Source organism: Dinoroseobacter sp. S124A (assembly GCF_049801015.1).
GTDB lineage: Bacteria > Pseudomonadota > Alphaproteobacteria > Rhodobacterales > Rhodobacteraceae > Dinoroseobacter.
The window spans coordinates 1-56627 of the sequence record NZ_JBNAGD010000005.1; the positions used below are offsets into that span (position 1 = coordinate 1).

At 65.0% G+C, this 56627-nt stretch carries 53 protein-coding genes (1 of these 53 running past the window's edge); 13 read left to right on the forward strand and 40 right to left on the reverse strand.

The genetic code is table 11. The features are described from left to right. Positions 1-957 precede the first annotated feature (957 nt). Positions 958-1359 (reverse strand): c-type cytochrome, encoded by a 402-nt coding sequence (locus ACP15I_RS13020; protein WP_424964958.1) that lies wholly within the window; start codon positions 1357-1359, stop codon positions 958-960. Positions 1360-1499: 140 nt separating this feature from the next. On the opposite strand from ACP15I_RS13020, the gene ACP15I_RS13025 reads away from it, so the two are divergent. From ACP15I_RS13025 to ACP15I_RS13035, 3 genes are all read left to right on the forward strand, one after another. Continuing rightward, positions 1500-1934: a DMT family transporter gene (locus ACP15I_RS13025; RefSeq protein WP_424975433.1), complete on the forward strand. Its 435-nt coding sequence runs from the start codon at positions 1500-1502 to the stop codon at positions 1932-1934. A gap of 88 nt (positions 1935-2022) precedes the next feature. Further along, positions 2023-2721 carry a hypothetical protein gene (locus ACP15I_RS13030; RefSeq protein WP_424975434.1) on the forward strand — a complete coding sequence of 233 codons (699 nt, stop codon included), beginning with the start codon at positions 2023-2025 and terminating at the stop codon, positions 2719-2721. Positions 2722-3214: 493 nt separating this feature from the next. Beyond that, a complete protein-coding gene (locus ACP15I_RS13035; protein WP_424975435.1) occupies positions 3215-3787 on the forward strand; it encodes a VPLPA-CTERM sorting domain-containing protein in 573 nt (190 codons plus the stop codon). 128 nt (positions 3788-3915) lie between these two features. Here ACP15I_RS13035 and ACP15I_RS13040 read toward each other — a convergent pair whose 3' ends face one another. The 5 genes from ACP15I_RS13040 to proS all read right to left on the reverse strand — a co-directional run bounded on the left by ACP15I_RS13040 (position 3916) and on the right by proS (position 8843). Further along, the gene (locus tag ACP15I_RS13040) at positions 3916-4599 is read right to left on the reverse strand and encodes an ABC transporter ATP-binding protein (RefSeq protein ID WP_424975436.1); all 684 of its coding nucleotides are present in this window, start codon (positions 4597-4599) and stop codon (positions 3916-3918) included. Continuing rightward, the gene (locus ACP15I_RS13045; RefSeq protein WP_424975437.1) at positions 4592-5878 is read right to left on the reverse strand and encodes a lipoprotein-releasing ABC transporter permease subunit; all 1287 of its coding nucleotides are present in this window, start codon (positions 5876-5878) and stop codon (positions 4592-4594) included. Before ACP15I_RS13045 ends, ACP15I_RS13040 begins: the two co-directional genes overlap by 8 nt. 254 nt (positions 5879-6132) lie before the next feature. After that, a complete protein-coding gene (gene aqpZ, locus ACP15I_RS13050; protein WP_424975438.1) occupies positions 6133-6819 on the reverse strand; it encodes an aquaporin Z in 687 nt (228 codons plus the stop codon). A gap of 111 nt (positions 6820-6930) precedes the next feature. Next, a complete protein-coding gene (locus ACP15I_RS13055; RefSeq protein ID WP_424975439.1) occupies positions 6931-7494 on the reverse strand; it encodes a peroxiredoxin in 564 nt (187 codons plus the stop codon). Between the two features lie 11 nt (positions 7495-7505). Next, positions 7506-8843: a proline--tRNA ligase gene (gene proS / locus ACP15I_RS13060; protein WP_424975440.1), complete on the reverse strand. Its 1338-nt coding sequence runs from the start codon at positions 8841-8843 to the stop codon at positions 7506-7508. Between the two features lie 431 nt (positions 8844-9274). On the opposite strand from proS, the gene ACP15I_RS13065 reads away from it, so the two are divergent. The 4 genes from ACP15I_RS13065 (at position 9275) to ACP15I_RS13080 (ending at position 14868) form a co-directional block, all read left to right on the forward strand. Next, positions 9275-10357 carry an AI-2E family transporter gene (locus ACP15I_RS13065; protein WP_424975441.1) on the forward strand — a complete coding sequence of 361 codons (1083 nt, stop codon included), beginning with the start codon at positions 9275-9277 and terminating at the stop codon, positions 10355-10357. Further along, the gene (locus ACP15I_RS13070) at positions 10354-11040 is read left to right on the forward strand and encodes a chromosomal replication initiator DnaA (protein ID WP_424975442.1); all 687 of its coding nucleotides are present in this window, start codon (positions 10354-10356) and stop codon (positions 11038-11040) included. Before ACP15I_RS13065 ends, ACP15I_RS13070 begins: the two co-directional genes overlap by 4 nt. A gap of 39 nt (positions 11041-11079) precedes the next feature. Beyond that, on the forward strand, positions 11080-13254 hold the full coding sequence (locus tag ACP15I_RS13075; RefSeq protein WP_424975443.1) for an RNA degradosome polyphosphate kinase: 2175 nt from the start codon (positions 11080-11082) through the stop codon (positions 13252-13254). Between the two features lie 93 nt (positions 13255-13347). Further along, positions 13348-14868 carry a Ppx/GppA family phosphatase gene (locus tag ACP15I_RS13080; RefSeq protein WP_424964970.1) on the forward strand — a complete coding sequence of 507 codons (1521 nt, stop codon included), beginning with the start codon at positions 13348-13350 and terminating at the stop codon, positions 14866-14868. Here ACP15I_RS13080 and ACP15I_RS13085 read toward each other — a convergent pair whose 3' ends face one another. From ACP15I_RS13085 to mbhE, 12 genes are all read right to left on the reverse strand, one after another. Further along, positions 14869-15195 (reverse strand): AAA+ family ATPase, encoded by a 327-nt coding sequence (locus ACP15I_RS13085; protein WP_424964971.1) that lies wholly within the window; start codon positions 15193-15195, stop codon positions 14869-14871. It lies immediately after the preceding gene. A 47-nt stretch (positions 15196-15242) separates the two neighbouring features. Continuing rightward, a complete protein-coding gene (locus ACP15I_RS13090; protein ID WP_424975444.1) occupies positions 15243-16247 on the reverse strand; it encodes an endonuclease/exonuclease/phosphatase family protein in 1005 nt (334 codons plus the stop codon). 8 nt (positions 16248-16255) lie between these two features. Continuing rightward, entirely contained in the window at positions 16256-16939 is a 684-nt protein-coding gene (locus ACP15I_RS13095; RefSeq protein ID WP_424975445.1) for a TerB family tellurite resistance protein, read from the reverse strand. Positions 16940-17026: 87 nt separating this feature from the next. Next, on the reverse strand, positions 17027-17512 hold the full coding sequence (locus ACP15I_RS13100; RefSeq protein WP_424975446.1) for an N-acetyltransferase family protein: 486 nt from the start codon (positions 17510-17512) through the stop codon (positions 17027-17029). Beyond that, positions 17509-18123 (reverse strand): VOC family protein, encoded by a 615-nt coding sequence (locus ACP15I_RS13105; protein WP_424975447.1) that lies wholly within the window; start codon positions 18121-18123, stop codon positions 17509-17511. The genes ACP15I_RS13100 and ACP15I_RS13105 overlap by 4 nt, the downstream gene beginning before the upstream one ends. After that, positions 18110-18457 (reverse strand): monovalent cation/H(+) antiporter subunit G, encoded by a 348-nt coding sequence (gene mnhG, locus ACP15I_RS13110; protein ID WP_424964976.1) that lies wholly within the window; start codon positions 18455-18457, stop codon positions 18110-18112. Before mnhG ends, ACP15I_RS13105 begins: the two co-directional genes overlap by 14 nt. Then, positions 18454-18816, reverse strand: coding sequence for a monovalent cation/H+ antiporter complex subunit F (locus ACP15I_RS13115; RefSeq protein WP_424975448.1), 363 nt, complete (start codon positions 18814-18816; stop codon positions 18454-18456). Before ACP15I_RS13115 ends, mnhG begins: the two co-directional genes overlap by 4 nt. Continuing rightward, entirely contained in the window at positions 18809-19162 is a 354-nt protein-coding gene (locus ACP15I_RS13120; protein WP_424964978.1) for a Na+/H+ antiporter subunit E, read from the reverse strand. Before ACP15I_RS13120 ends, ACP15I_RS13115 begins: the two co-directional genes overlap by 8 nt. After that, positions 19159-20694, reverse strand: coding sequence for a Na+/H+ antiporter subunit D (locus ACP15I_RS13125; protein ID WP_424975449.1), 1536 nt, complete (start codon positions 20692-20694; stop codon positions 19159-19161). The genes ACP15I_RS13120 and ACP15I_RS13125 overlap by 4 nt, the downstream gene beginning before the upstream one ends. Continuing rightward, positions 20691-21095 (reverse strand): Na+/H+ antiporter subunit C, encoded by a 405-nt coding sequence (locus ACP15I_RS13130; protein ID WP_424964980.1) that lies wholly within the window; start codon positions 21093-21095, stop codon positions 20691-20693. The genes ACP15I_RS13125 and ACP15I_RS13130 overlap by 4 nt, the downstream gene beginning before the upstream one ends. Beyond that, the gene (locus ACP15I_RS13135; protein WP_424964981.1) at positions 21095-21547 is read right to left on the reverse strand and encodes an MnhB domain-containing protein; all 453 of its coding nucleotides are present in this window, start codon (positions 21545-21547) and stop codon (positions 21095-21097) included. The genes ACP15I_RS13130 and ACP15I_RS13135 overlap by 1 nt, the downstream gene beginning before the upstream one ends. After that, entirely contained in the window at positions 21544-23832 is a 2289-nt protein-coding gene (gene mbhE, locus ACP15I_RS13140; RefSeq protein WP_424975450.1) for a hydrogen gas-evolving membrane-bound hydrogenase subunit E, read from the reverse strand. The genes ACP15I_RS13135 and mbhE overlap by 4 nt, the downstream gene beginning before the upstream one ends. A gap of 315 nt (positions 23833-24147) precedes the next feature. On the opposite strand from mbhE, the gene ACP15I_RS13145 reads away from it, so the two are divergent. Further along, positions 24148-25077: a hydrogen peroxide-inducible genes activator gene (locus ACP15I_RS13145; RefSeq protein WP_424964983.1), complete on the forward strand. Its 930-nt coding sequence runs from the start codon at positions 24148-24150 to the stop codon at positions 25075-25077. 88 nt (positions 25078-25165) lie between these two features. On the opposite strand, the gene scpA is transcribed toward ACP15I_RS13145, so the two are convergent. Together scpA and ACP15I_RS13155 are read right to left on the reverse strand one after the other, a co-directional pair. Then, on the reverse strand, positions 25166-27304 hold the full coding sequence (gene scpA, locus ACP15I_RS13150) for a methylmalonyl-CoA mutase (protein WP_424964984.1): 2139 nt from the start codon (positions 27302-27304) through the stop codon (positions 25166-25168). Then, on the reverse strand, positions 27276-28214 hold the full coding sequence (locus tag ACP15I_RS13155) for a hypothetical protein (protein WP_424975451.1): 939 nt from the start codon (positions 28212-28214) through the stop codon (positions 27276-27278). Before ACP15I_RS13155 ends, scpA begins: the two co-directional genes overlap by 29 nt. 171 nt (positions 28215-28385) lie before the next feature. Between ACP15I_RS13155 and ACP15I_RS13160 the strand changes: the two genes are divergently transcribed. Further along, positions 28386-28835 carry a DUF4174 domain-containing protein gene (locus ACP15I_RS13160; protein ID WP_424975452.1) on the forward strand — a complete coding sequence of 150 codons (450 nt, stop codon included), beginning with the start codon at positions 28386-28388 and terminating at the stop codon, positions 28833-28835. 73 nt (positions 28836-28908) lie between these two features. Here ACP15I_RS13160 and ACP15I_RS13165 read toward each other — a convergent pair whose 3' ends face one another. The 7 genes from ACP15I_RS13165 to ACP15I_RS13195 all read right to left on the reverse strand — a co-directional run bounded on the left by ACP15I_RS13165 (position 28909) and on the right by ACP15I_RS13195 (position 34645). Further along, positions 28909-30954 (reverse strand): acetyl-CoA carboxylase biotin carboxylase subunit, encoded by a 2046-nt coding sequence (locus tag ACP15I_RS13165; protein ID WP_424975752.1) that lies wholly within the window; start codon positions 30952-30954, stop codon positions 28909-28911. A gap of 173 nt (positions 30955-31127) precedes the next feature. Further along, positions 31128-31343 carry a hypothetical protein gene (locus ACP15I_RS13170; RefSeq protein ID WP_424975453.1) on the reverse strand — a complete coding sequence of 72 codons (216 nt, stop codon included), beginning with the start codon at positions 31341-31343 and terminating at the stop codon, positions 31128-31130. A gap of 148 nt (positions 31344-31491) precedes the next feature. After that, positions 31492-31866 (reverse strand): hypothetical protein, encoded by a 375-nt coding sequence (locus ACP15I_RS13175; protein WP_424964988.1) that lies wholly within the window; start codon positions 31864-31866, stop codon positions 31492-31494. Continuing rightward, complete coding sequence (locus tag ACP15I_RS13180) at positions 31866-32246, reverse strand: DUF6497 family protein (protein ID WP_424975454.1); 381 nt, start codon at positions 32244-32246, stop codon at positions 31866-31868. Before ACP15I_RS13180 ends, ACP15I_RS13175 begins: the two co-directional genes overlap by 1 nt. Beyond that, entirely contained in the window at positions 32243-32632 is a 390-nt protein-coding gene (locus tag ACP15I_RS13185; protein ID WP_424975455.1) for a RidA family protein, read from the reverse strand. The genes ACP15I_RS13180 and ACP15I_RS13185 overlap by 4 nt, the downstream gene beginning before the upstream one ends. After that, positions 32625-32954 carry a hypothetical protein gene (locus ACP15I_RS13190; RefSeq protein WP_424975456.1) on the reverse strand — a complete coding sequence of 110 codons (330 nt, stop codon included), beginning with the start codon at positions 32952-32954 and terminating at the stop codon, positions 32625-32627. Before ACP15I_RS13190 ends, ACP15I_RS13185 begins: the two co-directional genes overlap by 8 nt. A gap of 158 nt (positions 32955-33112) precedes the next feature. Beyond that, the gene (locus ACP15I_RS13195; protein WP_424975457.1) at positions 33113-34645 is read right to left on the reverse strand and encodes an acyl-CoA carboxylase subunit beta; all 1533 of its coding nucleotides are present in this window, start codon (positions 34643-34645) and stop codon (positions 33113-33115) included. A 351-nt stretch (positions 34646-34996) separates the two neighbouring features. On the opposite strand from ACP15I_RS13195, the gene ACP15I_RS13200 reads away from it, so the two are divergent. After that, a complete protein-coding gene (locus tag ACP15I_RS13200) occupies positions 34997-36223 on the forward strand; it encodes a multidrug effflux MFS transporter (RefSeq protein WP_424975458.1) in 1227 nt (408 codons plus the stop codon). Between the two features lie 61 nt (positions 36224-36284). After that, positions 36285-37679: a helix-turn-helix domain-containing protein gene (locus ACP15I_RS13205; RefSeq protein ID WP_424964994.1), complete on the forward strand. Its 1395-nt coding sequence runs from the start codon at positions 36285-36287 to the stop codon at positions 37677-37679. Positions 37680-37685: 6 nt separating this feature from the next. Here ACP15I_RS13205 and ACP15I_RS13210 read toward each other — a convergent pair whose 3' ends face one another. From ACP15I_RS13210 to ACP15I_RS13240, 7 genes are all read right to left on the reverse strand, one after another. Continuing rightward, the gene (locus ACP15I_RS13210; protein WP_424964995.1) at positions 37686-37928 is read right to left on the reverse strand and encodes a YdcH family protein; all 243 of its coding nucleotides are present in this window, start codon (positions 37926-37928) and stop codon (positions 37686-37688) included. Between the two features lie 87 nt (positions 37929-38015). Then, entirely contained in the window at positions 38016-38891 is an 876-nt protein-coding gene (locus tag ACP15I_RS13215; RefSeq protein WP_424964996.1) for a DMT family transporter, read from the reverse strand. Between the two features lie 84 nt (positions 38892-38975). Then, positions 38976-39842 (reverse strand): alpha/beta hydrolase family esterase, encoded by an 867-nt coding sequence (locus ACP15I_RS13220; protein WP_424975459.1) that lies wholly within the window; start codon positions 39840-39842, stop codon positions 38976-38978. A 28-nt stretch (positions 39843-39870) separates the two neighbouring features. After that, the gene (locus ACP15I_RS13225) at positions 39871-40506 is read right to left on the reverse strand and encodes a LysE/ArgO family amino acid transporter (RefSeq protein WP_424975460.1); all 636 of its coding nucleotides are present in this window, start codon (positions 40504-40506) and stop codon (positions 39871-39873) included. A gap of 41 nt (positions 40507-40547) precedes the next feature. Next, the gene (locus tag ACP15I_RS13230; protein ID WP_424975461.1) at positions 40548-41225 is read right to left on the reverse strand and encodes a DUF2306 domain-containing protein; all 678 of its coding nucleotides are present in this window, start codon (positions 41223-41225) and stop codon (positions 40548-40550) included. After that, positions 41222-43000 carry an SLC13 family permease gene (locus ACP15I_RS13235; protein ID WP_424975462.1) on the reverse strand — a complete coding sequence of 593 codons (1779 nt, stop codon included), beginning with the start codon at positions 42998-43000 and terminating at the stop codon, positions 41222-41224. Before ACP15I_RS13235 ends, ACP15I_RS13230 begins: the two co-directional genes overlap by 4 nt. Positions 43001-43033: 33 nt before the next feature. Beyond that, positions 43034-43522 (reverse strand): hypothetical protein, encoded by a 489-nt coding sequence (locus ACP15I_RS13240; protein WP_424975463.1) that lies wholly within the window; start codon positions 43520-43522, stop codon positions 43034-43036. A gap of 577 nt (positions 43523-44099) precedes the next feature. Here ACP15I_RS13240 and ACP15I_RS13245 point away from each other — a divergent pair. Beyond that, the gene (locus ACP15I_RS13245) at positions 44100-44840 is read left to right on the forward strand and encodes a YebC/PmpR family DNA-binding transcriptional regulator (protein WP_424965003.1); all 741 of its coding nucleotides are present in this window, start codon (positions 44100-44102) and stop codon (positions 44838-44840) included. A 314-nt stretch (positions 44841-45154) separates the two neighbouring features. Continuing rightward, complete coding sequence (locus tag ACP15I_RS13250) at positions 45155-47236, forward strand: tetratricopeptide repeat protein (RefSeq protein WP_424975464.1); 2082 nt, start codon at positions 45155-45157, stop codon at positions 47234-47236. Between the two features lie 206 nt (positions 47237-47442). Here ACP15I_RS13250 and ACP15I_RS13255 read toward each other — a convergent pair whose 3' ends face one another. The 6 genes from ACP15I_RS13255 to ACP15I_RS13280 all read right to left on the reverse strand — a co-directional run. Next, entirely contained in the window at positions 47443-49080 is a 1638-nt protein-coding gene (locus ACP15I_RS13255; RefSeq protein ID WP_424975465.1) for a calcium-binding protein, read from the reverse strand. Positions 49081-49330: 250 nt separating this feature from the next. Beyond that, the gene (locus ACP15I_RS13260) at positions 49331-50995 is read right to left on the reverse strand and encodes a calcium-binding protein (protein ID WP_424975466.1); all 1665 of its coding nucleotides are present in this window, start codon (positions 50993-50995) and stop codon (positions 49331-49333) included. 128 nt (positions 50996-51123) lie between these two features. Continuing rightward, positions 51124-52854: a calcium-binding protein gene (locus tag ACP15I_RS13265; protein ID WP_424975467.1), complete on the reverse strand. Its 1731-nt coding sequence runs from the start codon at positions 52852-52854 to the stop codon at positions 51124-51126. 223 nt (positions 52855-53077) lie between these two features. Next, positions 53078-54877 (reverse strand): SLC13 family permease, encoded by a 1800-nt coding sequence (locus ACP15I_RS13270; protein WP_424975468.1) that lies wholly within the window; start codon positions 54875-54877, stop codon positions 53078-53080. A 19-nt stretch (positions 54878-54896) separates the two neighbouring features. Beyond that, positions 54897-55865, reverse strand: a complete 969-nt coding sequence (locus tag ACP15I_RS13275) for a DMT family transporter (RefSeq protein WP_424975469.1) — start codon at positions 55863-55865, stop codon at positions 54897-54899. Beyond that, positions 55865-56627, reverse strand: partial view of a TIGR00282 family metallophosphoesterase gene (locus ACP15I_RS13280; protein WP_424965010.1) — the 3' portion only. It continues 77 nt past the right edge of the window; the window shows 763 of its 840 coding nt (coding positions 78-840); its start codon lies off the right edge, out of view — the gene reads right to left on this strand; it ends in the stop codon at positions 55865-55867. Before ACP15I_RS13280 ends, ACP15I_RS13275 begins: the two co-directional genes overlap by 1 nt.

Here is a 56627-nt window from a genome sequence, read left to right on the forward strand (position 1 = left end):
CAAACGGCGACACGCAAGAACGGATAAACTCCAAGCTGTGTGTCCCCGGCGCTCCGCGCGTTCGGGCTTTGAAACGTCCACTGGACGTTTCACCGGCAAGCCGGACCAACCCTCACCCCCACACCGGCGGACGCGCATACGCGCTTACCACCCTCGGATCGGTCGCGGCCCTCTTCAAACGGCGACACTCAAAATCGGATAAACTCCAAGCGGTGTGTCCCCAGCGCTCCGCGCGTTCGGGACTTGAAAGGTCCCCCGGACCTTTCATCGGCTCCGCCGAACCATCCCTCACCCCCACACCGGCGGACGCGCTGCGCGCTTACCACCCTCGGACCGGCCGCGGCCCTGTTCAAACGGCGACACGCAAGAACGGATAAACTCCAAGCGGTGTGTCCCCGGCGCTCCGCGCGTTCGGGACTTGAAAGGTCCCCCGGACCTTTCATCGGCTCCGCCGAACCGTCCCTCACCCCATCAAACCGGCTGCGGCCCTGACAAAATCGCTCCATGAGCATCGCCCCCGGCGCTCCACTTTCGAGATCTGAAAACCCCTGACCCCGTCACTGGCTCCGCCGAACCGCCCCTCACCCCCGCGCCGCAGGAACGCCGAAAAGCACGTCCCGATGCCAGGGGGAATCGGTTCCGCGGGATGTCCCCGAAGTAGCCACATCCATGGGCCGATCCCCCCGGGGCACTGTCGCGGAAAAGGTTAATGATGCCGCGCGCGCGGCGCATTTTGTTAACCAATGCCGCACAATTTCTGGGCGGGCAAAACGCCGCGAGTTCGGGCGAAAACGCGATTGTCTGACAAAATGCCCGACAGTTGCCCGACACATGTCCGACAGGGTGCCGACAGGGGTCAGACGCCCTCAGTCAGCCATGGTCAGGCCTCCGTCATCGCGCGGCAAAGCACCCGATCCGCGGCCCAAGACGCACCGGGCTCCCCTGCGCAAGCAGCGCCTAGCGTTGCAGCGTCTTGAGGTATTCGACCACGGCCACCATGGAGCGGCTGGTCAGGATCGGCGCGCCGGTTTCGCTGTCCAGAGCGCCTGCCTCACCGTCGAAGAGATCGCCGAAAACCGGCATGGGGCCGCCATGGCCGAGCACCGGCATCCGCCCGTCGATCCGGGCCACCACGCGGCTCACCGGAAAGACCCCGTCATTATCCGCGCCCAGCCGCGTCAGGTCCGGCGGCGAGATCGTCAGGACCTGCGTCATCGGGCCATCCCCGACCGCCTCCATCCCGTGGCAGGTGACGCAGTAATCCCGGAAAAGCTGCCGTCCTTCATCCACCGGATCCGCGACGGCCCCGGTCGCCAGCGCCAGCGTCATTCCAGCCAAACCTCCGATAATCCAACGCATTTTCGCCTCCTGCGTATATCCTCGTCCCACGCAGAACCCTAGCCCATGGGGAGAATTCGCACCTTGATGTCGCTCAAGCGGCCTTGCCCCGCCCACGTGCCGGGGCCAAACTCCGCCGGGCAGAGCGGAGGAGATCACCCATGCCCCTACAGGCCACCATCATGCTACTGGCGGGGTTCGGCATCCCGCTTCTCGCGGCCCTGAACGCCCGGCTCGGCGCGCAGATCGGGGCCCCCGCCACCGCCGCTTTCGTACTCTTTCTCGTGGCCCTCGCGGTGGCTGGCACGGCCATGCTGGTCACCGGCGCCAAGGGGGTCGACGCCCTCTCGGCCCAGCCCAAGCACCTCTTCCTCGGGGGCCTCTTCGTGGCTTTCTACGTGCTGTCCGTCACCTATGTTGCGCCAAGCTTCGGGGTCGGCAACGCCATTTTCTTCGTCCTGCTGGGCCAGCTCGCCTCCGCCGCCCTGATCGACCATTTCGGCCTCTTCGGTGCGCGCCAAACCCCCCTAGAACTCACCCGCGCCCTCGGCATCGGCGCCATGATTATCGGCGTTTACCTCACGCAAAAGGCTTGAGTTCACAGGGCCTTCCGTTCCATATTAACCTTAAGGCGTTCGGCGCCGACTGTAGACTAACTTGTTTCCATTGTTGCGGAGCCCACCCATGCGCGCCCTTTTTCTATCGCTCATTCTCATGGTCGCGGCTCTGCCTGCGTCCGCCACGTCATTATCCCTCAACCTGCAGCCCGTCTCGCTTTGCACAGACGATTTCGTCAATGACAGCTGTGGGAAAGTGACCATCGACAAAGACTATCTCAACGAGATTTATGGCCAGATCGACATTCAGGTGACTGTTCTGGACTCCTTTGCCCTGCTCGGGTTCCCGCTGGTGTCGGACTCCAATGGCGATATCAATCCGAACCTTGCATTGGCGACTTTCGGGCTCTTTCTCGAACCCAAGATCGAACCCAACACGGTTTATGTCGCATTCCTCGGCGATCTGACCGGGGACACGGTCGGCCTGGCCTATCTGGATGCGGATGACTTTCCGTTTGCCATCGTCCAAGATACCTACTCCGACCAAATCGGCACCCAGATCACCGCACATGAGGTCGGGCATGTCCTGGGCGGCGAGCACGAGGATGCCGACCTGTCCACGCAGTTGATGTTTCCCCAGTTGAACGTCTCGATCGCGGGACAACCGGGCTACGTTCCCGGGATCTCGGATGCGAATGCCGCCACCATGCGCAGCAGCGCCCTGCTCGCCCCGGTACAGACCATCCCGGTGCCGCCCGCCCTGCCGTTGCTGGCAACGGGTGGGGTCGCTCTCTTCGCGCTGCGGCGCCGTCGCCGGAGCGCCTGATCCCGAAAAAGGGATCGCAAAAGGACTGAGTTTCTACCTGCCAGCGGCCACTCGTCCCAAAGGATGAGCCGCTGGTTTTTCATTGCCAGACTGGTCGAAAAAGCTGCAGCGCAGCATTGCCCGTAGTCTCTTTTGAAAACCAGTGCGCCTTGGGCGAATCACCTACAAAATCTGAGCGGAAGACTCCGCAAAAATGGACAGTGCAGCATGTCTACTATTGCAAAGAGGCGCGCTATCCGAGGCGGCGCTCAAAATTGCCATTGAAATGACTAACAATTATTAACCGTGATCAAGCCCTGTGACGCGCCCGTTGACCCAGAGCCCCGATCATGCAGGCTGAAAGAGCCCGGGTTGGGCAGTTTTATTGGTATCGGAGTACAAAATGATCACCAAATTAACGATTGCGGCAGCCGCGATAACCCTTGCTTATGCAGGGGCAGCATCGGCTGCGACACTAACCGTTACGGAAAGTCAGGGCCAAAACCGCGCGTTGGTGGCAGGCTCTGTTGATCTGGATGATGCCGACGACGCAGGGGGCGGGTTTGACCTGAACGCGCTCAACGGCGGCAACGCATTCATCGGGTCGGATGATCTTCAAATCCACGGTCGGATCGTGTCGTCGGTTGACCGGTTCACCTTCGAGGTCTCCACGGCCTTCAACCTCGATTTCGACTTTGATGGCTATCTGCTGGATGCTGGCGGTTCCGTAAGCGCGGACCTGTCGGGACTGGTGGACCATGACGTGGTGCTTGCAGGGGACGACCCGCAGCTCGTGGCATCGGGCAAGGAAGTGACGATCTCGCTGATCGACTCGATGATGAACACCGTCGCGACCGAGACCTTCCTGACCAATGTCAGCTCGGCCACCACGATGGACGAGAACATCTTCAGCAACATCGCGGCGGGAACCTATATCCTGTCGATCGATGGCACGCAGGGTTCTGCAACGGGCACCGCGGCGCTCTATGACCTGAAGATTTCGGCCATTCCGCTTCCGGCGCCGGCGCTTCTGCTGCTGGGCGGTCTGGGCAGTCTTGTGGCTGCACGGCGCAAGCGCTCCGCCTAAGTCTTCGCACAACCCACGAGACCGAGGGCCTGTCACACAGGGCCTGAGGTCTCGCGGACGTGTGACCCTGCGCGGGCGGACCTGTTCCGCAATTCCGTTCGCCCGCGCAGACAGACGTTCGAGGCCGTCTATCCGTCGATCAGACGTCCGTCGTCCAGTCGCAAGACCCGGTCCATCCGGGCCGCCAGCTCGGGGTTATGCGTGGCAATCAGCGCGCTGAGCCCGGTATCTCGCACCTGTCCCATCATCGCATCGAAGACCGTCTCGGAGGTTGCCGGGTCGAGATTTCCCGTGGGCTCATCCGCCAGCAGCAGATGGGGCTGGTTCGCCAGCGCCCGGCAGAAGGCCACGCGCTGCTGCTCGCCGCCGGACAGGGCCGCAGGACGGTGGTCGAGCCGCTCCGACAGGCCCACGGACCCGAGCAGCGCTTCGGCCCGGGCGCGGGCGGCGGTCATGGCCACGCCATTGGCCAGTTGCGGCAGGACCACGTTTTCCAGCGCCGAGAATTCGGGCAACAGGTGATGAAACTGGTAGATGAACCCGACCGCCTGGCGCCGCAGCGCTGTGCGCGTCCGGTCTCCGAGCCCCGCCACGACCTGCCCGGCGAGGGTGACATGCCCCGCATCCGCCACATCCAGCAGCCCCGCGATATGCAGCAGGGTCGACTTGCCCGAGCCGGAGGGCGCGACGAGCGCCACGACCTCCCCCGGGGCGAGACTCAGGGAGACACCGCGCAGCACGGCGATCTCGCCGGGGGTGCCTGCGTTATAGGTCTTCTGAAGGCCGTCCAGCACCAGCACCGGGTCACTCATAGCGCAGCGCCTCGACCGGGTTCATCCGTGCCGCTCGGCGCGCCGGAAAGATGGTGACCAGAAAGGAAAGACCGAGCGATAGGAGCACCGCCGAGAGGACATCGCCGAATTCCAGCTTGGCCGGGACCTGATAGATGCCCCGGATGCTTGGGTCCCAGACCCCGCCGCCCCCGGCCCAGTTCACGAAGGAGAAGATCTGGTCGATATAGATCGCGAAGAGACAGCCGAGGATCACGCCGCAGAGCGTCCCGATCACCCCGGTGGCTGCGCCGCAGATGAAGAAAACCCGCAGGACCGCGCCCTCGCTCAGCCCCATGGTCCGCAGGATGCCGATATCGCGGCCCTTGTTCTTCACCAGCATCACGAGACCGCTGATGATGTTCATGGCCGCGATCAGGACGAGGATGGACATGATGACGAACATGACGTTGTCCTCGATCTCCAGCGCGCGGAGGAAGCTGCCCGACGCATCGCGCCAGGACCACAAGAGCGCGCCGTCCCCCGCCGCGGCGCGGAGCGGGTCGGACCAGTCCTGCACGCGTTCCGGCGACGCGACCATGACCTCGATCTCATCGGCCCCGCCCTCGCGGTTGAAGAAGGACTGCGCCTCGGCGAAGGGCATGTAGACCCGGGTGCGATCGATGTCGAACCGCCCGAGCGAGAAGACATGGACCACCTCATAGGCCTTGACCCGGGGGCTGGTGCCGAAAGGGGTCTTGACCCCGTCGGGAGAGATCAGGCGGATGCTGTCCCCGACCCCCGCCCCCAGCTCGCGCGCCACGCCGGAGCCGATGGCGATCCCACTGGCAAAGCGAGAGAGGTCTCCGCGCCCGGTCCCATCGGCGGCAATCCCGGGCAGCGAGCGGAGGTCGGCCTCGGCCAGACCGTAGACCTCAACCCCAGAGGTGCGTCCGTTATGGGTCGTGATGACCTGCCCCCGGATCAGCGGAGCCGCCCGTGTGACCCCGGGAACGGCCGCGATGGCCGCGGTCTGGGCGGCGTAATCCGGCATCAGGCGGTTGGTGCTGCCGGTCTCGGCATCATAGACCGCGCTATAGACGGTGATATGGGCGTTGGCCCCGAGGATGGTGTCCACGAACTCGGCGCGAAAGCCGCTGCGCACGGCGAGGGTCGCAATCAGGGCAAAGACCGCGAGGGTGATGCCGACAAGGCTGATCCAGGTCATCACGCTGACCCCGCCTTCGGCACGGCGCGCGCGCAGGTAGCGCCACGCGATCAACCATTCGTATCGGGCAAAGGGCGGTGGCGAACTGGCCAAGGCAGGCTCCTATATGGATAGCTTGGTCTTATCGCGCCGCGCGCCAAGGTCAATCGCCAAGCGTGCGGGGGTGGCCGAGGGCCGCCCAAGGTCGGGGCCAGCGGACCCTCTCAGAGCGCCCGGTGGCCGCGATGCCAGCATCGCGGCGGACGCGCTCCGTTTTGGCCGAGATCCGGGTTGGCGCGCGGAGTGCCCCCTGCGCGGGTCCCGCGCGGGCGCATGCGCCCGCGCCCCCGGTTTCCTTGACGAAGAGGTCAGTCTTCGTCCAGCACGCCCCAGATGACCGCGCCGATCACCGCACCGGCCAGTGGCGCCACCCAGAAGAGCCAGAGCTGGCTGAGCGCCCCCGTTTCCGCAAAGAGCGCCATCGCCGTTGAGCGCGCCGGGTTCACGGAGGTGTTGGTCACCGGGATGGAGATCAGGTGGATCAGGGTCAAGCACAGGCCAATCGCGATTGGCGCGAAGCCTTCGGGCACCAGATGCGAGGTCGCCCCGAGGATCACGATCACGAAGACCGCCGTCAGCACGACCTCAATCGTGATGGAGGCCATCATACCGTAGCCCGCGGGCGAGAGGTCGCCAAAGCCATTGGACGCAAACCCGCCGGCGCCTGCGAATTCCGACTGCCCGGAGAAGATGATGAACAACGTGGCCGCAGCGGCAGAGCCCCCGACCACCTGCGCCACCCAGTAGGGCGCGATATCCTTGAATTCGAACCGGCCGGCCACGGCTAGCCCGAGCGTGACGGCCGGGTTGAAATGCCCGCCGGAGATCCCGCCGACCGCATAGGCCATGGTCAGCACGCTCAAGCCGAAGGCGAGGCTGACCCCGAGCCATCCGATCCCCACATCCGCGACCCCAGCCGCCAGAAGCGCACTGCCGCAGCCCCCGAAGACAAGCCAATACGTGCCGATAAACTCGGCCAGCCAACGTTTGAACATGCGATCCCCCTCGCTCTGGTTCCAGCGCCTCACAGGCGTGTGAACAGCCTAGACGAGTCCATCGACCGGGGGGAAAGTGCCTATGTCACATGACACAGAATATGGGGCGGATTACGGCGTCGCCAGCCAGTCCATCACCCGGCCTGCATCCGCATCGGGCGGAAAGACCGGGTAGAACACCTCTGCAATCACGCCATCGCGCAGGATCAGCGTCATGCGCTTGTGATGCGGCCCGGCGGAGGTCTCGAACAGCGGCAGCTTGAGCGCATGGGCCAGCGCAAGATCCGCATCGGACAACAGCGCAAAGGGCAGATGCAGCCGCTCGGCTGCGGCGACCTGATCATCGGGGCTCTGGGTCGAGATGCCGTAGACATGATCCGCCCCCGCCGCCTGCAACTCGGCGAACCGGTCGCGATAGGCGCAGCTTTGCGGGGTGCATCCGCGGGCACCGGGGATCTCGTTCCAACCCTCGGGCAGTGCCACGCCCGGCGTTCCGGTCATCGGATAGAGATAGAGCACGCTCACCCCGCGCAGCCCATCCAGCGCCACATCCGTCCCATCCGTCGCCCGGAGGCGCAGGGCCGGCATCGCGCGCCCGGTCAGATGGGATGCCGCGCCATCATCCTCGGGCGTGGGCAGTTCCGACCAGTCGATCTCGAACCCGTGTTCCGCCATGACCGCGCCCCTCAGAGGGCGGCGTAGCGCGCAACAACCTTGGCCACGGCGGCCTCCGGCGTGAGCTCCTCGCTCTCGCCCGTTTTGCGACTGGTCAGTTCGACGACACCGTTCTTGAGCCCCCGCGGCCCCACGGTGATCCGCCAGGGCAGGCCGATCAGGTCCATGGTGGCGAACTTGCCGCCCGCACGTTCCTTGCGGTCATCATAGAGCGGCTCGAGCCCGGCCGCGGTCAGCGCCCCATAGAGCGCATCGCAGGCCGCATCCGCCGCTTCGTCGCCTTGCTTGAGGTTCACGATCCCGCAATGGAACGGGGTCACGCCCTCGGGCCAGATGATGCCCTTGTCGTCATGGCTGGCCTCGATGATCGCCCCCAAGAGGCGGCTGACCCCGATCCCGTGGCTGCCCATATGGACCGGCACCTGGTTCTGCTCCGCATCGATGACGGTCGCGCCCATGGCCTCGGAATACTTGGTGCCGAAATAAAAGATCTGACCGACCTCGATGCCACGCGCAGACCGGCGGCGCGCTTCGGGGACCTCCGCGAAGACCGCTTCGTCATGGGTCTCGTCCGTACGGGCATAGCGGGAGGTGAACTCCTCCAGCACCGATTGGCACTGGGCGACATCATCATAATCGATCTCGCGGTCCCCGAATTTCAGGTCCGTGATCTCGCTGTCATAAAAAACCTCGCTCTCGCCGGTCTCGGCCAGCACGAGGAATTCATGGGTATAGTCGCCGCCAATCGGGCCGCCATCGGCGCGCATGGGGATCGCCTGCAGGCCCATCCGCTCATAACTGCGCAGGTAGCTGACCAGATGCCGGTTATAAGCGTGCAGCGCGTCGTCCTTGGTCAGGTCGAAATTGTAGCCGTCCTTCATCAGGAATTCGCGCCCGCGCATCACGCCGAAGCGCGGCCGCACCTCGTCGCGGAACTTCCACTGAATGTGATAGAGCGTCAGGGGCAGATCCTTGTAGCTCGCAACATTCGAGCGGAAGATATCCGTGATCAGCTCCTCGTTGGTCGGGCCATAGAGCATATCCCGGCCATGACGGTCGGTGATCCGCAGCATCTCCTGCCCGTAATCGTCATAGCGCCCGCTTTCGCGCCACAGATCCGCGGATTGCAGGGTCGGCATGAGCATGGGGATATGGCCCGCGCGCTGCTGCTCCTCATGGACGATCTGCTCGATCCGGCGCAGCACCTTGAAGCCCAGCGGCAGCCAGGAATAGATCCCCGCGCTGGCCTGCTTGATCATGCCTGCGCGCAGCATCAGCCGGTGGCTGACAATCTGCGCTTCGGCAGGGGTTTCCTTCAGAACGGGCAGGAAGTAGCGGGACAGGCGCATGGAGCGAGCCTCTGGCAATAGGGAACGGTTCCGCTCGGTCTAGGCCATCCCCGGAACCGCTTCAAGGCGCTGCGGGCCTTGGGGGCCCGGGTCCGGCGACGGGTCCCCCCTGTCTTTGCGGGTCGCCCCCGTGGCCGACCGGGTGCCATGGCCCTCGCGGACCCCGCGAGGGCGCGACGCGCGACAAGGCCGGGGGTGCGCCCCGGAACATGTGCCGGACCCGTGAAACGCTCAGAACGACGCGCGTCGGCCCGCGCAGCGCGCGGGCCATGCCCCCCCGTCCGCCCAACCGCCCGCGCCAAATCGGTCCCATGCGCGCTTTGCCGGTCCTGCCTTGCAATCTGCGCCGCCCTGCCCTTGCCAGCCGGGTGGGATTTGGCCATGAAGCTAGGAACAGCTATTCTGCACAGGCTCCCCTTCGGAGGCATCCCATGGCTCTGCCAGCTCGCCAACAATTGATCTATTGGAGCATCGCCGCGGCGGTCTTCCTTGCCCTGCTCTGGCTGCTGGGCAATGTCATCCTGCCCTTCGTCGTGGGCGGCGCGATCGCCTATTTCCTCGACCCGGTGGCCGACCGGCTCGAAGAGATGGGTCTGAGCCGCACGATCTCGACGGCGATCATCGCCCTGGTCGCTGTGGTCGTCTTTGTGATCGCGGCCCTTCTGGTGATCCCGACCCTGATTTCCCAGACCATAGCGCTTGGCGATGCCATCCCCGAGATCCTGTCTCAGCTCCAGACCTTCCTGTCCGACCGCTTCCCGTCGATGAACGACCCGGACTCCACCGTCCGCCAGTCGCTCGCGACCCTGGGTGAGATCATCAAGTCCCGCTCCGGCGAGCTGGTGGAGAAGGTCTTCGCCTCTGCCCTCGGGGTGATCAATGCGGTGATCTTCATCGTGGTCTGCCCGGTCGTGGCGTTCTACCTGCTGCTCGACTGGGACCATATGGTCGCGCGGATTGACGGGTTGCTGCCCCGCGATCACCAGGCGACCATCCGCGAGCTGGCCAGCCAGGTCGATGCGGTGATGGCCGGCTTCGTGCGCGGGCAGCTGACGGTCTGCCTGATCCTGGGGACGTTCTATTCCGTGGCGCTCATGCTGGTGGGCCTGCAATTCGGCCTCGTAGTCGGGGCGGTCGCAGGCCTGTTGACCTTTATCCCCTATGTGGGCTCGCTGGTCGGAGGCGCGCTGTCCATCGGACTCGCGATGTTCCAGTTCTGGGGCGATCCGGGCTGGATCGTGGCCGTTGGGCTGATCTTCATCATGGGGCAGATGATCGAAGGCAATTACCTCACGCCCAAGCTGGTGGGCGGCTCTGTCGGGCTGCACCCGGTCTGGCTGCTCTTTGCGCTCTCGGCCTTCGGAACCGCCTTTGGCTTTGTCGGGATGCTGGTCGCCGTGCCGGTCTCGGCCATGATCGGTGTGCTCGTGCGCTTTGCCATCGGGCAGTACCAGGGGGGCCTGCTCTATCGCGGGATCGTGGGGAGCCCGACCAAGGATGACGAGTCCGCATGAGCGCGCCGCAGCAGCTCACCTTTCCCCTGCCGCAAATGCCGGCACTGGGGCGCGCGGATTTCATCGAAGCGCCCTGCAATGCCGACGCGCTGGCGCGGATTGACGCCTGGCCCGCCTGGCCCGTTCCGCGACTTGTGATCAGCGGGCCCGAAGCCTCGGGCAAGTCGCACCTGGCTCAGATCTGGGCCGCCCGCAGCCGCGGCGCCATCATCGCCGGGCGCGACCTGACGCTGGCCGGGCTCGTGGACCTGCCGCCCCATGTGGTGGTCGAGGATGCCGACAAGATGTTCGGCGCGGGCGAGGCGCAGGAGACGCTGTTTCACCTGCATAACCGCATCACCTCCGAGGGGGGCGGATTGCTGGTCACCGGCGAGACACCGCCCGCCCGCTGGGCCATCGCCCTGCCCGATCTGGCGAGCCGCCTGCAGGCCATGCCCCTGGCCCAGCTGGCCCCGCCCGATGACCTGCTTCTGGGGCGGGTACTTGCGAAGCTCTTCGAGGACCGGCAGATCCTGCCCCCGCCGCCGCTTATCCCGTTCCTGCTGCGCCGGATGGAGCGGTCCTTCGGCGCCGCCCGCGCGCTGGTGGCCGAGCTCGACCACCGCGCCCTGAGCGAGGGCCGCGCCATCAACACGACACTCGCGACCGAAATCCTCGGCTCTCTCGACCCGGCAGAAGGTTAGGGTCATCCTCCCGTTACACGCCAAGGCGACACCGTTCCCATGACATACGCGAATTTCCTGACCGACCCCTTCCCGCCCGCGATTTCCCTGCCCGAGGAGGAGCGCACCGGTCCGGGCCGCTTCTTCAACCGCGAACTGAGCTGGCTGGCCTTCAATTTCCGCGTGCTCGAAGAGGCCGCGAACCCGCGTGTCCCTCTGCTGGAACGGGTGCGCTTCCTGTCGATCTCGGCGACCAATCTCGACGAGTTCTATTCGGTGCGCGTGGCGGGCCTGCGCGAGCTCGCCCGCGAGGGCAACACGACGCCTGCCGCCGATGGCCGCTCGCCCGAAGAGCAGCTGGTGCTGATCAACGCCGATGCGCGGCGCCTGATGGAACGGCAACAGGGCACGCTCGAGGGGTTGCTGGCGGAGCTGGCCGAGGAAAAGATCGCCGTGCTCAATCGCGGGCAACTCACCAAGGAGGACCTCGCCCGGATCGATGCGGTCTTCATGTCCAATGTCTTTCCGGTGCTCTCGCCCCTCGCCATCGACCCCGCGCATCCCTTTCCCTTCATACCCAATGAAGGCTTCTCGCTGGCCCTGCAGCTCGAGCGCACCCGCGACAAGCGCGAGCTCAAGGCGCTCTTGCCGATCCCGACCCAGATCGACCGCTTTGTCGCCCTGCCGGAGGTGGACGGCACCCAGCGCTTCCTGCCGCTCGAGGACCTGCTCTTGCAGAAGATCCCCGACCTGTTCCCGGGCTACCGGATCAAGGGGCATTGCGCCTTCCGCGTCCTGCGCGACAGCGATCTGGAGGTCGAGGATGAGGCCGAAGACCTCGTCCGCGAGTTCGAGGTCGCCCTGAAGCGGCGCCGCCGCGGCGAGGTTGTGCGGCTGAAACTGTCGGCCAGCGCGCCCAAAGCCCTGCGCGCCGTGATCGTCGAGGAATTGCGTGTCAGCGATGCCGAGATCATCGAGATTGACGGGCTGATCGGCCTGTCGGACCTCAAGGAGCTGGTGCTGGACAGCCGCCGCGACCTGCAATGGCCGTCCTTCACGCCGCGCGTGCCCGAACGGGTTCAGGATTTCGACGGCGACATGTTCGCCGCGATCCAGCAAAAGGACATGCTGCTACACCACCCCTACGAGACCTTCGACATGGTGATCCGCTTTCTTGCCCAAGCGGCCCGGGATCCCAATGTGGTCGCGATCAAGCAGACCCTCTACCGGACCTCGAACGAGAGCCCGATCGTCGACGCGCTCTGCGAGGCGGCGGAGAACGGCAAATCCGTCACCGCATTGGTGGAACTCAAGGCGCGCTTTGACGAGGCCGCCAATATCCGCCAGTCGCGCAAGCTCGAACGCTCGGGCGCGCATGTGGTCTACGGGTTCATCAACTACAAGACCCACGCCAAGATCAGCAGCGTCGTGCGCCGCGAGGGCGACAAGCTGGTCACCTACACCCATTACGGCACCGGGAATTACCACCCGATCACCGCGCGGATCTATACCGATCTCAGCCTCTTTACCTGCGATGCAGCACTGGGGCGCGATGCCACGAAGGTGTTCAATTACATCGGCGGCTACGCAGAGCCCGCGATGCTGGAAAACCTCTCGATTTCACCGATCACCATGAAGTCGACGCTGATCGAGATGATCGACGCCGAGGCGAAACATGCCGAAGCCGGACGCCCGGCCGAGATCTGGGCCAAGATGAATTCAGTGATCGAACCGGATGTGATCGACGCGCTCTATGATGCCTCCAATCGCGGGGTGAAGATCAATCTCGTTGTTCGCGGGATCTGTGGCGTGCGCCCGGGCATCAAGGGGCTGTCCGAGAACATCCGGGTGAAATCCGTGGTCGGCCGCTTTCTGGAACATTCGCGGATCGTCTGTTTCGGCAATGGCCATGGATTGCCCGCCAAGAAGAGCCGGGTCTTCATGTCCTCGGCGGACTGGATGGGGCGCAACCTGAACCGCCGGGTCGAAACTCTGGTCGAGATCAAGAACGCGACGGTGAAAGCCCAGATCGTCAGCCAGATCATGGCCGCGAATCTCGCCGACACCGCCCAGAGCTGGGTGCTCTGCCCCGACGGATCCTTCCAGCGCGAGACCGAGCGGGCCGATGGTCCGATGTTCAATTGCCACCGTTTTTTCATGGAAAATCCCTCGCTTTCCGGGCGCGGATCGGCGGGCGCATCCGACGTGCCCGAATTGACCCACTCCCGGGACTAAACGCCGGATATTTGTGCGAAAAAGGAATTGACGGTGCTGGGTCTGTTTGCCTAGGGTCAGCAAGCGACCGTGGGGGTAGCGAACGGGGCACCGGTGCAAGACGAAGATTGGGGTCCGTTCGGCCGTCCGCTTTTTCAAGATCCAACCGCGCAGGCCTTGGGCCGCGTAGGGGTGATTGATGTTGGATCCAACTCGGTCAGGATGGTGGTATTTGATGGGGCGGCGCGCTCGCCGGCCTATTTTTACAATGAAAAGGTGATGGCGGGCCTCGGGGCCGGCCTGAGCCAGACCGGGCGGCTCAACCCAGAGGGCCGCATCCGGGCCATGGATGCGATGAAGCGCTTTGTGCTGCTTGCCAAATCCATGAACGTGACCCCGCTGGTGGCTGTCGCAACAGCTGCAATGCGGGAGGCGGAGGACGGTCCTGCGTTTCGGGAGGAGTTGACGCAGGAGACCGGCCTCCGCCTCTGGGTTATCGATGGCACCGAAGAGGCACGGCTCAGCGCCCAAGGCGTCCTTTTGGGCTGGCCCGGCGCGACCGGGCTCATGTGCGATATCGGGGGCTCATCGCTGGAGCTGGCCGAGGTGGCCGAGGGGCGGGTCGGACGGCGCGAGACCTCGGCACTGGGGCCGCTGAAGCTGCGCGATGTGCGCGGCGGCAAGAAGGGCCTCAAGGCGCATATCAAATCCGAGCTCTCCACCCTGCGCGGCAAGATCGACGGCAGCTATGACCGGTTGTTCCTCGTGGGCGGCTCGTGGCGGGCAATTGCGCGGCTCGACATGGTGCGGCGGAACTACCCGCTCGCCGTGCTCCATGAGTACCGGATGAGCCCGCGCTCGGTCTCGGATACACTGACGTGGATGAAATCCCACAGCCTGCAGGAGCTGCGCGCAATGTCCGGCATCGGCGAGGCCCGTATCACCCTCTTGCCCGAGGCAAGCCAGGTGCTCAGCCCGCTGATCCGGACCTTCCGCCCCCGGGAGATCGCGATTTCCGCCTATGGGATCCGCGAAGGCCTGCTCTATGAGCAGATGCCCCAGAAGCTGCGCAACCGCGACCCGCTGATCGAGGCCTGCCGCTATGCTGAGGCGCAGTCGGCGCGCATCCCGGGCTTTGGCCGGTCGCTCTACGAGTTTCTGAAACCGCTCTTTTCCAGCGAACGCGAGAAGACGCGACGCCTGGCCAAGGCGGCCTGCCTGCTCCACGATATCAGCTGGCGGGCCCATCCGGATTACCGGGCCGAGGTCTGTTTCGACACGGCAACCCGTGCCAATCTGGCCGGGCTCGACCATGCGGAGCGGATCTTCCTCGGGCTGGCCTTGCTGCACCGCTACAAGAACAGCCGCGCGGGCACCCGGTTCGAAGCCTTCTACGAGCTTCTGCCCGAGCGCGACCAGAAAAAGGCCGAGGTTCTGGGCAAGGCCATGCGGTTCGGCGCGATGCTGGCGGCGCAGGACGCGACCAAGATGGGACGGCTGAAGCTCTATCCGAAAAAGAAAATCCTCGAGCTGCGTATGCCGGTCGAGACTCGCGACCTCTTTGGCGAGGTGGCCGAGGCGCGGTTCAAGTCCCTTGCGGCCTCGCTGGATGCGGAACCGCGCGTTCTGATCTGATCAAAGCTCGACCGGCGCATCCATCTCGGTCGTGCCCTCGGGGCGCGGTGCGGGCGGCAGCGTTTCGGGATCGGGCTTGCGCCGGATGAGGATATCGCCATTAGGCAGGATCTCGGGCGCCTCATAGCGGCTCAGCCCTTCGAACTGCTCCCCCAGATCCTTGAGCAGCGGCGACAGCTCGCTTTCCAGGTTCTCGAAAAACTCCCGTGCGCCATCGGCAAAGAGATCGAAGCTCTCGTCCAGCTCGGGAAGCGGCGGGGTCTCTTGCGCTGGTGCGGTCATTGGCGCAGCGCAGAGCGCCAGAAGGAGGGCCGTGGTCCGGATCATCTCGCGTCTCCTCATGTGATGCGGACAGTATAGAGCGCCCGCGCCGTTCAGGACAGGTCCAGCTCGCAGACCACCGGAAAGTGATCCGATGCGGTCAGAAGCGCGGATTGCAGATCGGCATCGCCAAAGCAGTCCGGGTCATCGAAAGGATGCAGGATCCGCCAGAGGCCCGCCCGCGCCCGCAGATCCGCCGAGACCATGATGTAGTCAAGCAGCGCCGCCAGATAGCGGTTGGTGTCCTTGCGAAAGAACCGCGCGGTGCTGGGCATGGTCCCCAACCGACGCTCCAGCGCTTCGGCGGCATGGGGGTCATAAAGCGGCGCCTCGGCCCCCTCCCCCAACACGATCTCGACCCCCGAGCGCCCGAAGAGCCTCTCATAGACGTCGAGCCCGGGCCCGTCATTGAAATCGCCCAGCACCATCAGCGGCGTGCCCTCGGCCAGATGCGCGCTGACCCGGCGGCGCAGCCAGATGCATTGGGCAAGCTGCTTGCGCCGGTTGGCAATGGCGATCCGGGTGGCATCCTCGGGCGAGCGCGCGCCATGGGGGGCCTTGGACTTGGCATGCACCCCGATCATCCGGAAAGGCACCCCGTCGCGCGGCGTGATCCACAGCTCGAGCGGCGGCTTGGACCAGCGCACGGGATCCGGCACCGCATCCACATCGAGATCGAGCGCAAAGTCCATGTCGAACCGGGGCGCGCCCAGATCCGAGGGCGCATGCGCCGCCGAGAGCCAGTCGGGATCATAGAGCAGCGCGATCTCCTGCTGGGTGTCGCTGGCAAACCCGCTGAGCGCGCGCGAGGTGCGCAGGTCGTACCGGGCGGCGAACCCCTCCAGCGCTGCGCGGGTCGACCGCCGGGATCCCTGATCCGGGGCTTCGATCACCATGATCGCATCCGCATCCATCGCACGGAACACCGCGCCCAGCGCCTCGGCCTGCATGGCGCGGGTCACATCCCGGCGGCGTGACCAGCCATCGTCAGCCTGCAGCCGGTTGTCCTCGTCGAAAAGTGCTGTGAACCACTCCACATTGTAGGTGGCGATCCGCATGGCCGGGCTCAGGCCGACTTGGCATGGTGGATCTCTTCCCATGCCCGGTTGATCGCGATCAGTCGCCGCTCCGCGAGCTTGATCGCCTCTTCGGGCACACCGCGCGCCATCATCCGGTCGGGATGGGTCTCGCGCACAAGCCCGCGCCAGACCTTCCGCGCCTCTTCGAGCGAGACCGACGGATCGACCCCCAGAACGTCATAGGGATCGGGCTCGGCATCGGGCACATGCTGCGCCCGCAGACGCCGGAAACACATGTCGCTCAGCCCGAAAATATCGCCCACGGATTCCAGAAACGCGTTCTCGGCCGGGTGATAGGTGCCATCGGCCATGGCAATGTGAAAGAGCCCCTCCATCAGGTCCGTGAGCGTGTCCTCGTCATCGGAAAACATCTCGGCGATGCGCTCGGCATAGATCTCGTATCCGGTGACGTCCTGCCGTGCGAGATTGAACACCTTGGCCGCATGGGGCTCATCCGCCGGCGCGATGGTGAACACCTCGCGAAAGGCCGTCACCTCGTCGCGGGTCACCAGCCCATCGGCCTTCGCCATCTTCGCGCTCAACGCGATCACCGCAATGGTGAAGGCCACCGTGCGCTCCGGCGGGGAGCGCAGGGTTTCAAAGACCTTGGACAGGCTCTCGCCCGACCGGAAGGCGGCAACGGCATCGGCAATACGGGACCAGATCGACATGGCGCGAATCCTAGAGGTTCCACGACACCCTGTCAGCCCAAGGGATGCCGCATGTGCAAGAAGACGCGCCCGGGCGCGCGGCGCCGGTCAGAGGCGCTTGTAGAGCAGGACCAGATCCATCCAGCGGTCGAACTTGAAGCCGACTTCCGGCAGCGTGGCAAGCTCTGTGAAGCCCATATGGCGGTGAAACCGCACGCCATCCGGGTTCTCGCCGCTCACCCCGGCCCAGAGCGTGTGGACCCCGCGCCCGCGCGCGTGCGCCTCCAGCGCGTCCATCAGCCCGCGCCCCAGGCCGAGCCCCCGCACCCGGGCGTCCAGCATGATCGAATGCTCCATGGTATGGGCATAGCCGATCCCGCTCCGGAACGGGCCATAGGTGGCAAAGCCCATGACCTCGTCGCCGGAAAGCGCCACGAAGAAAGGCAGGTTTTCCTCTGACTTTTCCAGCAGCAGCGTCGCGACATCCGAGGGCGTCTTCTCGATCGCGTTAAAGGTCACCGCCGTCTCGCGGATCAGCGCCGACCACAGCCCCGCAATCGCCGCCGCATCCGCCGCCTGCGCCGCGCGGATCATAGGGTGACCTCGCCCTTGGGCGTGCGCAATGTCACGCTGAGGGCGGCGGGCCCCTCGGTGATCTCGACCAGATCCGCCTGCAGACCGGTCAGGGCCTCGCGCAACGCGTCGGCGCGCGGATGGGTGACGCGCAACCCTGTCAGGCGCACGCCGCAATCGGCGAGTTTTTCGGTCGGATGACCGCCCTTTTCCCATGTGATGATTGGCGGGCCGACCCCGTCAAAGGGCAATGCGCCGGTGTCGAGCACGGTAAAGCTCCAGCGCAGATCGCCCCGGCTGAGGGCCACGGGCGGCCCGGCATAGGCCGGGCGTGCCATGCCCGGCGGGGCGGCCACGATCCAGGACTGCAGGCGGGGTGGCCCCTCGAACCGGTCCAGCCCGAACCAGCGGGCGCGCCCCGGCGGGGCTGCGTCCGGGTCGATGGCGATCACCTCGAGATAGAGATCCGGGCCCAGGGACAAGAGCCGGTTATGGGTGCCCATGGCCGGGTGCTGCCCGCCCGGGGCAAGGGCCACGCCGAGCCGCTCTTCGAGCCAGGCGACCCCGTCCTCGAGCCGCGTGGCGGCAATGGCGATATGGTCGAAACGCAGGACCGGGTCAGGTCCGCTCATTCTCGCATTTGAAGTTGTCACGGTTGATGTCGTTGTCTTTCTGGCCCCAGAGCGGCACGCGCGACTGGAATGCCGCCCGGGCGATCACATGCGCACCGATGGGCGCAGTGAACAGCAGGAAGAGGATGATCGCAATCTCCTTCGCCATCCCCTCGGCATCCACGGTGAGCGCAGCGGCGGCGGCGATCATGCCGACCCCCAGCGTGCCTGCCTTGGTCGAGGCATGCATCCGGATATAGACGTCCTGCATCCGCACCACGCCCAGCGCAGCGATGAAGGTGAAGAACCCACCGCAGAGCAGCAGTGAGCCCGCGATCCAGTCAATGGCGGTCATACGTTATCCTCCTTGCCCGGGGCGGTATCCGGTTGCCCGTTCTTGTAATTGCGTCCCGACCGCAGCACGAAGCGCGCCAGCGCCACGGTGCCCAGAAACGCCACCAGCGCCAGCACGAGCGCCGCGTCGAGATAGGCCTCGACCTCGCTCGACAGCGCAAAGAGCGTCAGCATCGCCACCAGCAGGATCGAGATCAGGTCCAGCGCCACGACCCGGTCCGGCAGGGTCGGCCCCCGCAGAAGGCGGATGGTCGACAGGACCAGCGCCGCCGTCACCATCACGAAGGTCAGCAGCACTGCGACCCCGAGCGGGCCGGTCTGACGGGTTTCCAGCAAGAGGCTGCCCAGAAGATCAAGCATGACGCGTCCCCCGTGTCGCCCGCAGGACGCGGCGTTCGATCCCATGTTTCATGGCGGCGATCTCCCCCTCCGGGTCCTCGGCGCCGAACATCGAATGCACCAGCAACTCGCTGCGATCCGCGCTCAGGTCGATGGACAGAGTGCCCGGGGTCAGCGAGATGATATTGGCCGTCAGCATCAGCTCCACATCCGTCTTGGCGTCGAGCGGCATGACGATCAGCCGGGGCCGCGCCTTCATCTCTGGCGTAATCACATCCCAGGCCACCCGCAGGCTGGAGACGATCAGCTCCTTGACGAAAAAGACAAAGAGGTTGAGCGAGTAATACAGTCTCAGCACGAATTTCATTCGGACACCTCCGCCAGTTGCAGGGCTGCACGCTCGGCCCGGGCGGTCTCGGCGACCTCGGGGCCCAGAACGACTTCGACATAGGCCAACGGATCCAGCAGCGTGATCGCCGCCTCCTCGGCCACCGCATAGAGCGGCCCGGCCCCCAGTCCGATGATCACGGTCATGACCGCAAGCACCGCGATCGGCCCGATCATCGTCCTTGGCATGGCTTGTGCCAGGTTGTGGTCGGGATCCGGATGATCCTTCCAGAAGGCCGCGAGCCAGATCTTGGTCATCGAGAAGAGCGTGATCAGACCCACCGCCAGCGCGGCCAGCGCCACCCACCAGTCGCGCGCCTCCAGCGTGGCCTGCACAATGATGAACTTCGCCCAGAACCCCGAGAGCGGCGGGATGCCCGCGAGGCTCAGCGCCGGGATCAGGAAAAGCACGGCGAGGAAGGGCGACGCCTTCAGCAGACCACCGATCTTGTCGAGCTCCTCGGAGCCCGCCTTCAGCTTGATAAGCCCGGCCACGAAGAACAGGTTCGCCTTCACGATGATGTGGTGGAAGAGGTAAAAGATCGCCCCGATGATCGCCAGCGGCGTGAAGAGGGCGAGACCCAGCACCATGTAGCCAATCTGGCTGATGATGTGAAAGGACAGGATCCGCCGCACATCGTTCTGCGCCGCCGCGCCGAGCACGCCGATCACCATGGTCAGCACCGCACCGATCAGCAGGATCGGCTGCACGAAGCCGCCACCGCCATCATAGACCACCGTGAACACCCGCAAGAGCGCATAGACCCCGACCTTGGTCAGCAGCGCCGCGAACAGCGCCGAGGTCGCAAAGGCAGGCGTGTGGTACGAGGCCGGCAGCCAAGCAAAGACCGGGAACATCGCCGCCTTCGCGCCAAAGGCAAAGAGCAGGAGCGCCGCCGAGGCCAGCACCGCCGTCTCGGATTGACGATCCGCCAGCACCAGATGCAGATCCGCCATGTTCAGCGTCCCCGCCGCGCCATAGAGAATCCCGACGCCGGTCAGAAAGGCGAGCGTGGCCACAAGATTGAGCCCGACATATTTCACCGCCGCGTCGATCTGATCCCGGCGACCGCCGATCACCAGCAGGCCGAAGGACGCGATCAGCATCACCTCGAACCAGACATAGAGGTTGAAGATATCGCCGGTCAGGAACGCGCCGCACACCCCCAGCAGCAGGGCATGGCTGAGCGGGTGGAACCCCACCCGACGCTCGTCATCGGTCACGTCGAACTGGCTGTAGACAATCACGGCCACGCCGACGATCCCGGCAATGACCACCATGGCCGCCGAAAGGATATCCGCGAAGAGGGTGATGCCGAACGGGGCCTCCCATCCGCCCATCTGGGCCGAGATCGGGCCACCGCTCAGCACGGCCTGCAACAGGACCAGCCCCGAGCCGAGCAGCGCCACCGCCCCCAGCAGAGAGACTGCATTCGCGCCGCTGCGATGGCGCAACAGCAGGGTCAGGATCGCCGTGATCATCGGGATCGCAATGGGCCAGACGAGGATCATTCTGCCGCCTCCAGACGGATATTGGACGAGGCCGGTTGCGGTTTCGGCGGCTCCAGCGGCTCACAGGCCCGCATGGCGTCCATCTCGACCGTCCCGAGGCTCTGCCAGGCGCGGAAGGCCAGCGCCAAGGCGAAGGCCAGCAGGCCGAACCCGATCACGATGGCCGTCAGGATCAGCGCCTGCGGCAGCGCATTGGCCGCCCCGGCCACGGCCTCGGTCGAGCCTTCGGGAACGAAGGGCGGCGTCGCATAGGTCATGCGCCCGGCGGCAAAGATCCCCAGATTGGCCGCGTTCGACAAGAGAACCAGCCCAAAGAGAAAGCGGATCAGCTGCCCGCTCATCATCAGATACGCGCCCCCGGCGACGAGAAAGCCAACCAGCGCTGCAATCACGATTTCCATCAGCGCGCCTCCTCGTCCTGCTCGGCGAAAACCGCGTCTTCCAGCGAAAAGAGCACGGCACAGACCGCGCCGAGCACGGTCACGAAGACGCCCGTGTCGAACAGCAGGATCGACCCGACCGGCCAGCCTTGCGTTCCTTCGCCGGGAACATAGCCATAGAACGGCCAAACCCCCTGCAGGAAGGCACCGCCCACGGCAGCCCCCCAGAGCCCGCCCGCCACGGACATGGCCAGCCCGAGCCCCGCGAGCGAGAGCGCGTCGATGCGCAGAAGCTTGCGCGCTCTGTCGACCCCCTCGGCCAGCGCATAGAGCGCCACGGCAATCACCGCCATCAGGCCTCCGATAAAGCCGCCGCCCGGAGCATTGTGCCCGCGCCACAGGATGAGCAGAGAGATCAGCAAGAAGAGCGGGACAAGCACCCGGGTCGCTGTCTGAAGGATCGTGGAGTTCATTTGTCTACTTTCTTCCGGGCCCGCAGGCCCGCCGTCAGGGCCGCAGCGGCAGAGATCGCCGCCACAAGAACCACCGCCACCTCGCCCAGCGTGTCGAGCGCGCGGAAGTCCACAAGGATCACGTTCACAACGTTCCGGCCCAGCGCCTCGGGGTAGCTGGCCGCGTTGAAGAACTCGTTGATGCGCGGGTCAAAGGGCTGCATCAGCACCGAGGCCACCACGAAGGCCACGCCGAGCCCCAGTGCAGAGGCGATCATCGCATCGCCCGCGCGGAAGTTCCGCTCCTGCGGCATGGTGGGCAGCTTGACCAGCGCCACGGCAAGGATGAACACCACCAGCATCTCCACCAGGATCTGGGTGATCGCCACATCGATGGCCGAGTAGAACACGAAGAGGATGGCGACCCCGGCCCCGGTGATCCCGAGCGCGGTCAGGCCATAGAGCCGCGAGCCCGTGGTCAGCACCACCGCTGCCGACACCGCGATCAGCGCGCAGATCACCAGCGGCACCAGAGACAACCCTTCAACCGGCGGGTTGAACGCGTCGCGCGAGGCGAGATGCGACCCCCACATCAGCAGGGCCAGCACCGTGAAGGCCGTGCGCAGATAGACCGTCATTTTGCCCCCCTGCACCGTGCGCGCCGACCAGGCCGCAAAGCGCTTGAAGCTTTTCAGCACCAGCTCGTAAGTCTCGTTCGCATCCAGCCCGCCGGTGAAATTGGTGCTCCGCAGAGAGGCGCGCACCTTCGCGCGGCCATAGTAAAGCGTGAACCCCAGCACGAAGGTCAGAAGCGACAACATCAGCGGCAGGTTCACCCCATGCCAGAGGGCGAGATAGACAGGGTCCTCCCCCGGCAGGATCGATTGCACCACCGGCGTGATGATTGGCCCGGCGATCAGCGCGGGCATGAGCCCGAAGACCAGTCCCAACACCGCCAGCAGGGCCGGCCCGCTCCACAGCCATGGGGAGGGATCCGCGGGCGCTTTCGGCGTCGCCAGCCGGGCGCCAAAGAAGGGCGCGATCGCCACCAGCGCCGCCGCCGCCACCATATTGGCATTGGCCAGCAGGGCCGCCGTGGCCACAAAGAGCGGCTCGGTCTGCACACCAAGTGCCGCCTCATACATCAGCTCTTTGCCGATAAACCCGACGAAAGGCGCGAGCCCGGCCATGGACATGGCCGCGAGCAGCGCAATCACGAATGTGACCGGCATCGCCCCGCGCAACCCGCCGAGCTGCGTTGTCTCGCGCGTGCCCGTGCCCTTGTCGATCAGGCCAATGGTCAGGAACAACGCCGCCTTGTAGAGCGCATGCACGACCAGAAAGACCGCGACAGTCATCACCGCATAGCGCGTCCCGCCGCCCAGCATCATGGTGAGCGCGCCGAGCGCCATCACCGTGGTATAGGCCAGCATCAGCTTCAGATCGGTCTGCTTCAGCGCCAGAACCGAGGTCCAGACCATGGTGATCGCGCCCACGAGGGTCAGCGTCCAGAACCAGACCTCCGTCCCGCCAAGGGCCGGGGTCAGGCGTGCCAGCAGGTAGATCCCCGCCTTTACCATCGTCGCCGAGTGCAGATAGGCGCTCACCGGCGTGGGCGCGGCCATCGCCCCGGGCAGCCAGAAATGAAAGGGGAACTGCGCGGATTTCGTGAAAGCCCCGATGAAGATCAGGATGAGGATCGGAACATACAGGGCCGACGCCTTGATCAGATCGCCTGCCGCGTTCATCTCGGAAATCCGGAACGTGCCCGCCTCGGCCCCCAGCAGGATCAGCCCCGCCAGCAGCGCGAGCCCCCCGAGCCCCGTCACCAGAAGCGCCTGGAGCGCATTGTCCCGCGCCTTGGTCTTCTCGTGGTCGAACCCGACCAGCAGGAAAGAGGTGATCGTCGTGCCTTCCCAGAAGACGAACAGGGTCACCGCATCATCCGCCAGCACCAGTCCGAGCATCGAGATCGCGAACAGCGTCAGCAATGTCAGCAACATCGTGAGCTTGGGATGGCCTTTGAAATAGACCGCGGCATAGAGGAAGATGAGCGCCCCGATCCCGGTCACCATCAGCGCAAAGAGCAGCGAGAGACCATCGATCAGGAAGGCGACCTCGATCCCGAGACCCGGGATCCACGGACGCGACCAGGTGACGACCTCTCCGGCAGCCACCTGTGGAATGAATTGGGCAAACCAAAGCGCAATCAGCGCAAGGATTGCGGCGGGAAGGAGAGTCAGGAGCCGGGGCATGGGCACACGTTCTATATTGGGGGCGCGCAAGAGCGCCTCGTCTTCGTTCACCTAGCGGTGCAGGCATCTGGGGCAATTTTTAAAAATAAAGAGGGTCGCGCCACGGCCCCGGATGTAGCGCGACCCTCAGCCGTCCAATGGACGGCACAGGCCTAGAAGTCGATCAGATCCACTCCTGGTCGTGGCCCGTATTTTCGGCCCCTACTCCTGCCCGACATGAGGAAACATGAAGGACGTGGGCAAGATCGGCGCCTCCCGTGGCATACTGCCTTCGATGAGTTTGATATGATGTCGTCGTTGATTTTAAAAACCCAATGGCTTAATAAATTTTGATAGTTTATTCCTATCAAACTCCGAAGGTGCCCCTTGGCCAGTCCGACCCTCAAGCAATTGCAGTTTCTGGTCGCCATCGACGAGACCGCGCATTTCCGACGTGCGGCGGAACGGGTCGGGGTGACCCAACCCTCCCTGAGCGCGCAGATCCAGAACCTCGAACTTGCGCTTGGGGTCGCTCTGGTGGAACGCGGTCGCGGCGGTGTGCGCCTGACCCAGGTCGGGCGCGAGATCGTGACCCGGGCGCGGGGAATTCTCGATGATGTTCAGAGCCTTGTGGATTTTGCCGGTGCGGCCCGGGACGGCGTTGTCGGCACGATCCGGCTCGGGGCGAAGGCCACGCTGGGGCCCTATCTGCTGCCCCATGTGGTGGGCGCGCTCCATGCCGGGCACCCGGATCTGCGGATCTATATTCGCGAGGATGCCCCCCGGGTGCTGGAACAGGATCTGGCCCGGGGCGAGCATGACGTGATCCTCACGCAGCTGCCGGTGATCGGGGCGGACTACACGACCGCGCGGCTTTTTCGCGAGCCGCTGATGCTGGCCATGCCCGCGGATCACCGCCTGATCGCGCGCGAAACCCTCCGCCCCGAGGATCTGGCCGGGGAACAGGTGCTCAGCCTCAGCCCGGCCTATCACCTCCATGATCAAATCACGGCGATCTGCCAGCAGACCGGCGCGCTGCTGGCGCGGGATTACGAGGGCACCTCGCTGGACGCCTTGCGTCAGATGGTCGGGATGGGGATGGGGCTCACCTTTCTCCCGGCGCTCTATGTCAGCTCCGAGATCGAGGGACGTGGCGCCGAAGTCGTGGTCCGGCGCATGACCGGCGTGCGCATGATGCGCTCGGTCGGGATGGTCTGGCGGCGGCGCGCAGGGCGCGACGCGGCCTATCTGCAAATCGCGCAGGTGATCCGCGATGTGGTCCGCAAAAGCTGGCCGGAGCTGACAGTGGAAAGCTAGGCGCGCGCCCGGAAGCCCGGCGCGTCATCCCGAGGCGGCATGCCGCCTCGGCCATGGTGTCCCTCGCGCAGCGACCCTCCGCAGACCCTCAGGCCGCTTCGGAGCGCGCCTCCCGGATCAGCCGCAGGATGTCCTGCGCGGCCTCGGGGATGTTCGTCCCCGGCCCAAAGATCGCCTTGACGCCCCGGTCATAGAGGAACTGGTAATCCTGCTGCGGGATGACCCCCCCGCAGATCACCAGAATATCGCCGGCCCCCTGCGCCTTGAGCGCCTCGACCAGTTTCGGCGCGAGGGTCTTGTGCCCCGCCGCCTGGCTCGAGATACCGATGACATGCACGTCATTGTCGATGGCGTCCTGCGCGGCTTCTTCGGGGGTCTGGAACAGCGGACCAACATCCACGTCAAAGCCGATATCGGCAAAGGCGGTCGCGATGACCTTGGCGCCCCGGTCGTGACCGTCCTGCCCCATCTTGACCACCAGCATCCGCGGGCGGCGCCCTTCCTCGGTCGCGAAATCCTCGACGGATTTCTGGATGGCGGCGAAGCCGTCATCGCCTTCATAGGCGGCCCCATAGACCCCGGCGAGGGTCTTCACCTCGGCGCGGTGACGCCCGAACACCTTTTCCATGGCCATGCTGATCTCTCCTACGCTTGCCCGCGCACGGGCCGCTTCCACGGCCGCCTCGAGCAGATTGCCCCCTTCGGAGGCCCGCCGTTCCAATTCCGCGAGCGCCGCGTCACAGGCAGCCTGATCGCGGCTGTCGCGGATCCCGGCCAGCCGGGCCACCTGACCCTCGCGGACCTTCTGGTTGTCGATCTCGAGGATATCGATCGGGTCTTCCTTGTCCTTGCGGTACTTGTTGACCCCGACGATCACCTCGTCGCCCTTGTCGATCATCGCCTGACGCCGGGCCGCGGATTCCTCGATCCGCAGCTTCGGCATGCCGGAGCCGACGGCCTTCGTCATGCCACCCATCTCCTCGACCTCTTCGATGAGCGCCCAGGCCTTCTCGGCCAGCTCATTTGTCAGGCTTTCGACATAGTAGGAGCCCGCCAGCGGATCGACCACATTGGTCACGCCGGTCTCTTCCTGCAGGATCAGCTGGGTGTTCCGCGCGATCCGGGCCGAGAACTCCGTCGGCAGGGCAATCGCCTCGTCCAGCGCGTTGGTGTGCAGGGACTGGGTCCCGCCGAGCACCGCCGACATCGCCTCATAGGCGGTGCGGATCACGTTGTTATAGGGGTCTTGCTCCTGCAACGAGACGCCGGAGGTCTGGCAATGGGTCCGCAGCATCATCGAGCGCGGGTTCTTCGGCTCGAACTCGGACATGATGCGATGCCAGAGCATCCGCGCCGCGCGCAGCTTGGCCGCCTCCATGAAGAAGTTCATCCCGATGGCAAAGAAGAACGACAGCCGCCCGGCGAACTTGTCCACATCCATGCCGCGCTCGATCGCGGCGCGCACATATTCGCGGCCGTCCGCGAGGGTGAAGGCCAGCTCCTGCACGAGGTTCGCGCCCGCCTCCTGCATGTGGTAGCCGGAGATCGAGATCGAGTTGAATTTCGGCATCTCGTTCGACGTGTATTCGATGATGTCCGCGATGATCCGCATCGAGGGTTCGGGCGGGTACACATAAGTGTTGCGGACCATGAACTCCTTGAGGATGTCGTTCTGGATCGTGCCCGACAGGACCGAGCGATCATGGCCCTGTTCCTCGCCGGTGACGATGAAATTCGCGAGGATCGGGATCACCGCACCATTCATGGTCATCGAGACCGAGACCTTGTCGAGCGGGATGCCGTCGAACAGGATCTTCATGTCCTCGACACTGTCGATGGCCACGCCCGCCTTACCCACATCACCCTCGACCCGGGGGTGGTCACTGTCATAGCCCCGGTGTGTCGCCAGATCGAACGCGACCGAGACGCCCTGCTGCCCGGCATCCAGCGCCTTGCGATAGAACGCGTTGGATTCCTCGGCCGTCGAAAACCCCGCATATTGCCGGATCGTCCAGGGACGGCCCGCATACATGGTCGCCTTCACTCCGCGGGTGAACGGCGCCTGACCGGGGATCGTGTCCAGATGATCGAGCCCTTCGGTATCCTCGGCCGTATAGAGCGGCTGGACCTGGATCCCCTCAAGCGTGTCCCAGGTCAGCGCCTCCAACGGCTTGCCGCGCAACTCCTTCGCGGCAATGTCAGCCCACGCGTCTTTGCCCTTCGTCATGTCGCACTCCTCTTTCTTCTTCTGTCGGGCCCACGATGTCCTCGGGGCTCTCAATATAGCTGATGGCCGGGCCCGGATTGCTCCGCAGCCAGGCGATGTCCTCGGCGTAGTCCGCGCGCATCTTCGTGCGCTGCGGTTCGGTGAATGGCATCCAGCGCCCGCTGTTCCACTCGGCCAGACGGGCGAGATGGCCCGCACAGGGCCCCGCCTCGACCGCAGCGCGCAGGGCGTGGATATCGGGCGCGGGGTTATGCACCACCTCCACCGGCTCAAGCGGCAGGGCCAGGTCGCGCCCGGTCATCCGGGCGATCACGTGATGGGGCGCGTCCACCATGCCCTCGAACGGCCAGACCTGGATCTCGGCCCGGGGAAAGACCACGCGCAGCTCGCGGATGATGTCGCGCCAGCGGCGCGGCTGGGCCACGAGCCCGGCGCGCTGATCCGCATCCGGCACGCGCCCGCTGCGCTTGACCGTGAAAGAAATCATCGATGTCCAGAGCTGGTCATAGCTGCGAATGGCGAGTCCGATCCGCGTACAGTGCCGCGCAAAGGCCGGGCGCAGCCGCGCCACGCGCCGCGCCGCGTCGGGATAGAGCCGTTCGGTCGTCACACTGGCCGGGATCGAGCCCAGCATGTTCTCTTCGCTGACAATCAGGGTCCTGGTCCCCGCCGCATCCAGACGATGCAGATCCCGCGCAATGCGCTGGTTGGCGGTCCGAGCCTGCGCGACCACCTGCGGTGACACCCGGTCCGCCGCCTTGATCAGCCCGTCAAACAGACCGGCGCGGATCATTTGGGGCGCCCAGTATTCCACCTTATGCGCCTTCAGCCGCTGATGATTGTGATGCAGCGTCTGTTGCAGGGTCGTGGTGCCGGTCCGGTGGGCTCCCACATGCAGAATTACGTCCAAAACACGCCTCATACTCGCAAGCCCGACGCCCAGGCGCGGGGGATATGACATTGCGAGAGACATTAAAAAACGACCCTTCCGGTCGAATTAACGTTACCGAGCGGCAAAAAGCGCGTCAGGGTCTTCGAAATCTGGTTCGGACGGCATATATCTTGGCCAACCGGAGGGACCATGAAACGACTGATACCCCTTGTATTTGCTGGACTAATCGCCTCAACCGGCGGTGTGGCTGCCAATGATGACGCGGCCGAGACGCTGGCCCCGCTGCAAGCCGATGAAATCAATTTGAACGATTTTCTCTGGGTCGCACGGCCCATCGTGGTCTTCGCGGACACGCCCGCGGACCCGCGCTTCATCGAGCAGATGACCCTGCTGGCGGCGCGCCCCAAGGATCTCGCCGAGCGCGATGTGGTGGTGATTGTCGATACCGACCCCTCCGCCCGGTCCGAGCTGCGCCAGACCCTGCGCCCGCGCGGGTACATGATGGCGCTGGTCGGCAAGGATGGCGGTGTGAAGCTGCGCAAGCCCTCGCCCTGGAGCGTGCGCGAGATCACCCGCCAGATCGACAAGATGCCGCTCCGGCAGGATGAGATCCGGCTCAAGAAAGCCGTTGGCGGATAGGATCCCGCCCCCGCGCAGCCGCGAGACGCCCCTGGAACAGGGGCGCAGGCGTCGGTATGGCGGGGGCTGAGGCTCATTCGAATTCCATGATCACATCGTCGACGGCCAGGCTGTCGCCGGGGCCTGCGTTGATCTTGGTCACGGTCGTGGTCTTCTCGGCGCGCAGGATGTTCTCCATCTTCATCGCCTCGACCGTGCAGAGCGCCTGACCCTCCTGCACCGTGTCGCCCACGGCCACATCGATCTTCACCACAAGACCCGGCATCGGGCAGAGCAGCATCTTGGAGGTGTCCGGCGGCAGTTTCTCGGGCATCAGGTCGGCCAGCTCGGCCTGGCGCGGCGTGCGCACCGTGACCTTGATGTCCGCGCCCCGGAGCCGCATGCGGAAGCCGCTGGTGATCTTGTCGATCTTGACCACCATGGGCGCACCGTCGATCTCGAGCTCGGCGATGCTGTCGCCCGGGGTCCAGTCGCTGGCGACCCGGTGGCTGGTGCCATCGGCGAAGGTGACGGTCGAGCCCTCGGCATCCGCCGCAATCGAGACCGCCTGCTGGCTGCCCTGGGCCGACACGACCCACTCCGTGCCCACCAGACGCTCATGGTTGTCCATGGTCCCCGAGATACGGGTGCGCCGGATTTCAGCGACCCGGTACATGGCCGCCGCCGCCGCGGAGATCCGCGTCAGATCCGCGTCGGAGAGGGTCACACCCTCGAACCCTTCGGGATACTGCTCTTCGATGAAGGCGGTGGTCATGTCGCCCTTGATGAAGATCTCGTGGTCCATGACCGCTGCGACGAAGGGCAGGTTGTGGCCGATCCCCTCGACCTCGAACCCGTCGAGCGCGTTGCGCATCGCCTCGATCGCAGCCGGACGATCCGGGCCCCAAGTGCAGAGCTTGGCGATCATCGGGTCGTAATACATCGAGATCTCGCCGCCCTCATAGACGCCGGTATCGTTGCGCACAGCCGTGGCCCCGCTGGCCGCATCGCCATGCCACTTGCCATTGGTTTCAAGCGGTCCGGCGGCCACCTCGACCGGCGGACGATAGCGGGTCAGACGCCCGATGGAGGGCAGGAAGCCGCGATAAGGATCCTCGGCATAGAGCCGGTTCTCGATGGCCCACCCGGTCAGGGTCACGTCATCCTGAGTCATGGCCAGCTTTTCGCCATAAGCCACGCGGATCATCTGCTCCACAAGGTCGACACCGGTGATCAGCTCGGTCACTGGGTGTTCCACCTGCAGACGGGTGTTCATCTCGAGGAAGTAGAAGTTCCGCTCCCCGTCGACAATGAATTCCACGGTCCCGGCACTGGCATAGCCCACGGCCTTGGCCAGCGCGCAGGACTGCTCGCCCATGGCCTTGCGGGTCGCTTCGTCGAGGAAGGGGCTCGGCGCCTCTTCAACCACTTTCTGGTTCCGGCGCTGGATCGAGCATTCGCGCTCGCCCAGATAGATGCAGTTGCCATGGCTGTCGGCCAGCACCTGGATCTCGATATGGCGCGGCTGGGTGACGAATTTCTCGATGAAGATCCGGTCATCGCCGAACGAATTCGCGGCCTCGTTCTTGGAGCTCTGAAAGCCCTCGCGCGCCTCGTCATCGGACCATGCAATCCGCATACCCTTGCCGCCGCCCCCGGCGGAGGCCTTGATCATCACCGGGTAGCCGATTTCGTTCGAGATCTTTACCGCCTCGTCCGCGTCTTCGATCAGGCCCATATATCCGGGCACCGTGGACACGTTGGCCTCCTGCGCGATCTTCTTCGAGGTGATCTTGTCGCCCATGGACTCGATGGCTCCGGCGGGCGGCCCGATAAAGGCCACGCCTTCCTTGGCCAGCGCCTCGGCAAAGAGCTTGTTCTCGGACAGGAAGCCATAGCCCGGATGCACGGCCTCGGCCCCGGTCTGACGGATGGCATCGAGCACCTTGTCGATCACGATGTAGGACTGGTTGGCCGGCGGCGGGCCGATATGCACCGCCTCATCGGCCATTTTCACATGCAAAGCATTGCGGTCCGCATCGGAATAGATCGCAACCGTCTGGATGCCCATCTTGCGCGCGGTCTTGATGACCCGGCAGGCGATCTCCCCGCGGTTGGCAATCAGGATCTTCTTGAACATGGCCTCTTCCTTCTTCTTATCGTCACGCCGCACGGTGGCGGAGGGCCGGCACCGCTGCGGGCCGGGCAAAGCAAAGGCCACCGCTGCGGGCTGCAACGGTGGCCGGGATGGGATGAGCCGAAGCCGCCTCAGGGGCGGTCCGGTTCGCATTCAGATTTTGGGTTGCGCCTGCCTTACTTGCAGACGCCCGCGTCGTCGCAAAGCGCACCGGCTGCCGCACCGGCGGCAGCGCCGACCAGCGGGTCGCCGTCGAGAATGACCGCCCCGCCCGCGCCGATGGCAGCCCCAGTGAGGGCGCGTTCTTCATCTGCGGACAGGTTGCAGGCGCCCAGCGCAACGAGGGCTGCGCCCGCAAGCAGGAGTTTCGACGGGGATGTAGAATGGACCATGATGTTGTGCCTCTGAACGTGTTGTTATGAGGCTGAATCTGGTCATCAGAGCCGGGATTTGCGAGCCGGATTGCGCGCAGGGGACCGCGATCAGCAAAGCCTTGCTGATCCGACGCACCGAAATCGGCGGGAATGATCCGATCGCGGCTCAAAACCCGTCCTCCCCCGTGAAGGCACCCGGGAAGTTCTGGCGGGCCAACGTCTCGTTGATGCGCAGCAGGGCCTGGTAATCCTCGGGGTCAAACGGATCCTCGGCGGGCACCACCTCGCGCCCGAAGAGCCAGCTCAGCCGCCCGGCATCGAGATTGCCCCGCTCGAAGGGTGCATCGCCGAAATGCGCCCAGAGCGCGGCCATGAAGCCTTCATCGGCGCGGCGATCCGCGGGGCGACGGTCGGCAAAGCGTTCACGTGCCACCAGCTTGGTCGCCCCGTCCTTGTGAGAGCGGCGCAGTACAAACTGGTAATCCGTGCCGGGCAAACGGCCCGGAAAGCCGCGATGTTTGGTCATTTCGGGGCGCGGCATCAGAGACCCTCCCATTCGCAGCCATCCGGGGTGCGGCGCAGGCTTTCGAAATACTGGGTCACGCCCGGCGCGGCCTGTCCGCGCGGCACCGCCCGTTCCATCAGGATGACGACCACCTGTTCGGGGCCATCCGCCGGGGCGTCGCGGGTGCAGAGGACCTGAAAGTCCTGCTCCAGCGCCGTGAAATCATAAAGGCCGCGCGCGCGGGCAATCTCGGGCGCCACATAGCGCAGCACGAGCACCGGCGCCCCGCCCTGATCCTCGACCAGGGGTGGCAGCGCGACAGGGCGCAGGCCCGAGGGCAGATCCTCCACCACCATGGCGGGAACCACCGGGGGCCGACCCGCAGGGCGCGGCGTGAGAGAGGGCGCGGCGATCATGGCCGACGCGCCACCATATCCACCTCGACCAGCGCGCCCACGGCGAGGGCGGTCACCCCGATCGTGGTGCGTGCCGGGCGAACACCATCGGCGAAATACGTCTTGTAGACCGCGTTGAAGGCATCGAAATCCCGTTCGAATTCCGTCAGATAACAGCGGCATTGCGTAACATCCGCCAAGGACAGGCCCAGCCCCTCGAGCACCAGCACGAGGTTGTCCATCACCCGATGCGCCTGCGCAGTGATCCCCTCGGGGAGCGGCGCGTCAGGCGCGTCAGGAAAGGTCGGCATCTGGCCGGTCAGGAACACCCAGCCATCCGTCTCGGTGGCGTGACAGAACGGGCCGACCGGGGTCGGGGCAGCATCGATCATGTGGTACTCAGGCATGACGCATCCATCTGGCTTGGTGCTGCGGATCGCTCAGCAGATCGTGCAGGATCGCTTCGCAGCGGGCTTTGGGAAAGGGGCGCGCAGCAACCTGCCCGCCCGCCTCGACACGGATCCCGGCCGGGTCCGGATGGACCCGAACCACCGGCGAAAACCCCCGCAGCGCACGCAGGGCCCGCCACACATCCTGTCGGATCTGGTGGGCCAGACGGCGGCGCGAGCGGACCTTGGGCAAGCGCTGCTCGACGGCGAAATCCATCCGCGCCCCGGGCTGCCGGGACAGGGTCAGAACGCCCTCGTGATCTGCGATATGCCAGCCCATGGCCGCCTCCGGTGATTTCAGGGACCGGCGGGCCAAGCCGCCAGTCCCGGGATCAGACACGCGTCCCCCACCGACGAAGGCCGCAGTGGCGCTCCCCTCGCTCCTCCCGGTGTCGTGGTCGTATAAGTGCCGATCCATCTCGATATGCTCTAATCGGATCAGAGCGGGATATTGTCGTGCTTTTTCCAGTGCTTGGCCACGCGCTTGTTGCGCAGGCTGGCAAAGGCGCGGGCCACGCGGCGGCGGGTCGACTGGGGCATGATCACCTCATCGATGAAGCCGCGCTCGGCCGCCACGAACGGATTGGCGAAGCGGTCCTCGTATTCCTTTGTGCGCGCCGCGATCTTGTCAGGATCGCCAAGATCTGCACGATGGATGATCTCGGTCGCGCCTTTCGCGCCCATCACCGCCACTTCGGAGGTCGGCCAGGCGTAGTTGATGTCGCCCTTCAGGTGCTTGGAACTCATCACCACATAGGCCCCGCCATAGGCCTTGCGGGTGATCACCGTCACCTTCGGCACGGTCGCCTCGCCATAGGCGAAGAGCAGCTTCGCGCCATGCTTGATGACGCCGTTATATTCCTGCGTGGTCCCGGGCAGGAAGCCGGGCACGTCCACGAGGGTCAGGATCGGGATCTCGAAACAGTCGCAGAAGCGCACGAAGCGCGCGCCCTTCCGGGCGCTGTCGATGTCGAGCACCCCGGCCAGCACCATGGGCTGGTTCGCCACCACACCAACGGTCTGGCCTTCGAGCCGGACGAAGCCGGTGATGATGTTGCCCGCGAAGTCCTTCTGGATCTCGTAGAAATCGCCCTCATCAGCGATCTTCGTGATCAGTTCCTTCATGTCATAGGGCTGGTTCGGGTTGTCCGGGATCAGCGTGTCGAGGCTTTCCTCCACCCGCGCCGGATCGTCGAAGAACGGCCGGACCGGGGGTTTCTCGCGGTTGTTGAGCGGCAGGAAATCGATCAAGCGGCGGGCCTCGGCCAGCGCCTCCACGTCGTTCTCGAAGGCCGCATCGGCCACGGAGGATTTCTTGGTGTGGGTGCCTGCGCCGCCCAATTCCTCGGCAGTGACCACCTCATTGGTGACGGTCTTCACCACATCGGGGCCGGTGACGAACATGTAGGAGCTGTCCTTCACCATGAAGATGAAGTCGGTCATGGCGGGCGAATAGACCGCGCCACCTGCGCAGGGGCCCATGATCAGGCTGATCTGCGGCACCACGCCCGAGGCGTCGATATTGCGCTGGAACACGTCGCCATAGCCCGCGAGGCTGTCGACACCCTCCTGGATCCGCGCGCCGCCGGAATCGTTGATCCCGATCACCGGCGCGCCGGTTTCCATGGCCATATCCATGATCTTGCAGATCTTCTTGGCATGGGTCGCGGACACAGATCCCCCAAGCACCGTGAAATCCTGGCTGAAGACATAGACCTGACGGCCATTCACCGTGCCCCAGCCGGTGACGACGCCGTCGCCCGCCGGTTTCTGGTCCTGCATCCCGAAATCGGTGCAGCGATGGGTGATGAACATGTCGAACTCCTCAAAGGAGCCCTCGTCCAACAGGAGTTCAATCCGTTCCCGGGCGGTCAGTTTGCCTTTGGCGTGCTGGCTGGCGATCCGCTTCTCGCCCCCACCCATGCGCGCGGCTTCGCGGCGCTGGTCGAGCTCGTGCTGGATATCTTTCATCAGGTCATTCTCCGTCTCGATTTGGCGCTGACCCTAGGGGGCGGAAAATGTGCTGCAAAGCAGAATCAGGAAAATTTGCAAAATTTGTGAAATAGATCGATTGCTAATTGCAAAATTGATAACCCAGAGCTCCCGGAACCCGGATTTCACAATATATCTCATAGAGATACCAGAACGCCTTCAGCATGGACAAGGCGCATAATCCGCAAAGAGCGGCTGGGGATCCATGCAATAATTGCTCAAACCCAGAGCAGTTTGCGCAATACGTGACAATTCGCCCGTGCAGAGCGCGCACAGGACCTCTGCATCCATGCAGTGGACAGCGCGGAATTCGAGGCGTAGCTGTGGCCCATGCCTCCGGCCATTCAGACCCGGTTCCTCAACCGCACGACCCCGCCCCATATCATGACTCTGGTCCTGATGGCTGGCGTCGCGGCCTTGACGATGAACGTCTTCCTGCCGTCGCTGCCGGGGATGACCGCGTATTTCGGGACCGATTACGCGGTGATGCAGCTCTCGGTGTCGCTCTATCTCATGGCAACGGCGGTGTTGCAGCTGGTGATCGGGCCGTTCTCGGACCGCTATGGGCGGCGGCCTGTCTTGCTGGTCTCGGCCGCGCTCTTCGCCCTGGCCACGCTCGGGGCGCTATATGCCCCCAATATCGAGGTGTTTCTGGCCTGTCGCATGGCCCAAGCGGTGATCGCGTCGGCGCTGGTGCTGAGCCGGGCCATCGTGCGCGATATGGTGGGTCAGGCCGAGGCGGCCTCGCTGATCGGCTATGTCACCATGGGCATGGCGCTGGTCCCGATGATCGGCCCGGCCATGGGCGGCGCGCTGGACGAGGCGTTCGGCTGGCGGGCCAGCTTCTGGTTGCTCTTTGTCTGCGCGGTCGGGCTCTTTGCCCTGATCTGGGCCGATCTGGGCGAGACCGCGAAAAACCGATCGGCCAGCTTCAAGGCACAGTTTGCCGAATACCCCGAGCTGCTGCGGGCGCGGCGCTTCTGGGGCTATGTGGCGGCATCGGCCTGCGCCTCGGGCGTGTTTTTCGCCTTTCTGGGCGGCGCGCCCTATCTCGGCTCCGAGGTCTTCGGGCTCAGCCCCGCGACCCTCGGTGTCTATTTCGGCGCCCCCGCCTTCGGCTACATGACCGGGAATTTCCTGTCCGGGCGCTACTCGCAGAGCTTCGGGATCAACCGGATGATCTTCTGGGGGTCGATGATCACGACCGTGGGGATGAGCCTGTCGATCCTGATCTACGCGGTCGGGCTGACCCATCCGCTGACCTTTTTCGGCCTCGTCACCACCGTAGGGCTCGGCAATGGCATGATCATCCCGAACGCCATCGCGGGCACGCTCTCGGTGCGGCCCCATCTGGCGGGCACGGCAAGCGGGCTCGGCGGGGCGATCATGGTGGGCGGCGGCGCGGCCATGTCCGTGCTGGCCGGGGTCATCCTGCCGCTGGGCACAGGGCCCTACCCGCTGCAGATCCTGATGGTCATCACCTCCATCGGCTCGACGCTCTCGGTGATCTATGTCATGCGCCGCGACCGCCAGCTGGCCAGCGCGGCCGAGGGTTGAGCCCTCTGGACCGCAGAGTTTGCAAACACTAGACAGGTGTTAGCAAACACATGGAGCGGCCATGGCCACCCAGAAACTCTATGCCGGTGCCAAGCTGCGCGAGACCCGCACGGGGCTTGGCCTGACCCAGAAGCTGTTCGCCGAGAAGCTCGGCGTCTCTCTGCCCTATCTCAACCAGATGGAGAACAACCACCGGCCGGTCTCCAGCACCGTGTTGCTGGCGCTGGCGCAGGAGTTCGGCTTTGACGTGACCCAGCTCAGCACCGGCGAGGCGGAACGGCTTGTCACCGATATGCGCGAGGCGCTGGCAGACCCGGTCTTTGGCGAAGGGGCCCCGCCCTTGGCGGATCTGCGGCTGGCCGCGTCGAACGCGCCTGCGCTGGCCCGCGCGTTTCTCGAACTGCACCGCACCTATCGCCAGACCCATGAGCGGCTCGCCTCGCTGGACGAGGCGCTGGGGCGCGAGGGCGCGACCCTGCAGCCCTCCCCTTGGGAAGAGGTGCGCGACTTCTTTCACTATTGCGACAATTACATCGACGCGGTGGACCGGGCGGCCGAGCATATCGCCGCCCAGATCGAGGGCGATCTGGAGGCGGGCGCGCGCCGCCTGCTGAGCCGCAAGGGCCTGGCCGTGCAGTATCAGGACATTGCCGAGCTGCGGCAGTTCAACGACCGTTCCGGCGTGCTGACCCTCTCGACCCGCTCCGCAGCCCCCACGCGGCGCTTCCAGTTGCTGGTGCAGCTTGGGCTCGTCGGGCAGAACGAGCTGCTGGAGGCAACGCTCGATCTCGCGCGGTTCCAGACCGACGAGGCCCGGGCCATCGCCAAGCTGGGTCTTGCAAATTACTTCGCGGGGGCGGTCCTGCTGCCTTACCGGGAGTTTCAGGCCGCCGCCGCTGAGACGCGCCACGATCTGGAACGGCTGGCCGAGCGGTTCGGCGCCTCGATCGAACAGGTGGCGCACCGTCTCTCGACCCTGCAGCGCCCCGGGGCCAAGGGTGTGCCGTTTTTCTTTGTGCGGGTGGATCAGGCCGGGACGATCACGAAACGCCACTCGGCCACGCGGTTGCAATTCGCGCGCTATGGCGGGGCCTGCCCGCTCTGGAACGTCCATCAGGCCTTCGAGACGCCGGGGCGGTTCCTGAGGCAACTGGCCGAGACCCCGGACGGGGTGCGCTACCTGTGCCTCGCACGCGACGTGTCCAAGACCGGCGGCAGCTGGGGCGCGCCCACCCGGCGCTATGCCATCGGGCTGGGCTGCGAGCTGCGCCACGCACCCGCGCTGGTTTACGCGGATGGGCTGGATCTCGGGCAGGATTTCGAGCCGATCGGGATCTCCTGCCGGATCTGCGAGCGGCGGCAATGCCACCAGCGCTCCGTCCCACCGCTGGAACGGAAGATCAGCGTCGATCCCAGCCTGCGCGGCACCCTGCCCTACCAGATCGATACGGCCTGACCGGGCTCAGGCGGCCGTGGTCAGCATGCCATAGATCTCGTCCTTGAGCTGCATCCGGCGGCGGCGCATCTCATCCTCGGCCGCGGGCGAGACGGCCTCGATCCGCTCCTCGGCCCGGTGCACCGCGCGATTGACGTCGTGATACTCTGTACAGAGCTTGGCAAAATGCGCGTCCGTGCTGCGCAGTTGCGAAATCAGGTCCACCTTGTCCGGAAACTCCTCGGCCAGTTCATGCGGCGTGTGAGACATCCATCCACTCCCTTTCCTGTTATGCTTACCCAGCCTAGGGCGCGCGCGCGATCCGACCTTGATCCCCGTCAAACCCGGGCGGAATTCTCAGGTCTTTGTGTCGGAAACCGAGGGGGTGATCCCGGCCTTGCGCAGCCGCGCCTCGCGCCAGGACAGAAAGGAGATCGCGGCCACGATCAGCCCGCCGCCGAGGATGACATAGCTGTCGGCGGCCTCGCCGAAGACCAGCGCACCGAGGGCGGTGGCCCAGATGAGCTGCAGGAAGGTCACTGGCTGCGTCACCGATAGGGGCGCGGCCTGAAAGGCCAGGGTCATGGTGTAATGCCCGAGCGTCGCGAAACAGGCGACCCCGAAGAGCACCGCCAATTGCACGGGGGTCGGTGTCACCCAGACCGCAAGGGCAAAGGGCGCAAGGCCGAGGGACACGGTGATCGACAGGCCCGCCACCACTACGCTGGGCGAGACATCCGCCACCAGCCGCTTGGCCAAAAGGTAGCTGATGGCAAATCCAAGCGCCGTGCCCAGCATCGCAAAATGACCGGGCGAGAGCTCCCGAAAGCCCGGGCGCAGGATGATCAGCGCGCCGACCAGCGCGACGCAGATCGCGGCAATCCGGCGAAAGGCCATACGCTCGCCGAGAAAGAGCGCCGCGCCGATAGTCACATAGACCGGTGAGAAGTAGTTCATCGCCGTCACCTCGGCGATGGGGATCTGCGTCATGGCAAAGAACCAGCAGATCACCGCCCCCGTGTGAACCACGCCCCGCGCGGCGAAGATCCCCAGATCCTGACGCGGGATGCGCGTCCGCCAGAGCGTGCCCAGCACCGGCAGCACGAAGACCAGACCGAGAATGTAGCGGAGAAAGGCGGCCTGCGCGGCGGGGATGTCCGACCCGATGGACTTGACCAGCGCGGTCACGGCCACGAAGCTCAGACCCGTGGCCACCATCCACAGGATGCCCATGAGAGGCCTTGGTTGCGATGTCTCCATGGGCGAGGCGTGCCACGAAAGCGCGCCCCAGCGCAAGGGTGGCTGGCGCGGGTCGGGCTAGTCCGTCTGCCCGGCGGCGAAGCCTGCGACCATCTCGGCCACGCTCGCCTTGTATTGCCGCCGCGCCGGGGTGTTCAGCTCGTCGATCCGGTGCCCGCCCCCCTTGATGAGCCGCACGCGGATCTCGGCCCCGGCGGCCTCCATCATCGCGACGGTCTCCTCGACGGAGCGGGCATTGTGCTGGGACACACCCTTGGACCCGACCCCGCCTTTGGCGGGTTGGTTGTCATCCTCGGTGCCATGAAGATGCAGGATCCGCAGCCCGGTCAGATCCGCGGTGCAGGCCGGGATGGCCGGCGTGCCCGAGATCGCGATCACCCGCCGGGCCAGATCGGGGCGCTCGCAGACCAGTTTATAGGCCATCATCGCCCCGTTGGAATGTCCGACAATGGTCACCCGCGCCGGATCGGTGACGCCTTCGGCGACCAGCCGGTCGATCAGCCCCGAGAGGTATTCCACATCGCGGGCGGTGGTATCGAGCATGCCGCGCCCCTTCAGCCCGGCGTTCCAGGCATTCATCCCGCCCTTGCGCGTGACCAGCGGCCCCTTGCGGTTCAGTTTGAGCCGCGTGCCCGTGGGGTAGATCACGTTGAAGCCGAACCGCTCCGCCGCCTTGTCGAGGCGCAGGGTGTCATACATCTTCTCGCCGCTCTGAAACCCGCCATGGAGGACCATCACCAGCGGCGCGGGCTGTCCCGCCACGCTCTTGGCCCGGTAAAGCAGCGCGTCACGGCCCTGGCTTTCGATCTCGCTGAGATTGCGGGCCGAGGCGCCGGCAAGCCCGAAGGTCACGACGCTGAGCAGCGCCATGAGCATGGATTTCAACAAGGTTCTGAGCAGGGGGAAGCGTCGTCTCCGGGCCATGGGGCTGTCTCCGTATCCGGGGTCGGGGCTAGAGGCCCGTGGCGACCTGCGCGCCGCCGAGCAGCAGCTTGGCCGCCAATCCCCACATGGTGAGTGCAATCACGAGATCAAGGATCTGCCAGGATCGGGGTCGGGCAAAGACCGGCGTAAGCAGGCGCGCACCGTAGCCCAACGCGAAGAAGAAGAGCGCGCTGGCGCAGGCCGCCCCGATGCCAAAGGCGGCCTCTGCGCCGGGAAAGCGGGTCGAAAGGGCGCCGAGCAGGATCACCGTATCGAGATAAACGTGGGGGTTCAGCCAGGTCAGCGCGAGGCAGGTGATCAGCGCGGCGCGCAGACCGCCCGCCGTCCCTTCGGCCGGGGACAGGGTGGCACCGCCGCGCAGGGCATCGCGGAAATGCTTGATCCCGTACCAGATCAGGAAGGCCGAGCCTGCGATGACAAAGGCCGGGGCCACGCCGGGGAAGCGTTCGGCCATGACCTCAAAGCTGCTGACACCGAGGGCGATCAGAAGCGCATCGGACAGGGCACAGGTCAGGCAGATCGCGAAGACATGCTCGCGCCGCAACCCCTGTCTCAGAACAAAGGCATTCTGCGCGCCGATGGCGAGGATGAACTGCGTGCCGATCAGAAACCCGGCACCGGCGGCGGCAAGTTGGGTGGACATGGCGAAGGCCCTGTTTGCGGGGATAGGCGGGGAGGCTTGGCCTAGCGCGCCCGGCCCGCAGGGTCCAGCGGGTTCTGGCGACGGCGGCGGCGCAGGATCTCGAAGAGGGCGAGATAGGGCAGGTAGAAGGCAAACATCTGGATCCTGTCAAAGGGCCCGGTGAAATCCTGGGTAGATCCCCAGCCCCCGGTCAGCAGCGCCCAGAGCCCGTAATGGACCCGGTAGATCCAGGAGGCGAGCGCCAGCAGGATGAGCCGGATCGCCCAGTCACGATGCCGCGCGATCCGGCGGGCGCGGGCATGGCGAAGGGTCTCAGCGGCGGCCCAGAGCATCAAAAAGCCGTAAAGCGTGAAGCCTGCGGACATGAGCGGGCCGCCAACCGTGCCCACGCGGGCAATGAAGATCAGCCCGCCCAGCGCCGTCACCCCCGCAGCGGCCACAAGGATGCGTCCCAAGCTTCGGTGCAGGCCCGGCCAGCGCCGGCGCAGGACAGGCAGGGCCTGCAGCAGGACCAGCGCCGTCAGGCCCGCCCCGCTCAGCATATGCAGTGACAGGGCGGTCTCGGCCCCGGGCGCGCCGGTGGCGAAGAGGTAGCTCTCGGCACTCAGATCCTCGCGCAGGCCGCGCCAGCCGAAGACAGCGGCATAGACCGCGAAGGGCAGCGCGAGAAGCCAGACAAGGCCCAGCGCGCCGCGACGCAGCCAGGCGGGCGCGGTCACAGGGGCCAGACCAGCAGGATCATGGGCACCGAGACCGCAACGATCAGGATCTCGAGCGGCAGGCCCACCCGCCAGTAATCGCCAAAGCTGTACCCGCCGGGGCCGAGGATCAGCGTGTTGTTCTTGTGCCCGATGGGCGTCAGGAAAGCCGCCGAGGCCGCCACGGCCACCGCCATCAGAAACGGATCCGGTGAAGCCCCCAGCACGCGGGCCATCTCGATCCCCACCGGGGCGGCGACGATGGTCGTGGCCGTGTTGTTGAGCACATCCGACAGGGTCATGGTCACCACCATCAGCACCGTGAGGACGATCCAACCCGGCAGCCCCTCGGTGAGGCCCAGAAGTGCCCCGGCCAGCAGCTGCGTGCCGCCGGAGCTTTCAAGGGCGGCTCCGAGCGGGATCATCGAGCCCAGCAGGACCACCACCGGCCATTCGATATGGGTATAGAGCTCGGCCACGGGCAGGATCCTGAGCAGGACATAGGCCATCGCCACCAGCCCCAGCGCCACGGGCAGATAGACGAGCCCAAGTGCGGCCGCCGCCACCGCCCCGGCAAAAAGCCCGATCGCGGCCCAGGTCTTGGCCCCTTGGGTGACCCGCGCGCCGCGATCCGCAAGCGGCAGCACACCGAGCCAGTCGAGCACCTCGTCTTTCGCCTCGGACGGCACCAGCAGCAGCAGGATATCCCCCGGCGCGATCTCGGTCTTGCGCACCTGCCGGGTGATCCGTGCCCCCTGCCGTGCCACGCCCATCAGCACTGTGCGCTGCCGCCAGGCCAGGCCAATCGCCTGGGCGCTGCGCCCGGCGATCCGCGCGGTGTCGGGCACCACGGCCTCGACAAAGCTCACCCCGCTGCCATCATCCTGCAGCGCGTCCAGCCGCTTGGCGTCGGAGAAGTCGAGCTTGAGCGCTGTGCGGAACTCGTCGAGCGGTTCGGGCTGAGCCTCCAGCACCAGCGCATCGCCCGCGGCCATCCGCAGATGGCGCGCCGCAAAGCGCCGCTTGCCGTCGCGGATCACCCCGAGGATCGCCACATCCGCGCGCTCCGCCTCGTCAAAGAGATCGCTCAGAGGCTGACCGATCAGCGCGCTGTTCTCGGGCACGGTCAGCTCGGCGATGTAATCGGCGAATTGTTCGAGCCCCGCGCCGGGCTTGGCCGCGCCCTCCCGCTGGGGGATGAGCCGCCAGCCGATCAGCGCGACAAACGCCATCCCCGCGATCGCCGCCACCCCGCCCACGGGCGCGAAGTCGAACATGCGGAACGGAGTGCCCACGGTCTCTTCGCGGATCGCGGCGATGATGATGTTGGGGGGCGTCCCGATCAGCGTCGCCATCCCCCCGAGGATTGTCGCAAAGCTCAGTGGCATCAGGCTGAGCCCGACCGCCCGCCCGGCCTTGCGCGCCGTGGCGATATCCACCGGCATCAACAAAGCCAGCGCCGCCACATTGTTCATGAAGGCCGAGAGCACCGCCCCCACCGCCCCCATCATCGCGATATGCGCCCCCAGACCGCGCGAGGCATCCACCAGCGTCCGCGTGATCAGCAGGACCGCGCCCGAGCGCACCAGCCCCGCCGAGACCACCAGCACCAGCGCCACCACCAGTGTGGCCGGATGGCCAAAGCCGGAAAACGCCTCCGCCGTGGGCACCACGCCCAGCACCACCCCGATCAGCAGCGCCGAGAAGGCGACGATGTCATACCGGATGCGCCCCCAGAGAAGCATCCCGAACACCGCGCCGAAGAGCGCAAAGAGCACGATCTGATCAGAGGTCATGGCGCAGGCTCGGCAGCATTGGGTCCGGGCGGGTCACAGATGCGGCCCGAGAGGGCGGCGCCCCTCTTCCTGCATCTTTTCGATGGTGCGCACCGTGTTCGGCATGAACCGTCCGCGGGGCTTGGCCTCGGCCCACCATTGCCGCGCGCCCGGGGGCGACAGCAGGTCGAGAAAGAGGTTGTGCACCGCAAGCTGCAGATCCCGCATCTGCGACGGGACCGTGCCGCTGTGTTTCTCGAAATTGCCGATGATGTGGATCCCCTGTTCGAGGTAGTGGCCATAGGACAGTTTCTCGGCCGGTGTCAGACTGGTGTAATCCGCATTCCCCCGCACGATCAGATCGGCCATGGCAAGATCATTGGTCGTCGCCTTGAAATTCGTCAGGCTTTCGAGCAAGTGCCGCCAATTGCTCAACCCGGTCTCGCGGTTCTGAATGCGCAGTTCGAAGGCGAGAAACAGAAGCGAGGCGATGACACCCGCCGCGGCGATCAGGTCAGCTATGGCAGCAAGCTGGGCAAGCATGGGCGCGGCTCCGGGTTGTTGCGCGTCCCGCCAGCTTAGCGCCGGGTCCGGGCCCCGGGCAACATCCCTGTCCGGGATCTCGGTGGGTTCGCCTCGGAGGCGCAAACCGGCAGCGCTTGCCCCCTTGCCCTGCGATCCTGCCCGTGTTCCGACGCTCACAGTCCCTGTCCCCAGGTTTTTTGAACGTGGTCACAAGTGCGGCTGCCGTCCTGCGCGCGTCGGTCGATGCCCTGCCCCGTCTCGCTATCGCTTGGAGACGATCCGTGACTTTCACATTCAGGACCCTGCTCTTCGCCAGCGCGCCCCCCGCGACCCCGCCTTTGCGGCGGGCAACCAACTGGCTGTAGCCATCGCCGGCCATGACACCCTACCCTGCCCCACCGTCCCGTCATGGAGCCCGGCGCGGGTCAATCGCTTCGGATCCAGCCGTTCTGATCCGCCCCCTCTGGGCCAGTTGGCCCGATTTCCTCGGGGACACGGCCTTTGGGCAAAACCCGCCCGGCCCCCATTGCCGATCCCTATCCATTTGCGCTATCCCAGCGCTCAACTTCGATTGAGACCATCCGGGGAGCGCGCCATGGCAGGCCATTCAAAATGGGCAAACATCCAGCACCGCAAGGGGCGCCAGGACAAGCTGCGCGCCAAGCTGTTCTCGAAACTGTCCAAAGAGATCACCGTGGCCGCCAAGATGGGCGACCCGGATCCTGACAAGAACCCGCGCCTGCGCCTTGCAGTGAAAGAGGCCAAGGGCCAGTCGGTGCCCAAGGACGTGATCGAACGCGCGATCAAGAAGTCCCTCGGCGGCGAGGGCGAGAATTACGACGAGATCCGCTATGAGGGCTACGGGCCCGGCGGCGTGGCCGTCATCGTCGAGGCGATGACCGACAACCGCAACCGGACGGCCTCTACCGTGCGTTCCACATTCTCGAAGAATGGCGGCAATCTGGGCGAGACCGGTTCGGTGAGCTTCATGTTCGAACGCAAGGGCCAGGTCAGCTACCCGGGCGATGTGGGCGACGCGGACACGGTCATGATGGCCGCGATCGAGGCCGGTGCCGAGGATGTCGAGAGCGAGGAAGAAGGCCACATCATCTGGTGCGCTGATACGGATCTGAACGACGTGTCCAACGCGCTCGAAGCCGAGCTCGGCGAAAGCCAGAGCACCAAGCTCGTCTGGCGCCCGACCACCACGACCGAGCTTGACCTCGAAGGCATGCAGAAGCTGATGAAACTGCTCGACGCGCTGGAGGAAGACGACGACATCCAGAACGTCACCGCCAATTTCGAAGCCTCCGACGAGGTCATGGCGCAGCTCTGAGCCAACCTGAACAAGACCCGCAAAACCCCGGCTCCGGCTGGGGTTTTTTCGTTTGGCAAACCGCTGGGCAGGTCGCGGATCCTATGATCTAGTGTAGCGAGTTTGATCCATTCCCGGGTTTCATGACAGATTCCGTTTCTCCCGAAGTCGTCTCCCGGCTTGAGACCTTCTTGTCGGAGCCTTGGTGGGCAGGCCTTGGCGTTGTTTTGTCTGTGGCCATGCCTTTGGCGATATGGCTGTTCTTCAAACTTCGAAGGGCGTCCAACACTCCGAGTTCTGTACTTGCCGCCCCCAACAGCACAGATCCCTCGGCAGTGAGCCGTTTTCCGGCAATCGCGATCCATACGGATCGAAACGTCATCGGGCGCGACGAAGACCTGAAGAAACTTCGAACCGTCCTCGCCAGCGGCAAGGGCGCGCAGATCACGTCGGCGGGGGCGGTGCTCAAGGGCGAAGGGGGGCGGGGCAAGACGACGCTGGCGCGCTACTATGCCGAGCGGATGGGTCCGAGCTATGACGGCGGATGCTGGGTGCCTGCGCAGACCCGCGAGGGGGTGTTCGATGCGCTCGCCACCTTTGGCACGCTTGCCTTCGACCTGCCCGCGCCGGAGCCGGTGGGTGCGGCCCATATCCACGCCGTGCTCGACAAGATCCAGAACAGCAATGCACGCCTGCTCTTTGTGTTCGACAACGTCCACGGCACCGAGATGAAGACCGCGGAGGAAGGCACCTTCACCTATGCGGATCTGCGCGCCTTTCTGCCCCAGGGCGACAAGATCCACCTGATCCTGACCACGCGCGCGGGCAGCGGGTTTGACGGGTTCGACACGATCCCGCTCGATGTGCTCGCCTATGACGGCCCGGACAGCGCGGCGGTGGACCTGTTGCTGCAGGAGGCCGGGCGGGCAGACGCCGAATCCGAGACCCGCGTGGCGGCGCAGCGACTGGCGGCGGAGCTGGGGGGCCTGCCGCTGGCCCTGACCATCGCCGGGGCACTGGCGCGGGAGGGAGCCAGTTTCCCCGAACTGGCCGAACGGATCGGAGAGATCCTCGCCACCGACCTGCCCAATGGCGACTACCCGGACAGTATCGCGGCGGCGGTGCAGCTTTCCCTCGTTGGGCTCAGTACGGATGCCCGCGCCCTGCTGGACGTGTCCGCGTGGTGGGCGCCGGACGGGATGTCGGCGCAGCTTTTTACGCAGGCTCCGCAGGGCGACTGGTGGGAGCTTTGCAAAGACGTCATTCCTGAAGAGGTCCAGTCTCTCGTCACGGACCCGGTCCGTGTGCGCACGGGTTTGCGGGCGCTGCGGGACCGTTCGCTTTTGCAAGGCGACCGAGCCGCGCTGTCCCTCCACCGCCTGACAGCCTCGGTTCTGCGGACGCAGCAATCTGATCAGGGTTGGACAGAGGCGCAGATGGCTGCGGCTCTGTTGATGTCTTGCTATCCCGTGGGCGCGAAAGATCCCCAGAACCCATTTCACTGGGCGGAATGCAGGCAATTGACGCCCCATGTGCTTGCCCTTTGGGACAAGGCGGAGGGGTTATGGGAAGGCGCTTGGCAAGAACCGGATTGGGCCGCCATGGACACATTGCTGAACCAGAGCGGAAACTTCCTTTCTTCCCAAGGCGATCACGCCGAAGGACTACGATGCCAACGCGGTAGCCTGCGTTTGATAGAAGCGCGTTTGGGGGAGGAGGCTCGGGATGTCCCCCTCGCCCTTGGCAACCTGGCTGTGACTTTGTCGAGGCTCGGAGAGTTCGCCGAAGCAGGCGACCTGCTCACCCGTGCGGTCACACTTGACGAAACCTATCGCGACCCGAGCGCCGAGCTCGCAGGCAGCTACCTCCGACGCGCGCATTTGGAGTTCAGACGTACGGGGCAAGGGGAGACGGCAGATTTCGAGGCGGCAGAGCAGGATATCGTTCGCGCGCGCGATATCTTTGAAAATCTCGGCGACACCGCAGAATTTGCCCGAGGGTGGAACAACCTGGGCTATCTGCGGCGATTACAACAGCGCGCGCAGGAAAGCGCAGAGGCCTATGAGACAGCCCTCGAAACGCTCCGCACCGTGCCAGATGCCAACCCGGTGGATCTCGCGGCCTATGCGATGAATTCTGGTTCGACGCGATTGGAAGCCGGGCAGGCAGGGACAGCGGAGGGATTGTTGCGCGAGGCCTATCAGATCCACTGCGAGATCTTTGCGACGCGGCCTGACCACCAATACCTCAAAACTTCCGCCGGTTGGCTGACTTCTTGCCTGCTGTCGCTCGTGCGCGCCGGGGAGGATCCAGCGGGGCGACACCGGGAGGCGCGCGAGATTTGCGCGCGGCATGGGCTCGACTTCGCCGAGCTCGAAACTGATGCCGCGCAATATCCTATAAGTCCGGCGGATTGATCTCGGCGCAAGGCGCCTTGCCCGCGCGAGCCATCCCGCGCGTCTGCTTGCGCCGTTTTGAAAGACCTCAGCGGCGCTTGCTAAGGTTGCGCGCGGAGTAGGTCTCAGAACAACCGCAGCCGGTCGCAGCGCGGAGAAACCATCACCTGTGGCACCGTCAGTGGGGACCGGCCCCGCTCCCCGCCCGGCGCCATGACGCCCCGGCCCTATCCGAAGATGAAGCTGTCGGTCAGGGTTTCCGTCTCGAACACATTGCGGAACAGGACAGAGCCTTCTTCGGTCGTCAGGCGTGTGCCACGGGCCTCGACGGACATGTTGTCGGCGGCAAACGCCTCGGCATCGAAGCCGTCATCGTCGAAATACGCGGCGAACTCGACAAACTCGAGAAAGATCAGATCGCCCGGCTGGCCAAATCCGATGACCGTGTCGTCGCCGTAATCCTCACCGTTGAAGAAGTAGTAGTTGTTGGTCCCTTGCCCGATCAGCGTGTCGTCACCGGCCTCGCCAAACATGTTCGTCGTCCCGCCATCCGAGGCTTTGCCGATGAGGATGTCCTTGCCCTCGCCGCCGAACAGCGAGCCGGAGTCGCTATCATTGATCAGCACATCCCGGCCCGCATTGCCCCAGGCTTCGTCCCGCCCGCTGCCGGTGCTGATGATGTCAAACCCGTCTCCACCGAAGATGAAATCGTCGCCCGGCCCGCCGCCGAGCCGATCAAAGCCCTGCAGGCCGAAGATCGCGTCACTGCCCTCGGTGCCGTTCAGCGTGTTGTTGATCCGCGCAAAGAAGCCGCCCTCTCCCTGATCTCCTTCGATCACGTTGTCGAAGACGCTCAGACTGTTGATCCGCAACGTGTTGAGCGCGGACGCGGCCTCGCCAAGCGTATCGAATACCTCGTCGAGAACCGCCCCCAGCGGTGCAACGGCCGCGACCAAGGTGGTCTCAAGCTGGTCCACAATGTCCAGAACCGGGGCCAGCGGCGCCAACAGGTCGGAGAGGAGGCCGTCAATCGCCCCGAAGAGGTCGATCCCCAGCAGCTCGAGGAAATCGGTCACCACCCCTTCGATCAACCCCAGCGCAAAGCCGAGCACATCGGCGACAAAGCCGATGACATCCAGTACATTGATCCCGATGATCTCGAAATCGAGCGCATCGATGAGCCCGTTCAGGGCCGAGACGATGGGCGCGTAGATCGCGTTCAGGGTGGCGTCCAGATCCTCCACGAAGTTCAGGGGCGGAAACAGGGCTTGAACCGCGGTCACTGCGGCCTCAAGCTCGGCCAGCACCGGCTCAAGCGCCCCAACAACCGCGTCTCGGACAGCCAGATACTCATCCAGGCCTTCCTCAACCTGGATCAGCTGCTCTGACAAATCCGTAAAGGGTTGCAGGGTGGGATCATCCCCGAAGCTCTGTTCCAGCAGTCGCACATCCTTCGTGACCACCTGGAAGCCGGCGCTGACCGCGACAACGGTGGTGCCAAGGGAGTTGAAAGCAAAGATGAAGCTCGGAAGCGCGGTTGCAACGGGTTCCAGCACATCGTCAAAGCGCCGGATTGTCGTGGAATAGGTTCCGAGGGTCGTCCGCACCGAGGAGGTCGCGCTCTCGAAGAGCTTGACCGCCGTTCCGATGCCGAACGGCGCGGATTTCAGCAGGTTCACAGCCGTACTCGGCAGGCTCAGCACCGCGCGCGCGTCGTCCAGTGCATCGGCAAGCGTCGCCGGTGTGGCGATCAGACTGTTGAGGCCGGTGAAGAGGCCGGACCCGGCGGCAGCGGCGGAGGCGAAGTCATCGAGATCGCCATCAATGGTTCTGACCTTACCGAGGACCACGGAAAGTGATGTCATGGGGAAATCCTTAAAAAATGGCGACCGAAACCCGGTCAATAAAATTGGGAAAAGCCTGCGGGCGTGACAGGGCGACTGTCAAGCTCCGAGGCGGACCGATTGACGCCCAGGGTCGCGGAGCGCCTTGGACTCAAGCGCTCCCAAAGGATTTGCGGGGACGGTGTCGACGCGCAACAGACGCGTAAGGGTTCACGCTGCGTGACCGGAAGGCGGGCTCCCCTGCCCAGCCACTCCGGATGTTTGGCTCAGATTAGCCGACCTGGTCGGCGAAGCCGCCATCGGCGATAAAGGTGTTATAGAGCCGTTCAAGGTCGGTCACGCCGTAGAAGGTCACCGAGCTGCCATTGTCGAAATCGAGCCGGATGCTGTTATTGCCCACGGTTGCGTAGTTCTGTTCCAGCTCGGCGAGGGTCGGGACAGAGCCGCCCACAAGCGCGGTGTCGATGAAATGCGCGTCATTATAGATCTCTTCACCGCCGAAGACCCGGTCATCCCCGAGATCGCCGGTGAAGTAGAAGACGTCCGTGCCGCCCTTGCCGATCATGATGTCATTGCCGAGATTGCCGAAGAACGTGTCGGACTGCTTGCCACCGATCATGATGTCATTGCCTTCGCCGCCATCGGCCCGGAAGGAGGCGCTTTCGATCTGCTCATCCACGCGGATCCGGTCGCGGCCCGCGCCGCCATAGGCCTCGACCACGGCGCCCTGGGCGATGATCGTATCGCCGCCATTGCCGCCGAAGACGAAATCATCCTCGCCGCCCATGAGCTCATCCCGGCCCCGCAGTCCGTAGATCCCGTCAACCTCGCCCTCGGTGCCCGAGAGCTCGTCGCCAAAGAACGGGCGCACCGGGTTCTCGTCACCCACGACCGAGTTCTCGAAGAGCAGGCCGAGATCGACCGCATCGCGCAACTCGCGCGTCAGCTCGGCAAGGTCCGCGACCGCCTCGTTCAGGGGGTCGGTCAGATCCGAGAGCAGGCTGTTGAAGTCATCATTCAGATCATTGATCGCCTGCTGGATCGGGTTGAACGGCGACAGGAGATCCGCGAGCAGATCATTGATCGCGTCGTCAATGCTGCCAAGGCTCAGGCCAATCGCATCAAGCGCAATGTTCACAAGCTCGGTGATCGCATCCACGATAAACCCTGCGAAATCACTAATGGCGTTTAGAACATCGAGCGCACTGATCCCGAAGGCCGAGACCCCGTCGAGCGCGTCTTCCACATCTTTCAGCAGGTCGGCGATCGGATCGAACACCTTTTCCAATGCGCGCTTCAAGCCCGTCGCAACGCTCGTATCCGGCATCGCAGCGGCCAGCGCGTCGGCGGCAGTTTCCGCCAGAGCGGCCACTTCGCTGATCCCGTTCAAAACCTCGTTGCGCAGGGCGACATACTCGTCCACCGCCTCGTTGAACCCATCAATGCGCGATGGCAGGCGGAAGGACCCGCCTCCCGGGTAGAAGGGCTGGTCGCCAAAGCTCGCTTCAAGCCGCGCGGCCTCATCCTCGGCCACGATGAAGGCCGTGGCCGCAAGCGTGACCGTCGTGCTGGCCAAAGAGATCGCCTCGTTGCCGTCCTCGACCGCGTCGCGCACCGGATTCAGCTTGGTATCGATCTGGTCCATGGTCGTCTTGGACGTGGTGATCGAGGCCTTGAGCCCCTTGGCCGCCGTGTCGAAGGCTTTCACCGCCGTACCGATGCCAAAGGGCAGCGTCTTGAGCACGTTGACGACCGAGGTCGGGATGGACAGGGCGCCGCTTGCGCTGTTCAGCGCCGAGGAGATCGTCGCCGGCACACCGAGAAAGGCTTCCACCGCGTCGAGCGCATCGCCCACATTCACGGTGGCTGTCTGGATGGTCGCGAGATCACTCTCGATGACGGCCACATTCTCCAAGTAGCGTGTCAGTTGCAGCATTGTTCCAATCCCCAAGACCGTTTTTATTGGGCGGTTGCCGGTGCTCCGGCGCCGCGTGAAATTGCGTTTGATCCTTGCCTGCCCCGCGGCCCTGCGCTCCGGCAACCGGCGCGCCGAGCCCGGTCGGGTCAGATCAGGATGATGTCGTCGATCAGGTTCGTGGCGTCGATGCCGGACACGATGACCCGGGCCCCATCCACCTTGACCGTGGTATTGCCGTTGCGCTCTGACAGGAAATCCTCGGGGATCGCATCGCCCGCGCTCGCCCCGGCGACGAGATCCGCCTCGATCACAAGCGAGTCGAGATTGTCTTCGAAATCCATGATGTATTCGAACCCGGATCCCGCCAGGATCACGAACTCGTCCGCGTCTGCACCCCCGTTGAGTATATCGAACCCTCGGCCGCCAATGATCGTATCAAGGCCCTTGCCACCGGCGAGACGGTCGAAACCGAAGCCTCCGTCAACAAGGTCATTCCCGTCATCGCCCGCGATCTGGTCCCGGCCAGCGCCGCCATAGGCTTCATCGTCATCCGCGCCGCCGGACAGGATGTCATTGGCCAAGCCACCGAACAGGAAATCATTGCCTTTGCGCCCCAGAAGCGTGTCATCCGCGCCAAGCCCGAAGAAGGCGTTGTCGATATCAGTGCCGTCCAAGACATCCGTCACCGCCTCGCCGCCCGCATCGCCTTCGGTGCGGTCATCGAACAGGCTGCCCAGATCGACCACATCGCGCAGATCCTCGACGATGGTGTTCAGATCTTCGGCCAAGCTGTCGACCAGCCCGTTCAGCGTGTCGATCAGTGGATCGGCAAAGGCCAGCAAGTCGTCCAGCGCGTCCAGAACCGGCTGAAGCGGGGTGAGCAACAGGTCCTGCAGATCATCCGCGAGCCCGCCAAGGTCAATTCCGATGAGGCCGAGCACATCGGTGATCACGCCTTCGACGAAGTCCTGTACGATCTGTACCTGGTTGCCGATATCCTCGATGATCCCGCAGATATCCACGACCACCGCAGGGATCGTGAAGCCAGGTGTGATGACCGCAGGGATGGTGATCCCGGTTCCTGGGACCAGGACACCGAGAACATAGACCGGCGGAATGACGATCTCTGGCGTGATGACCACCGGCGGCACAACGATCTCGGGCGTCACCTCGAAAATCACGCAGAGCGCGTCTTCGATCTCCGAGAGCGCGTCGGCGATCGGGGCGAAGACCGAGTTCACCGCATCCAGCACATCATCCACAATGCCCAGATCCGGAAGAAGGGCGGCCAGATCATCCGCCGCCTTTTCCAGGGCTGCGGCAGCGGCCTGAACCGGAGCCAGAAGCTCCTCCTGGGTGTCGAACCAGATATCTGCCGCGTCCTCATATTCCTTGATCCGCGCCGCCAGCTCGGAATCACCATAGATCGTCTGGGTGCCAAGGCTCACCGACAGCAGCGCCGCCTCATCGAGCCGGAAGGTATGTTCCACGTTGAACCCGGTCAGGGCCACGCCCGCCGCTTCGTTCACGTTGGACAGCACATCCACCACCTGACGCAGCGGGGCCCAGGAATCGTCCAGCGCGCCCATGGCATCGGCTTGTATCTCGATCTGCTCGGACGTCGCCTCGGAGATGTTGTCGATCGTCTTGACTGCGGGTCCGATCACGGGCGCAAAGCTCAGGGGCACCACCAGCACATCGGGCAGATCCAACGCATTGGCCGGCACGCGCAGCTTGTCTTCGAGCTTGCCGGGGATCTCGAGGATGAAATCCAGTTTTTCAAGGCCCGAGCCCAGTGTCCCGGAGGCATTGGAGGCGGTGAGGATGTCGTCGCGCACCCTGTTGACTTTGGTGAGGTAACCGGTTGCCGTAATCATGATAAAATACCTGTGCTAAGCAGTGATGGGGATTGGCAGCAATGCTGAAAAACAACTCAATCGCATGCGCGACGTTACGCCGACACCCTGCTTCAACGCAACAAAAGCAAAGCTGGGCTCCGTTTTTTCTTGCACAAAACTGCACTAAAACAGGTATTGATCGCGGTCTGGGGCGCTTTTCCCGGGATTGGGAAGGGGCCCGCCCCGCGCACCGTCTGCTTGGTCAAAGAGGCCAGATGAAGGGGATGACTGCGCTGGCGAGGATGCCGGTGCTCAGGTTCAGGGGGATCCCGACTTTCATGAAATCTGTGAAGCGGTAGCCGCCCGGGCCGAAAACCATCATGTTGGTCTGGTACCCGATGGGGGTCGCGAAGCTCGCCGAGGCTGCCACCATAACCGCCACGACCAGAGGGCGCGCATCCACGCCCAGCGCCTCGGCCAGGCCGATGGCAATCGGCGTGACCACCACGGCCACGGCATTGTTCGACACAAGCTCCGTCAGGACCGAAGTCAGCAGGTAGATCGCCCAGATGATCACGAAGGGCGGCAATTGCATCAGCCCGGGCGCCACCGCATTCACAATGAGCGCCACCGCCCCTGAAGCATCGAGCGCCGCGCCCACGGCGAGCATGGCAAAGATCAGCGCCAGAAGGCGGCCATCGATGAAGGAGAACGCCTCTTCCGCGTCGATGCAGCGGGTCAGAAACACCACCGCCACCGCGACGATGGCGGTCATCAGGATCGGCGCCACGCCCAGCGCAGACAGGGTCACCACCCCGACCAGCGCGGCCAGCGCGATGGGGGCGTGGCTGCGCCGATAAGCGCGGGCCGAGGGCTGCGCGATATCCACGAGCCCCACATCCGCAGCGAGGCGCTGGATATCCTCCGGTGCCCCTTCGAGCAGCAGCGTGTCGCCCACCCGCACCACCAGATCATCCAGCTGCCGCCCAATATTCTGGTTCCGGCGATGCACCGCGAGCGGATAGACCCCGTAGCGCCGCCGCAGCCGCAACTGCCCGAGCGACCGCCCCACAAGCCCGCAGCCCGGCGTGATCAGCACCTCGACCGTGGTCGTCTGGACCGAGCTCAGCTTGTCCACCCCGGGGCCCATAGCCTCGGCCGTCTCGACCGAGCGTGAGGATTTCAGGCTCAGCAATTCGGCCATCTCGGTGCGCAGCACCACGCGGTCCCCCGGCTCCAGCGCCACATCGCTCAGGTCCCGACGCAGGGACGCATCGCCGCGCAACACATCGATCAGCCGCACGCCGTCCCGCTTGAAGAGATCCACGCCCCGGGCCTGCTGGCCAATCAGCGGGCTGTCCTCGGGGATGGCGACCTCGGTGAAGAACTTCATCTTGGACTTGTTCGACAGAAGCATCGCCATGCTGTCGCGATCCGGCAGCAGCCTGGGCCCCAGCACCATCAGGTAGATCATCCCCCAGACCACCACGACGAGGCCAAGGGGCGTGACCTCGAACATGGAAAACGCCTCCAGCCCGTTGGCCCGCGCCACCCCGTCCACCAGCAGGTTGGTCGAGGTCCCGATCAGGGTCAACGTCCCGCCCATGATCGCCGCGTAGCTCAGCGGGATCAGGATCTTGGACGCCTTGATGCCGAGGGTCTGGCTGAGCTGCACGAAGACCGGGATCATCACCACGACCACGGGCGTGTTCGACACCACCGCCGAGGACAGCACCACGAAGCTGATCAGCACCGCGATGGACATCTTGGGCCGCTCTTCGGCGCGCTTTTGCGCGAGCGATGTGAACCAGTCGAGCGCACCGGTCCGCACGAGCGCCCCCATCACGATGAACATCGCCGCAATAGTCCAGGGCGCCGGGTTCGACAGCACGTTCAGGGCGGCGTCATAGGGCAGGATCCCCAGCACCAGAAGCACCGTCGCCCCGCCGATGGCCACGACCTCGGTCGGGTAGGTCTCGCGCAGGAACAGCGCGAACATCGCGATCACCACGGAAAGGGCAATCAGGGCGTCCTGGGTTGGCGCAAGGCCGAGATCGATCATGGGGCGTGTGTTTGCGTGGTTATTGCCCTGCCGCAGGAGGCGGCGGAGCGGCGGCCTTACTGTGCGGAGCGTCCGGCTTGCTGGCAAGGGACGAATTGGCGCGTGGCGTCACGAGAAAGAGCCCGACCATCATCAGGGCGGTCGCGGCCCAGACCGGACCGGAATAGCGCTCGCCCAGGATGAGCATCGCCCAGAAGAGGCCAAAGCCCGTCACCAGATAGCTGACCTGCGCGGCAAAGACCGGCCCCGCCCGGCCCACGAGCCAGACATAGCAGCTATAGACGATGCCATGAATCGTGGCGCTCGCCACCAGCGCGGCATCGGCCGCCCCCCAGGGCGGGCGCGGATCGATCCACTGCCCCGAGAGCAGCGTGAAGGGCAGCGCCAGCACCACCCCGACAAGGGACGCGCCCAGCAGGACCTGCACCGCATCCACGCCGTAGGTCCCCCATTTGGCGACGACATTCCCCTCCAGCGCATAAAACAGCGGCGCAAAGAGCGCGACAGGCACCCAGACCAGCATTGCCGCATCCGGCAGGGCCGAACCCGGCAGCACGATGAGTGCCACACCGCCCAGCCCGAAACTGAGCCCTGCGATCCTCTTGAGCGAGAACCGGTCGAGCCCCAGCGCCAGCGCCATGGGAAAGGCCAGCATCGGCACCAGCGAGAGCAGGATCGAGGTGATTCCCGAGGGCAGATGGACAATCGCCGCGAAAGACGCCGAATTCGGCAGCAAGGTCCCGATCACCGCGATGATGACATAAAGCCGAAGCTGCTTGGGCCCGCAGGGCAGGCGCTTGCCCCGCACCAGTGTGACCGCGCCCAGAACGACCACGCCGACGACAAACTGCCAGAAGATCAGACCGAAATGGCCATAGCCCGTGGAGACCGCGATCTTGGCCAGCGGCTGCGTGATGCCCCAGCCCGCCCCGAGCACCACCAGCAGGCCCGTGAGCCAAAGCCGAGTGCGCGGAGCCGCCGCCGCCATCAGACCGGCGTCGCGTCGGTGACGGGCGCGGGGCCCGCCGGGGCCAGTCGCCCGCCATGGCGGACCATCTCGACCCGCGTGGCCTTGCCCGTGCGATCATCGGTTTCCACATAGAGCCCCGACAGGGTCGCCGGCCCCAGCGCGGGCACATAGCGCCCCTTGGACATGCCGGTCACGAAACGGCGCATGGGCTCGGCCTTTTCCATGCCGATCACCGAGTCGTAATCGCCGCACATCCCCGCATCCGCCTGAAAGGCTGTGCCACCCGGCAGGATTTGCGCGTCCGCCGTGGGCACATGGGTATGCGTGCCCACCACCATCGAGGCGCGCCCGTCGCAGAAATGGCCCACGCCCATCTTCTCGGAGGTGGCTTCGCAATGGATATCCACCAGGCTGGCCTGAACCAGCCCGCCCAGTGGGTGGGCGCGCAGCACCCGGTCGAGATCGGAGAACGGGTCCGAGAAGGGCCGCTTCATGAACACCTGGCCCAGCACCTGGGTGACCAGCACCTTGCGGCCCTGGCTCGCCGTATAGATCCGATGCCCCCGCCCCGGCGCGTCCTTGGCAAAATTCATCGGGCGCAGGATGCGCGGCTCGCTTTCGATGAATTGCAGCATGTCGCGCTGGTCAAAGGCATGATCCCCGAGGGTCACGCAATCGGCCCCCGCAGCCAGCAGTTTCTTGGCATGATCCGGGGTCAGACCCGCGCCGTTCGAGGCGTTCTCGCCATTGACCACGGCAAAATCGATCTTCCAAGCCGCG

Coding starts and splice junctions, on each gene's coding strand:
- ACP15I_RS13020 (WP_424964958.1), bottom strand. CDS start 1,359: ATGCGTTGGATTATCGGAGGTTTGGCTGGAATGACGCTGGCGCTGGCG.
- ACP15I_RS13025 (WP_424975433.1), top strand. CDS start 1,500: ATGCCCCTACAGGCCACCATCATGCTACTGGCGGGGTTCGGCATCCCG.
- ACP15I_RS13030 (WP_424975434.1), top strand. CDS start 2,023: ATGCGCGCCCTTTTTCTATCGCTCATTCTCATGGTCGCGGCTCTGCCT.
- ACP15I_RS13040 (WP_424975436.1), bottom strand. CDS start 4,599: ATGAGTGACCCGGTGCTGGTGCTGGACGGCCTTCAGAAGACCTATAAC.
- aqpZ (WP_424975438.1), bottom strand. CDS start 6,819: ATGTTCAAACGTTGGCTGGCCGAGTTTATCGGCACGTATTGGCTTGTC.
- ACP15I_RS13055 (WP_424975439.1), bottom strand. CDS start 7,494: ATGGCGGAACACGGGTTCGAGATCGACTGGTCGGAACTGCCCACGCCC.
- proS (WP_424975440.1), bottom strand. CDS start 8,843: ATGCGCCTGTCCCGCTACTTCCTGCCCGTTCTGAAGGAAACCCCTGCC.
- ACP15I_RS13065 (WP_424975441.1), top strand. CDS start 9,275: ATGGCTCTGCCAGCTCGCCAACAATTGATCTATTGGAGCATCGCCGCG.
- ACP15I_RS13070 (WP_424975442.1), top strand. CDS start 10,354: ATGAGCGCGCCGCAGCAGCTCACCTTTCCCCTGCCGCAAATGCCGGCA.
- ACP15I_RS13075 (WP_424975443.1), top strand. CDS start 11,080: ATGACATACGCGAATTTCCTGACCGACCCCTTCCCGCCCGCGATTTCC.
- ACP15I_RS13085 (WP_424964971.1), bottom strand. CDS start 15,195: ATGATCCGGACCACGGCCCTCCTTCTGGCGCTCTGCGCTGCGCCAATG.
- ACP15I_RS13090 (WP_424975444.1), bottom strand. CDS start 16,247: ATGCGGATCGCCACCTACAATGTGGAGTGGTTCACAGCACTTTTCGAC.
- ACP15I_RS13095 (WP_424975445.1), bottom strand. CDS start 16,939: ATGTCGATCTGGTCCCGTATTGCCGATGCCGTTGCCGCCTTCCGGTCG.
- ACP15I_RS13100 (WP_424975446.1), bottom strand. CDS start 17,512: ATGATCCGCGCGGCGCAGGCGGCGGATGCGGCGGCGATTGCGGGGCTG.
- ACP15I_RS13105 (WP_424975447.1), bottom strand. CDS start 18,123: ATGAGCGGACCTGACCCGGTCCTGCGTTTCGACCATATCGCCATTGCC.
- mnhG (WP_424964976.1), bottom strand. CDS start 18,457: ATGACCGCCATTGACTGGATCGCGGGCTCACTGCTGCTCTGCGGTGGG.
- ACP15I_RS13115 (WP_424975448.1), bottom strand. CDS start 18,816: ATGCTTGATCTTCTGGGCAGCCTCTTGCTGGAAACCCGTCAGACCGGC.
- ACP15I_RS13120 (WP_424964978.1), bottom strand. CDS start 19,162: ATGAAATTCGTGCTGAGACTGTATTACTCGCTCAACCTCTTTGTCTTT.
- ACP15I_RS13125 (WP_424975449.1), bottom strand. CDS start 20,694: ATGATCCTCGTCTGGCCCATTGCGATCCCGATGATCACGGCGATCCTG.
- ACP15I_RS13130 (WP_424964980.1), bottom strand. CDS start 21,095: ATGGAAATCGTGATTGCAGCGCTGGTTGGCTTTCTCGTCGCCGGGGGC.
- ACP15I_RS13135 (WP_424964981.1), bottom strand. CDS start 21,547: ATGAACTCCACGATCCTTCAGACAGCGACCCGGGTGCTTGTCCCGCTC.
- scpA (WP_424964984.1), bottom strand. CDS start 27,304: ATGACGAAGGGCAAAGACGCGTGGGCTGACATTGCCGCGAAGGAGTTG.
- ACP15I_RS13160 (WP_424975452.1), top strand. CDS start 28,386: ATGAAACGACTGATACCCCTTGTATTTGCTGGACTAATCGCCTCAACC.
- ACP15I_RS13165 (WP_424975752.1), bottom strand. CDS start 30,954: ATGTTCAAGAAGATCCTGATTGCCAACCGCGGGGAGATCGCCTGCCGG.
- ACP15I_RS13170 (WP_424975453.1), bottom strand. CDS start 31,343: ATGGTCCATTCTACATCCCCGTCGAAACTCCTGCTTGCGGGCGCAGCC.
- ACP15I_RS13175 (WP_424964988.1), bottom strand. CDS start 31,866: ATGCCGCGCCCCGAAATGACCAAACATCGCGGCTTTCCGGGCCGTTTG.
- ACP15I_RS13180 (WP_424975454.1), bottom strand. CDS start 32,246: ATGATCGCCGCGCCCTCTCTCACGCCGCGCCCTGCGGGTCGGCCCCCG.
- ACP15I_RS13185 (WP_424975455.1), bottom strand. CDS start 32,632: ATGCCTGAGTACCACATGATCGATGCTGCCCCGACCCCGGTCGGCCCG.
- ACP15I_RS13190 (WP_424975456.1), bottom strand. CDS start 32,954: ATGGGCTGGCATATCGCAGATCACGAGGGCGTTCTGACCCTGTCCCGG.
- ACP15I_RS13195 (WP_424975457.1), bottom strand. CDS start 34,645: ATGAAAGATATCCAGCACGAGCTCGACCAGCGCCGCGAAGCCGCGCGC.
- ACP15I_RS13200 (WP_424975458.1), top strand. CDS start 34,997: ATGCCTCCGGCCATTCAGACCCGGTTCCTCAACCGCACGACCCCGCCC.
- ACP15I_RS13205 (WP_424964994.1), top strand. CDS start 36,285: ATGGCCACCCAGAAACTCTATGCCGGTGCCAAGCTGCGCGAGACCCGC.
- ACP15I_RS13210 (WP_424964995.1), bottom strand. CDS start 37,928: ATGTCTCACACGCCGCATGAACTGGCCGAGGAGTTTCCGGACAAGGTG.
- ACP15I_RS13215 (WP_424964996.1), bottom strand. CDS start 38,891: ATGGGCATCCTGTGGATGGTGGCCACGGGTCTGAGCTTCGTGGCCGTG.
- ACP15I_RS13220 (WP_424975459.1), bottom strand. CDS start 39,842: ATGGCCCGGAGACGACGCTTCCCCCTGCTCAGAACCTTGTTGAAATCC.
- ACP15I_RS13225 (WP_424975460.1), bottom strand. CDS start 40,506: ATGTCCACCCAACTTGCCGCCGCCGGTGCCGGGTTTCTGATCGGCACG.
- ACP15I_RS13235 (WP_424975462.1), bottom strand. CDS start 43,000: ATGACCTCTGATCAGATCGTGCTCTTTGCGCTCTTCGGCGCGGTGTTC.
- ACP15I_RS13240 (WP_424975463.1), bottom strand. CDS start 43,522: ATGCTTGCCCAGCTTGCTGCCATAGCTGACCTGATCGCCGCGGCGGGT.
- ACP15I_RS13245 (WP_424965003.1), top strand. CDS start 44,100: ATGGCAGGCCATTCAAAATGGGCAAACATCCAGCACCGCAAGGGGCGC.
- ACP15I_RS13255 (WP_424975465.1), bottom strand. CDS start 49,080: ATGACATCACTTTCCGTGGTCCTCGGTAAGGTCAGAACCATTGATGGC.
- ACP15I_RS13260 (WP_424975466.1), bottom strand. CDS start 50,995: ATGCTGCAACTGACACGCTACTTGGAGAATGTGGCCGTCATCGAGAGT.
- ACP15I_RS13265 (WP_424975467.1), bottom strand. CDS start 52,854: ATGATTACGGCAACCGGTTACCTCACCAAAGTCAACAGGGTGCGCGAC.
- ACP15I_RS13270 (WP_424975468.1), bottom strand. CDS start 54,877: ATGATCGATCTCGGCCTTGCGCCAACCCAGGACGCCCTGATTGCCCTT.
- ACP15I_RS13275 (WP_424975469.1), bottom strand. CDS start 55,865: ATGGCGGCGGCGGCTCCGCGCACTCGGCTTTGGCTCACGGGCCTGCTG.